The organism is Streptomyces sp. NPDC047974 (genome assembly GCF_040653375.1).
Classification (GTDB): domain Bacteria; phylum Actinomycetota; class Actinomycetes; order Streptomycetales; family Streptomycetaceae; genus Streptomyces.
Genome location: NZ_JBEZNU010000002.1, coordinates 372,346 through 430,016, shown reverse-complemented (window position 1 = coordinate 430,016; position 57,671 = coordinate 372,346). Strand labels below are relative to the sequence as shown.

Annotated in this window: 44 protein-coding genes and 1 pseudogene (1 of these 45 running past the window's edge); 14 read left to right on the top strand and 31 right to left on the bottom strand. The window is 76.0% G+C overall.

Annotated features, from left to right (window positions below; translation table 11 throughout):
- The 11 genes from argB to AB0E19_RS05000 all read right to left on the bottom strand — a co-directional run.
- Window positions 1-255, bottom strand: partial view of an acetylglutamate kinase gene (gene argB / locus AB0E19_RS05050; protein ID WP_362173413.1) — the beginning only. 624 nt of this gene lie to the left of the window's left edge; only the first 255 of its 879 coding nucleotides appear in the window; the start codon lies at window positions 253-255; the stop codon falls past the left edge of the window.
- Window positions 256-266: 11 nt separating this feature from the next.
- Window positions 267-1,418 (bottom strand): bifunctional glutamate N-acetyltransferase/amino-acid acetyltransferase ArgJ, encoded by a 1,152-nt coding sequence (argJ, locus tag AB0E19_RS05045; protein WP_362173410.1) that lies wholly within the window; start codon window positions 1,416-1,418, stop codon window positions 267-269.
- 115 nt (window positions 1,419-1,533) lie between these two features.
- The gene (gene argC / locus AB0E19_RS05040; RefSeq protein ID WP_362173407.1) at window positions 1,534-2,568 is read right to left on the bottom strand and encodes an N-acetyl-gamma-glutamyl-phosphate reductase; all 1,035 of its coding nucleotides are present in this window, start codon (window positions 2,566-2,568) and stop codon (window positions 1,534-1,536) included.
- An 89-nt stretch (window positions 2,569-2,657) separates the two neighbouring features.
- A complete protein-coding gene (locus AB0E19_RS05035; protein ID WP_362173404.1) occupies window positions 2,658-3,455 on the bottom strand; it encodes an ABC transporter permease in 798 nt (265 codons plus the stop codon).
- 35 nt (window positions 3,456-3,490) lie between these two features.
- On the bottom strand, window positions 3,491-4,204 hold the full coding sequence (locus tag AB0E19_RS05030) for a DUF2470 domain-containing protein (protein WP_362173401.1): 714 nt from the start codon (window positions 4,202-4,204) through the stop codon (window positions 3,491-3,493).
- A gap of 144 nt (window positions 4,205-4,348) precedes the next feature.
- On the bottom strand, window positions 4,349-4,942 hold the full coding sequence (locus tag AB0E19_RS05025) for a GAF domain-containing protein (protein ID WP_362173398.1): 594 nt from the start codon (window positions 4,940-4,942) through the stop codon (window positions 4,349-4,351).
- Window positions 4,926-5,804, bottom strand: a complete 879-nt coding sequence (locus tag AB0E19_RS05020; protein ID WP_362173395.1) for a S8 family serine peptidase — start codon at window positions 5,802-5,804, stop codon at window positions 4,926-4,928. Before AB0E19_RS05020 ends, AB0E19_RS05025 begins: the two co-directional genes overlap by 17 nt.
- Window positions 5,801-9,427, bottom strand: coding sequence for an adenylate/guanylate cyclase domain-containing protein (locus tag AB0E19_RS05015; protein ID WP_362173393.1), 3,627 nt, complete (start codon window positions 9,425-9,427; stop codon window positions 5,801-5,803). The genes AB0E19_RS05020 and AB0E19_RS05015 overlap by 4 nt, the downstream gene beginning before the upstream one ends.
- 171 nt (window positions 9,428-9,598) lie before the next feature.
- Window positions 9,599-9,799 carry an aroma-sacti cluster domain-containing protein gene (locus AB0E19_RS05010; RefSeq protein WP_362173390.1) on the bottom strand — a complete coding sequence of 67 codons (201 nt, stop codon included), beginning with the start codon at window positions 9,797-9,799 and terminating at the stop codon, window positions 9,599-9,601.
- Complete coding sequence (locus AB0E19_RS05005) at window positions 9,796-10,500, bottom strand: iron-containing redox enzyme family protein (RefSeq protein WP_362173797.1); 705 nt, start codon at window positions 10,498-10,500, stop codon at window positions 9,796-9,798. The genes AB0E19_RS05010 and AB0E19_RS05005 overlap by 4 nt, the downstream gene beginning before the upstream one ends.
- Before the next feature lie 101 nt (window positions 10,501-10,601).
- Window positions 10,602-11,783, bottom strand: a complete 1,182-nt coding sequence (locus AB0E19_RS05000; protein WP_362173387.1) for a radical SAM protein — start codon at window positions 11,781-11,783, stop codon at window positions 10,602-10,604.
- Window positions 11,784-12,187: 404 nt separating this feature from the next.
- Between AB0E19_RS05000 and AB0E19_RS04995 the strand changes: the two genes are divergently transcribed.
- From AB0E19_RS04995 to AB0E19_RS04975, 5 genes are all read left to right on the top strand, one after another.
- Window positions 12,188-12,331 (top strand): hypothetical protein, encoded by a 144-nt coding sequence (locus AB0E19_RS04995; protein ID WP_169091883.1) that lies wholly within the window; start codon window positions 12,188-12,190, stop codon window positions 12,329-12,331.
- 93 nt (window positions 12,332-12,424) lie between these two features.
- Window positions 12,425-13,615 (top strand): radical SAM protein, encoded by a 1,191-nt coding sequence (locus AB0E19_RS04990; protein ID WP_362173383.1) that lies wholly within the window; start codon window positions 12,425-12,427, stop codon window positions 13,613-13,615.
- 13 nt (window positions 13,616-13,628) lie between these two features.
- Window positions 13,629-14,774: a glycosyltransferase gene (locus tag AB0E19_RS04985; protein ID WP_362173381.1), complete on the top strand. Its 1,146-nt coding sequence runs from the start codon at window positions 13,629-13,631 to the stop codon at window positions 14,772-14,774.
- 66 nt (window positions 14,775-14,840) lie between these two features.
- Window positions 14,841-15,638 carry a methyltransferase domain-containing protein gene (locus AB0E19_RS04980; protein ID WP_362173378.1) on the top strand — a complete coding sequence of 266 codons (798 nt, stop codon included), beginning with the start codon at window positions 14,841-14,843 and terminating at the stop codon, window positions 15,636-15,638.
- 50 nt (window positions 15,639-15,688) lie between these two features.
- Complete coding sequence (locus AB0E19_RS04975) at window positions 15,689-17,029, top strand: MFS transporter (RefSeq protein WP_362173375.1); 1,341 nt, start codon at window positions 15,689-15,691, stop codon at window positions 17,027-17,029.
- On the opposite strand, the gene AB0E19_RS04970 is transcribed toward AB0E19_RS04975, so the two are convergent.
- From AB0E19_RS04970 to AB0E19_RS04915, 12 genes are all read right to left on the bottom strand, one after another.
- Window positions 17,016-18,875 carry a BTAD domain-containing putative transcriptional regulator gene (locus AB0E19_RS04970; RefSeq protein WP_362173372.1) on the bottom strand — a complete coding sequence of 620 codons (1,860 nt, stop codon included), beginning with the start codon at window positions 18,873-18,875 and terminating at the stop codon, window positions 17,016-17,018. The two genes, AB0E19_RS04975 and AB0E19_RS04970, sit on opposite strands and share 14 nt — an antisense overlap.
- A 203-nt stretch (window positions 18,876-19,078) precedes the next feature.
- Entirely contained in the window at window positions 19,079-22,012 is a 2,934-nt protein-coding gene (locus AB0E19_RS04965) for an AAA family ATPase (RefSeq protein WP_362173369.1), read from the bottom strand.
- A 112-nt stretch (window positions 22,013-22,124) separates the two neighbouring features.
- Complete coding sequence (locus AB0E19_RS04960) at window positions 22,125-22,325, bottom strand: hypothetical protein (protein WP_362173366.1); 201 nt, start codon at window positions 22,323-22,325, stop codon at window positions 22,125-22,127.
- A 79-nt stretch (window positions 22,326-22,404) separates the two neighbouring features.
- A complete protein-coding gene (locus tag AB0E19_RS04955) occupies window positions 22,405-25,485 on the bottom strand; it encodes a type 2 lanthipeptide synthetase LanM family protein (protein ID WP_362173363.1) in 3,081 nt (1,026 codons plus the stop codon).
- A gap of 138 nt (window positions 25,486-25,623) precedes the next feature.
- The gene (locus AB0E19_RS04950) at window positions 25,624-26,628 is read right to left on the bottom strand and encodes a hypothetical protein (RefSeq protein ID WP_362173360.1); all 1,005 of its coding nucleotides are present in this window, start codon (window positions 26,626-26,628) and stop codon (window positions 25,624-25,626) included.
- 3 nt (window positions 26,629-26,631) lie between these two features.
- Entirely contained in the window at window positions 26,632-27,906 is a 1,275-nt protein-coding gene (locus AB0E19_RS04945; RefSeq protein WP_362173357.1) for an MFS transporter, read from the bottom strand.
- Window positions 27,906-29,243 (bottom strand): discoidin domain-containing protein, encoded by a 1,338-nt coding sequence (locus tag AB0E19_RS04940; RefSeq protein ID WP_362173354.1) that lies wholly within the window; start codon window positions 29,241-29,243, stop codon window positions 27,906-27,908. Before AB0E19_RS04940 ends, AB0E19_RS04945 begins: the two co-directional genes overlap by 1 nt.
- A gap of 263 nt (window positions 29,244-29,506) precedes the next feature.
- A complete protein-coding gene (locus tag AB0E19_RS04935) occupies window positions 29,507-31,150 on the bottom strand; it encodes an ABC-F family ATP-binding cassette domain-containing protein (protein ID WP_362173351.1) in 1,644 nt (547 codons plus the stop codon).
- Between the two features lie 255 nt (window positions 31,151-31,405).
- Window positions 31,406-31,708: a hypothetical protein gene (locus tag AB0E19_RS04930; protein WP_362173348.1), complete on the bottom strand. Its 303-nt coding sequence runs from the start codon at window positions 31,706-31,708 to the stop codon at window positions 31,406-31,408.
- Window positions 31,705-32,295: an RNA polymerase sigma factor gene (locus AB0E19_RS04925; protein WP_362173345.1), complete on the bottom strand. Its 591-nt coding sequence runs from the start codon at window positions 32,293-32,295 to the stop codon at window positions 31,705-31,707. Before AB0E19_RS04925 ends, AB0E19_RS04930 begins: the two co-directional genes overlap by 4 nt.
- 280 nt (window positions 32,296-32,575) lie before the next feature.
- Window positions 32,576-34,255 (bottom strand): acyl-CoA dehydrogenase family protein, encoded by a 1,680-nt coding sequence (locus AB0E19_RS04920; RefSeq protein WP_362173342.1) that lies wholly within the window; start codon window positions 34,253-34,255, stop codon window positions 32,576-32,578.
- A gap of 101 nt (window positions 34,256-34,356) precedes the next feature.
- Entirely contained in the window at window positions 34,357-34,965 is a 609-nt protein-coding gene (locus tag AB0E19_RS04915) for a TetR/AcrR family transcriptional regulator (protein WP_362173339.1), read from the bottom strand.
- Between the two features lie 90 nt (window positions 34,966-35,055).
- Here AB0E19_RS04915 and AB0E19_RS04910 point away from each other — a divergent pair, with 90 nt between their 5' ends.
- Window positions 35,056-36,057 (top strand): SMI1/KNR4 family protein, encoded by a 1,002-nt coding sequence (locus AB0E19_RS04910; RefSeq protein ID WP_362173336.1) that lies wholly within the window; start codon window positions 35,056-35,058, stop codon window positions 36,055-36,057.
- Here the strand turns inward: AB0E19_RS04910 and AB0E19_RS04905 are convergent.
- A complete protein-coding gene (locus tag AB0E19_RS04905) occupies window positions 36,047-37,525 on the bottom strand; it encodes a cellulose binding domain-containing protein (RefSeq protein ID WP_362173333.1) in 1,479 nt (492 codons plus the stop codon). The genes AB0E19_RS04910 and AB0E19_RS04905 overlap by 11 nt on opposite strands.
- A 265-nt stretch (window positions 37,526-37,790) precedes the next feature.
- On the opposite strand from AB0E19_RS04905, the gene AB0E19_RS04900 reads away from it, so the two are divergent.
- The 7 genes from AB0E19_RS04900 to AB0E19_RS04870 all read left to right on the top strand — a co-directional run bounded on the left by AB0E19_RS04900 (window position 37,791) and on the right by AB0E19_RS04870 (window position 46,931).
- Entirely contained in the window at window positions 37,791-39,098 is a 1,308-nt protein-coding gene (locus AB0E19_RS04900; protein WP_362173330.1) for a cytochrome P450, read from the top strand.
- A 63-nt stretch (window positions 39,099-39,161) separates the two neighbouring features.
- Window positions 39,162-39,848 (top strand): Crp/Fnr family transcriptional regulator, encoded by a 687-nt coding sequence (locus AB0E19_RS04895; protein ID WP_362173326.1) that lies wholly within the window; start codon window positions 39,162-39,164, stop codon window positions 39,846-39,848.
- A 213-nt stretch (window positions 39,849-40,061) separates the two neighbouring features.
- Window positions 40,062-40,946, top strand: coding sequence for a hypothetical protein (locus AB0E19_RS04890; RefSeq protein ID WP_362173323.1), 885 nt, complete (start codon window positions 40,062-40,064; stop codon window positions 40,944-40,946).
- Window positions 40,943-43,357 carry a hypothetical protein gene (locus AB0E19_RS04885; RefSeq protein ID WP_362173320.1) on the top strand — a complete coding sequence of 805 codons (2,415 nt, stop codon included), beginning with the start codon at window positions 40,943-40,945 and terminating at the stop codon, window positions 43,355-43,357. The genes AB0E19_RS04890 and AB0E19_RS04885 overlap by 4 nt, the downstream gene beginning before the upstream one ends.
- Window positions 43,354-44,550, top strand: a complete 1,197-nt coding sequence (locus AB0E19_RS04880) for a PE-PGRS family protein (RefSeq protein WP_362173317.1) — start codon at window positions 43,354-43,356, stop codon at window positions 44,548-44,550. Before AB0E19_RS04885 ends, AB0E19_RS04880 begins: the two co-directional genes overlap by 4 nt.
- On the top strand, window positions 44,547-45,089 hold the full coding sequence (locus tag AB0E19_RS04875) for a Pycsar system effector family protein (protein ID WP_362173314.1): 543 nt from the start codon (window positions 44,547-44,549) through the stop codon (window positions 45,087-45,089). The genes AB0E19_RS04880 and AB0E19_RS04875 overlap by 4 nt, the downstream gene beginning before the upstream one ends.
- 921 nt (window positions 45,090-46,010) lie before the next feature.
- The gene (locus AB0E19_RS04870) at window positions 46,011-46,931 is read left to right on the top strand and encodes a M48 family metalloprotease (RefSeq protein WP_362173311.1); all 921 of its coding nucleotides are present in this window, start codon (window positions 46,011-46,013) and stop codon (window positions 46,929-46,931) included.
- Window positions 46,932-47,001: 70 nt separating this feature from the next.
- On the opposite strand, the gene AB0E19_RS04865 is transcribed toward AB0E19_RS04870, so the two are convergent.
- Both AB0E19_RS04865 and AB0E19_RS04860 read right to left on the bottom strand, forming a co-directional pair.
- Window positions 47,002-47,478, bottom strand: a complete 477-nt coding sequence (locus tag AB0E19_RS04865) for a hypothetical protein (RefSeq protein WP_362173308.1) — start codon at window positions 47,476-47,478, stop codon at window positions 47,002-47,004.
- A 53-nt stretch (window positions 47,479-47,531) separates the two neighbouring features.
- Window positions 47,532-48,854, bottom strand: coding sequence for a hypothetical protein (locus AB0E19_RS04860; protein ID WP_362173306.1), 1,323 nt, complete (start codon window positions 48,852-48,854; stop codon window positions 47,532-47,534).
- Window positions 48,855-49,020: 166 nt separating this feature from the next.
- Between AB0E19_RS04860 and AB0E19_RS04855 the strand changes: the two genes are divergently transcribed.
- The gene (locus AB0E19_RS04855; RefSeq protein WP_362173303.1) at window positions 49,021-49,713 is read left to right on the top strand and encodes a 1,4-alpha-glucan branching protein; all 693 of its coding nucleotides are present in this window, start codon (window positions 49,021-49,023) and stop codon (window positions 49,711-49,713) included.
- A gap of 18 nt (window positions 49,714-49,731) precedes the next feature.
- Here the strand turns inward: AB0E19_RS04855 and AB0E19_RS04850 are convergent, their stop codons facing one another.
- From AB0E19_RS04850 to AB0E19_RS04830, 5 genes and pseudogenes are all read right to left on the bottom strand, one after another.
- Window positions 49,732-52,758, bottom strand: coding sequence for an AAA family ATPase (locus AB0E19_RS04850; RefSeq protein WP_362173299.1), 3,027 nt, complete (start codon window positions 52,756-52,758; stop codon window positions 49,732-49,734).
- A gap of 222 nt (window positions 52,759-52,980) precedes the next feature.
- Window positions 52,981-54,678, bottom strand: coding sequence for a S8 family serine peptidase (locus AB0E19_RS04845; protein WP_362173794.1), 1,698 nt, complete (start codon window positions 54,676-54,678; stop codon window positions 52,981-52,983).
- An 851-nt stretch (window positions 54,679-55,529) separates the two neighbouring features.
- Entirely contained in the window at window positions 55,530-56,396 is an 867-nt protein-coding gene (locus AB0E19_RS04840) for a GNAT family N-acetyltransferase (RefSeq protein WP_362173296.1), read from the bottom strand.
- Window positions 56,397-56,567: 171 nt separating this feature from the next.
- Window positions 56,568-57,494 carry a hypothetical protein gene (locus tag AB0E19_RS04835; protein WP_362173292.1) on the bottom strand — a complete coding sequence of 309 codons (927 nt, stop codon included), beginning with the start codon at window positions 57,492-57,494 and terminating at the stop codon, window positions 56,568-56,570.
- Window positions 57,491-57,671 (bottom strand): annotated as a pseudogene (locus tag AB0E19_RS04830) (SPFH domain-containing protein); the annotation flags it as partial. The pseudogene AB0E19_RS04830 and the gene AB0E19_RS04835, both read right to left, overlap by 4 nt.

Sequence of the window (57,671 nt, the reverse complement as noted above, 5' to 3'; positions counted from 1 at the left end):
CACGTCCATGGTCTCCGGCGTGGTCACCCTCATCCCCGCCTCGAAGCGGACCTCCAGGCCGAGGCGGTCGAGCATCGCGCTGATCTGCGGGCCGCCGCCGTGCACCACGACCGGCAGGAGGCCCGCCTGCCGCAGCTCCACGACGTCGCGCGCGAACGCCTCCAGGAGCGCCCCGTCCACCATGGCGTTGCCGCCGAACTTCACCACGACCGTGCGGCCCCGGAGGGCCTCGCGCAGGTCCGGCCGTGTCTCCACCCCGACCCCGCTCACGAGCTGTAGGCGCTGTTCTCGTGGACGTACTCGGCCGTGAGGTCGTTGGTCCACAGGACCGCCGACTCGTCACCGGAGCGCAGGTCGACGGTGACGGTGACGCGGCGCCCCGTCAGGTCCACCCCGTCCCGCGGCTCCCCGGCCGCGCCGTCCCGGCAGACCCAGACGCCGTTGATGGCCACGTCGAGACGGTCGGGGTCGAAGACGGCGTCGGTCGTGCCGATCGCCGAGAGCACCCGGCCCCAGTTGGGGTCCTCGCCGTGCAGCGCGCACTTGAGCAGGTTGTTCCGCGCCACCGAGCGGCCCACCGTCACGGCGTCCCGCTCCGAGGCGGCGCCGACCACCGCCACCTCGATCTCCTTGGACGCCCCTTCGGCGTCCGCGACCAGCTGCCGTGCCAGGTCGAGGCAGACGGCGTGCACGGCCTCGGCGAACTCCCGGGGCTCCGGGGCGGTGCGCGACGCTCCCGAGGCGAGCAGCAGCACGGTGTCGTTGGTGGACATGCAGCCGTCCGAGTCCACCCGGTCGAAGGTCGTGCGCACGGCGGAGCGCAGCGCGGAGTCGAGCAGCGCGCCGTCCGCGTCGGCGTCCGTGGTGAGGACCACCAGCATGGTGGCGAGCCCGGGCGCGAGCATGCCCGCGCCCTTCGCCATGCCGCCGACCGTCCAGCCGGACCGGGAGACGGCCGCGGTCTTGTGCACCGAGTCCGTCGTCCTGATGGCGACGGCCGCGTCCGTGCCGCCGTCGGACGACAGGGCGCGCGCCGCGGCCTCGATGCCGGACACGACGCGGTCCATGGGCAGTCCGACGCCGATCAGGCCGGTGGAGCAGACGGCGACCTCCTCCGCCTCCCCGCCCGTCGCGCCCGCCGTGCGCTTCGCCATCGTCCGGGCGTCGTAGACACCGGCCGGGCCCGTACAGGCGTTGGCGCCACCGGAGTTGAGGACGACGGCGGTGACGCGGCCGTCGGCGAGCACGCGCCGGGACCAGCGGACGGGCGCCGCCTGGACGCGGTTGGAGGTGAAGACGCCGGCGGCGGCGCGGGACGGGCCCTGGTTCACCACCAGGGCGAGGTCGGGATCACCGGATTCCTTGATCCCGGCGGCGACACCGCTCGCAAGGAATCCCCGGGCAGCGGTCACGGTCACTGTGCCTCTCCGTTCGCTTCTCCGCCCGCGCAGCGCAGAGGTGCGGGCTTCGTTGTCATCTGCGGACCGGCGGCTGCGCGAGCTCCCCCGGCTACCGCCGGGAGGTGCCCCCGGCTCACGGAGCCACTCCGTTCGTGGGCAGGCCCAGCCGTTCCGGCAGGCCGAGGGCGACGTTCATGCTCTGCACCGCGCCACCGGCGGTGCCCTTGGTCAGGTTGTCGATCGCGCTCACGCAGACGAGCCGGTGCGCCGCGGGGTCCACGGCGACCTGCACGTGCGCCGTGTTGGATCCGGTCACCGAGGCCGTGGAGGGCCACCGGCCGGGTGGCAGCAGCCGGACGAACGGCTCGTCGGCGTAGGCCGCTTCGAAGACCGCGCGCACCTCCTCCTCGCGCACCGGCGCGTCCGCCCGGAGCCGGGCCGAGCAGGTGGCGAGGATGCCGCGCGGCATGGGGGCGAGCGTCGGGGTGAAGGAGACGGTCACGCGTTCGCCGGCGACCCGGGAGAGGTTCTGCGTCAGCTCGGGTGTGTGCCGGTGGCCGCCGCCGACCCCGTACGGGCTCATCGAGCCCATCACCTCGGAGCCGAGGAGGTGGGGCCGGAGCGACCGGCCGGCTCCGGACGTGCCACTGGCCGCGACGATCACGGCCTCGGGTTCCACCAGCCGTGCCGCGTGGGCGGGGAACAGCGCGAGGGTGGCCGCGGTCGGGTAGCAGCCGGGCACGGCGACGCGGGTGGTTCCCTTCAACTCCGCGCGGGCGCCGGGGAGTTCCGGCAGGCCGTACGGCCAGGTGCCCGCGTGCTCGGTGCCGTAGAACCGCTGCCAGTCGGCCGGATCGCGCAGGCGGAAGTCCGCCCCGCAGTCCACGACCAGGGTGGACGGGTCCAACGCGCCGGCCAGCGAGCCCGAACGGCCGTGCGGCAGGGCGAGGAAGACCACGTCGTGGCCGCGCAGCACGGCCGCCGTCGTCTCCTCCAGGAGCCGGTCGGCGAGGCCGTCCAGCTGGGGCTGTACCTCGCCGAGCCTCCGGCCGGCGCTGCCGTGGCCGGTCACCGCGCCGAGCTCCACCCCGGGGTGCGAGGCGAGCAGGCGCAGGATCTCTCCGCCGGCGTAGCCGCTGGCTCCGGCCACCGCGACCCGTAAGGCCATCTTCGTCCGTCTCCTGTGTCGGGGGATCCGGTGGCGCATCCGCGAGGCGCCCCAATTGAGGTAAGGCTAACCTTACTTGGGGTCCGGTGTCACGCCCTCGCGTCCACCTCGCGCGCGGGGTGGCGGTGGATCCGGCCGCGGGCGGCGAGTTCCAGGGTCAGGGCGATGGCGAGCGCCTCGACGGCGAGCAGGGCGACGAGGACGAAGAGCTGGACCGCGCCGGCCGTGACGGGGGAGGCACCGCCGAGGAGCATCCCGACGAAGGCTCCCGGCAGCGTCACCAGGCCGACGGTGCGGGTCTGGTCCAGGGCGGGCAGCAGCGCGTCCGAGGCGGCGGCGCGGGCCACTTCGAGCCGCGCCTCCCGCTCCGGGAGGCCGAGCGCGAGACCGGCCTCGACCTCGCCGTGCCGCTGGTCGAGTTCGTCCAGCGCGCGGCGCCCGGCGAGGACCGTCGCGGTCAGCGCGCCGCCGATGAGGATGCCGGCCACCGGAATGACGGCGATGCCGGGCACGGTCAGGAGTCCCGCCGCGACGAGCCCGGCGACGGTGGGCACCACCGGGGCCGCGATGGGCAGGGCCGCCCACCACCAGGTCCCGTTCCCGGTGATGCGGCGGCCGGCGGTGCGGGTGGCGACGGAGAGCATCAGGAGGAGGAAGCCGATCAGTCCCGCGGTGCGGTGGACGGCCCAGCCGATCACCGCGGACACCACGGCGAGCTGCGCCGCCGCCCGCAGCCCGGCCGTCACGATCTCGCGGGCCCGCCCGGCCGATCCGTCCGGGGACAGCCGGAACAGCGCCACCGCCCCGGTGGCCACGAGGAGCAGGACGACGAGGGCCACGGCGAGCGACGAGTCGACGGGCAGCAGGGTTTCGGCGGCGAGAGGCATGCGACATCGCTACCCCGCGGGGCGGGCGGCCTCGCTCAGGCGGACAGGTGGGAGTGGGCGGCCCGCCGGGCGGCCGTCAGGACGGCGTGGATCTGGAGCCCGACCTGGTCGACCTCGGTGATCGCGGTGGGGAACGGCAGCCGTACGTCGTGGTGCGTGGTGGCGTGTTCGAGGCGCAGGGTGATGCCGTAGCGGTCGATCGCGAGGGGCAGGGCGCGTTCGAGGCCGTGCGTGAGGCCCGGATCGGCGAGGCGCAGCAGCCGGGTGACCAGATCGGGATGGTCGGCGGAGAGGTGGTGCAGCATGGCCGCCTCGCAGCCCGCGAGGGGGTCGGTCTCCGCTGTCTCCAGCTGGGCCAGGGGGACGTACGCGCGGCCCCCGGCGTCTTCGAGGACGGCCTGGCCGAGCTGTACGCAGGTGCTCCCGTCGGTCTCCGCGAGGTACGGGGCCGCCACGAGACCCGTGAGGGTCACGCGGGCGCGCAGCCGGTCGCGTACGGGCGCGGGCGCGATGTCGGTGAGCTCCACGCGGATCGGGACGCGGGGCGTCCGGTCGCCGGAACCGAGGTCGTCGGAGGGCTCGTGGAGGTGGATGCGGCCCATCGCGGCCGCGCCGTCGAGGCTGTGGATCTCGTGGCGCCGGCCGTCGGCGACGACGGTCATGGAGTGGGCCACCGTGATGATCGACCGCATCCGCTCGGCGGGCGTCGGACCCGTGGCGCGGGTGGTGCGGGTGGTGTGGAGGCGCATGGGTACTCCAGGGGCGTCGCGGAGGCAGCTACTTAGGCAAGCCTAACCTAACCGCAATCGGGGTGGGGTGGAAGCCCCGATCCGGTGCGCGGCGCGCAGCCGTCCCGGCCGGGCGAGCCGGCGATCGCCCGGGCCGACGGACCGTCAGGAGGGCTCGCGCAGCAGCCGCTCCAGATCGCCCAGGAGCCGCAGGGCGTCCGCGCGATGGCCCGCCCCCAGGGCCGACGCGGGCCGGGCGGCGTCGGCCCGGGACGCGTACGCGCCGTCGGCGAGGGCGGCCATGCGCAGGGCCGCGGCGGCCTGGCGGGCGAACATCGCGAGCAGGTCCAGCTCCTGGAGCCCGGAACGCGCCTGCGGCGACGGATCGAGGACCTCCAGGACGCCCAGTACCCGGCCGTCGCTGATCAGCGGGGCGGCCATCAGCGCGTTCGGCACGTACGCGGTGGACTCGGCCAGCTCCCGGTCGAAGGAGGCGCTGGTCGCCAGGTCGTCCACCACCATCGGCTCCCCGGAGGCCGCCACCCAGCCGGCGATGCCGCGCCCCGCCGGGAAGCGGCGGCCCACCAGGAACTCCTCGCCCTGGCCGGAGACCGCCTGGAAGACCAGCTCGTCGGCGTCCTCGTCGAGCAGGAACACCGAGCCGGCCGCCGCGCCGAAGATCGCCCGGGCGACGTCGACCACGGACTGGAGCAGATCGCGGCGCAGCGCGTCCAGCGGGGGATCAGTGCGAGTGTTCATGGCGGGCCTCTCCTGCCGGGACGGGACCCCGCGGCGCCGTGCGCACATTGGCCGCGGAGAGGTACAGGGCGTTCTTGAGCTGGAAGGCCGTCATCCTCGGGTGGGCCGAGAGGATGCGGGCGCACAGCCCGGTGATGTACGGGGTCGCGAAGCTGTTCCCGGTGGTGCGGATGGAGCGGCCGCCCAGCCACGGGACGGTCACGTTCTGCCCCGGGGCGAAGAACTCCACCGGCGGCGACGGGTTGTAGAGGTGCAGCCCGGGGTCGTCCTCCTGGTGGCTGCCGACGGAGACGACCGAGGCGAACCGCCAGGGGAAGCTCTCCACGGGCGAGTTGTGCGCGGAGGCGACGATCACCGTCCGGGAGAAGTAGGCGTGGTCGGCCAGCCGGTGGAGCTCCTCGGCGAAGCGCGCCCGGGTGGTGGACAGGCTCAGGTTCACCAGGTCGAAGCCCTGCTCGACCGCCCAGCGCAGACCGGCGAGCATGACGTCGCCCGTTCCGGAGAAGCGCTCGCCGAGGACCCGGACGCTGTACAGCTCGCACTCCGGCGCCGTGCGGCGGATGATCCCCGCGCACGCGGTGCCGTGGCCGCAGCTGTCCCCGGTGTCCGTGGGCCGGACCTCGACGGCGTCGCCCGCCGGGTCCTTGACCACCACCCACGAGCCCTGCACGGGGCCGACGTCCGGGTGGTCGCGCTCGACTCCGGAGTCGACGACGCACACCCGCACCCCCCGTCCCGTCCCGGTCACCGCCGGACCGGAAGGCGCCGGACCGAGGTCCGCCTCCACCGGTACGTCGTCGGGGCCGCGGCCCCGCAGGCTCCAGGTGAGGCCGCCGCCCCGCGCGGTGTCGGCCGTCGTCATCGGCGCCCGCTCCTCTCGTCCGTCCCGGCGCCCGTGAGGCCCGCCAGGAAGCGTCGCGCCTCGCGCGCACCGCGCGCGTGGCCCTTGTCCGTGAACCGTTCCACCGCCGACCACGCCGACTGCCCGGCCTCGCCCGGCAGTCCGAGGGCCGCCAGGGTGCGGGCCCGGTCCAGGGCCGCGGTGGCCCGGACCAGGGGGGAGTCGGTGAGCTCGGCGGTCCGCACGGCCGTGTCCGCCTGCCGCCGGGCCTCCTCGGCGTCACCGCCGCGGGCGGCGAGCCGGGCCCGGAGCCCGGCCAGCTCCACCACGTCCGCGCGCGGCAGCCGCCGCCCGTCCGCCAGACCGTCGAGCCAGCGCTCGGCCGACACCCGCCGGTTCATGTCCAGGGCCAGCCGGGCCGCGTCCAGGGCGATCGCCTGGCGGAAGCCGGCGGCCCCCAGCGCGGCCGCCGTCGCGTCGGCCTCCCCGAGCAGGGCCAGCGCCCGCCCCCGGTGGCCGAGCAGCGCCTCCGCGGTCGCCCGGAAGACCGGCAGGAACACGCCGACCTCCGCGTAGTCCAGCTCCGCCGCGAGCCGCTCCGCCTCCGCGAACGCCGCCCGCGCGTCGGCGGGGCGGCCCCGGAGCGCGTACAGCACCGCGAGCGGGCAGTTGAGGGTGACGCGCACGGTGGGCCGGCCGGTGCCGTGCTCGGCGAGCAGCGCCCGGCACCGGGCCAGCGCCGTCTCCACCGGCTCCGGGCCGCGCCACAGCGAGACGCCGATCGCGCCCAGGGTGGCGGCCCGCTCCGGTTCCGCCTCCGCCTCGGCGGCGTGCGCGAGCGCCCGTACGAGGTCGCGGTCGGCCTCCGCGTGCCGGCCGGCCTGCTGCAGCTGCTGGGCGAGCCGCAGCCGGGCCCGGGCCTGGCCGACGGAGTCCGCCGCCGCCTCGAAGACCGGCAGCACCCGGCGGGCCGTCGCCACCACGCCGCCGCCCGCCGGGTCGAGGACCGCGAGCGCGAGGCGGGCGTGCGCGGACTCGACGGCCGGACCGTCCGCGTCGAGCACCTCGCGCAGCAGCGCCGCGCCCTCGTCGGCCTGCCCCTGCGCCAGGCGCACCTCGCCGAGCCGGCGCAGGGCCGACAGCCGGGCCGGCGCGCCGGGCGCGAGCAGCTCCACGGCCCGCCGCAGCAGGCTCTCCGCCCAGTGCAGGTCGGACCGGGAGAGCGCCTGCGCGCCGGCCTCGCCCAGCGCCTCGGCGGCGCGCTCCCCGAGCCGCGCGGTCCGCTCGTCCAGGAGGCCGAGCTCCACGCGGTAGCGGTGGGCGCGCTCCAGATGGCCGCCGACCGCGCCGGGGCCCGCGGCCAGGACGCTCGGCAGCTCCGCCGCCCACTCGTGGCGGTCCGCCTTGGCGCGCTTGGACAGCGAGGCGTAGGCGACCTCGTGGACCAGACCGCCGCTGAAACGGTGCAGCCCCGGCTTGCCGGGCGACGGCTCGACGAGCCGCCGCCGCCCGAGCCGGGCCAGCGTCCCGACGACCCCGCCGTCGACGTCCGCCGGGGCCCCCGCGGCGGCCCGCGCCGTCGCGTGCAGCCGGACCAGGTCGGCGCTGGTGAACTCCCGCCCGACCACCGACGCCAGGTCGAGCACCGTCCGCTCGACCGGGTCCAGCGCGCCGATCCTCGCCCCGAGCAGTGCCTGGAGGGTCGGCGGCAGGTACCGCTCCGCCTCCCCCTCCGCGCCCTGGGGGACCAACAGCTGCTCCAGGAAGAGCGGGTTGCCCTCGGCCCGGGCGACCAGCTCCGGCGGCGGAACGTCCGCGTCCGCGCCCGCCAGCTCGCGGGCGAGCCGTGCCGTCTCGGGTCCGGGCAGCCCGGACAGACGCAGCGTCTCCACCCGGTCCCCGTGCTGCCCTGGGGGCGGGGCGGCGCCGTCGGGACGGACCAGACGGACGGTCAGGACCCGGGTGCGGCCGAGCAGCGCGTGCAGCCGGTCCAGGGTCCGCACGAGGAGCGGCGCGGCCCACTGCCAGTCGTCGAGCACGAGCAGCACCGGCCGGCTCCGCGCCGCCCACCGCAGCACCACGGCGAGCGCCGCGCACAGGTCCTCCAGCGAGGCGTTCGGCGTCCCGTCCCGCAGCAGACCGTTCCGCAACAGCGCCAGCGCGTCCCGCGGGGGCCGGCCGTCGGCCGCGGCCGCCGGGGCACCGCGCGGCGGACGGTCCACGGGCGCGCCCGACGCCACCGGACCGCCCCGCCGGTGGCGGTCCGCGGCGGCGGGCAGGGCCGTGACGGTGCCGTACGGGAGAGGGCGCGTCGAGGTGCCGCGCGGGGGGTGGTTCGCGGGGGCGGGGGCCGCCGCCGGGACGCCGTGCGGCGGGTGGTCCGCCGGGGCGGCGACGACCGTCGGGGTGCTGCGCGTGTGACGGTCCGTGGAGGCGGGTGACGTCGTCGGGGTGTCGTACGGGAAGAGGCCCCCGGTCGCCTGCGCCGCCGTCGGGGTGCTGCGCGTGTGACGGTCCGTGGAGGCGGGTGACGTCGTCGGGGTGTCGTACGGGAAGAGGCCCCCGGTCGCCCGCGACGCCGTCGGGACGCCCTGCGGCGGGTGGTCCGCCGGGGCGGCCACGGCCGTCGGGGCGTCGTACGCGAGGTGGCCCCCGGTCGCCCACGCCGGCGGCGCGGTGGGGTGCGGGGCCTCGTCCGGTGGCCCCGGCACGCTCGCCAGGATCTCGCGGACCGCGTCGGCCAGCGGCGTCAGGCTGCCGTGTTCGCCGTAGCTGCGGCACCGGCCGGAGCCGTGGGCGAGCGGGCCCCGGGCGAGGCGGTCGTCGCGCCACTCCCGTACCAGCCGGGTCTTCCCCACCCCCGCCTCGCCGACCAGCAGCAGCGCCGCGGCGCCGGCCTCGGTGTCGTCGAGGGCCCGGTCGAGGGCGGCCCGCTCGGCTTCGCGGCCGATGAACGGCACGTCGAAGCGGCGCAGCAGCTCGGGGTCGTCCGTGCCGAGCGCGAGCAGCCGGTGGGCCCGTACCGGCTCGGTCTTGCCGTGCAGCGCGAGCGGGCCGACCTCCTCGACCACCGCCGTGGGGCCCGCCGCGAGGAGGGTCTCCGGGCCGACCAGGATCTCCCCGGGCGCGGCGTTCTGTTCGAGCCGGGCGGCGACGTTGACCGTCTCGCCCGACACCAGCGCCTGCCGGGCGGTGGAACGCGCCGCGGCGACGACCTGGCCGGTGTTGACGCCGATGCGGATGTTCAGCCGGATCCCGAGCGTCGCCTCCAGCTCGGCGTTGAGCCCCGCGAGCGCCTCCCGCATGCCGAGGGCCGCGCCGAGCGCCCGGCGGGCGTCGTCCTCCTGGACGGTGGGCACGCCGAACACCGCCATCACCGCGTCCCCGATGAACTTCTCCGGCGTGCCGCCCCGCACCTCGATCTGTTCGCTCATCAGCCCGAAGTACCGCAGGGTGACCACGCGCAGCGTCTCGGGGTCGAGCGTCCCGGAGAGCGCCGTGGAGCCGACCAGGTCGCAGAAGAGCACCGTCACCGGCTTGCGCTCGTCCTCGGGGCCCACCAGGGGCGCGGGCCGGGCGGTCCCGCAGTTCGCGCAGAACCTGGCCTCGGGGGGCAGGGCCTGACGGCAGGTCGGGCAGGGCATCGGGTCTTCCTTCCGGCGGGGCCCGTCGGGGCCGGTGCGCGACCCGCGTCGCGGGGCCGCGCACCGGCCGGTGGGCCGGGGTGGGCACGGACCGTCCGGCCGGCTACGGGCTGCCGGCCGCCGGCCGGACCGGCGCGGACGGACACCGTGACGCGTCGCGCGTGGCGCGTCTCAGAACAGGGCGCCGCCGGCGAACTCGCCGTGGGCCTCGACCTCGGGCCCCAGCGCGTCCAGCCGGTCCTTGACGTCGAGCAGGACGGCGAGTTCCTCGGGCGTCAGCTCGGTCAGCACCTGCCGCTGCTCCTCGGTGAGCAGATCGATGGCGAAGCCCGCGCGGTACAGCGTGTCGAGCATGTCGGGTGGCTCTCTCATGGAAGACCTCTCGTCGGAGCGGACCGTCCGGTCTCCCGTCCCGGCAGGACCGCCGGGGCGGGGCGCCCGAGCCGGACGAACAACCGGGTGAGCGCGTCCAGGGTGTGCAGTGCGCTGACCGTCACGGCGGACTCGTGCGCACGGCCGAGCGGCAGGGCGTCGAGGAGGGCGTACACCTCGGCCACGTGCCCGGTGTCGAGCCGGGCGTGGGCGCGGACGGTACGGAAGGCGGCGGCCGGCAGGCCGGTGTGCCCGGCGAGGTACGGGACGAGATCCGGCTCGGGGGCGTGGCCCTCCAGGACGGCCACGTAGCCGAGCAGGGCCACCGGGTGGTGGTGCTCGATCCAGTAGTACTGGGCGCCGGCCAGCGCGGCGGCGTCCGGCGGCGGCACGGAGCCGAGGAAGGCACCGGGGTCCTCCCCGGCGGCCGCCAGGTCCCGGAGCAGCCAGGCGTCGTGCCCCGCCTCCTCCCGGGCATGGTGCTCCAGGTGGTCGGCGAGCGGTCCGCCGAGCGGATCGCCCTCCCCGGCCAGCGCCCGGGCCCGCCCGGCGGCCCGCAGCAGCAGCGGGACGGAGGCGCGGATGACGGTGTGCATGGCGTGGAGGTAGGCGAGGTACCGCTCCCGGAGCCCCTCGGGCCGCCACAGCGCGCCCGCCGCCCCGCGCAGCGCCGGCTCGGCGAGCGCGAGCCGCGCCCGCAGGCGGTCCGAGGCGGACGGCGGGGAGGACGAGGGGACGGACGAGGGGGAGGAAGAAAGGGTGGACGACGGGGCGGCGGTTCCGGTGCCGGTGCCGGTGCCGGTCACAGGGACGCCTCCGCCGTCGTCGGGCCCTGCCCGGAGGCACCGAGGGGAACGGGCCCGGCGGGGCGGGAGGTCCGGGGGAGTACCCAGGGGGCGTAGGGGGCGCAGCCGTAGTGGCGTACGAGTTCCACCGGGCCCCGCTCGGCGCGCCGCCGGGCGACCGTGAGGTCGAGGAGCGCGCCCGCCGGGCCGGAGGCGTCGGCCGCCGCGCCGGCGGCGACCTCGGGGCGGTCGGCGAACCCCCGGCACTCGGTGCACGGGGAGGCCGCCGGAGCCGCGTCCGGCAGATGGCGCTCGCGCAGCGCGGGGGCGCCCATCGCGCGGACCAGGCGGAGCAGCGGTGAGCCCAGGGTCCGGGCGCGCACGGCGGCCCAGTCGTCGTGCGCGAGGTGGCCGAGCGTCAGATGGGCCGGGGCGGGCCGCCGGTCCACGACCTCCTGGTTGCAGCAGGCGAGGACCGTGCCGTCGAAGGCCACCACCGGCCAGGCCGCCATCGCGCAGGGCGCCGGGGGCGCGGCGGCGGCCCGGTACCGTGCCGGGCGGGCCGGGCCCGCCCAGGACGCCGCCCTGCCGACCGCGCGCACCTCGTTGACCAGCGCCGGGACTGTACCGTCGAACTCCCGGTCGATCGCGCGGGTGACGTCGGCGAGGTAGGGGTCGTCGGGGCCGTCCCCGGTGAGGTGGAGGCTGACGGCGGGGCCCGCCTCCCGGATCTCCCGCAGCGCGCGGAAGACGGCGGAGCGCGGCACCTCCCGCTCGTGGTGGACGTCCAGGCTGGCCGAGAAGTGGTCCACCGAGGCGAGGGCCCGCAGGACGGAGGCCGGTACGACACCGGACCCGGCCCCGGACGCGGACGCGGGCCGGGTCCCCGCGCGGGCGAAGAACATGCCGCTGAGCACCGCCGTCCGGGTCCCCGCCGCGCGCGCGGACGCGCTGAGGTCGGCCACCAGGCGGGGGAGGAGGAGCGGTTCGCCACCGGTCAGCATCATGACCTCGGGCCGGTCGTCCGGGCCGAAGGAGGCGACGAAGCGCCGCAGCAGGCCCGGCTCCGGCCGCTCGCGGGTCTCGGGCGCGGAGCCGGTCGAGCAGTGCGCGCAGCGCAGGGGGCACTGCCGGGTGAGCGTGAGCAGCAGCCCGGCGGCGGGCACGGGACGCAGGCCGATCAGTTCGGCGAGTTCCATCGGGCCTCCCTACGGCGACGTGGGCCCGCGGGGCCGTGGAAGGCCGTGCGGGCCGTGGAGGGCCGCCCGCGGGGGCCCGCCCAGCCTCGCGCGGGGCGGTAGGGCGGCGCCCCGGGGACGGTTCGCCATCGGTATGCCCGCAGGCCGGCCGGGTTCCGCGGGGCCGCCGCGGCGGCGCGGACGCGGTCCGGCGGCGCCGTGCGCTGGCGCCATACCGAGGCCATACCGGCGCCGGGGCGTCCCCGGGGCCGGCCGTCCTAACTTTCTCGGCGACGGCAGGCGAGAGCCCGCCGCCGACCGGAGCGCGAGGCTCAAGCGGCGCGCGACGCTCAACCGGCGCAACCGGGTCGACCGGCCCACCCGGGTCAACCGACCCGACCGACTCTCGACGGATGGAGACAGCCATGTCCGAGAACACGCAGCCGACCGAGGAGACCCCCGAGGTCGAGGCCCACAGCATGGTCGGCGAGAACGCCACCGCCCCGGAGGCGTTCGACGACGCCGCCGAGATCATCTGCGGTGTCTACGACAAGGAAGTCCAGGCCTGACGCCTGCGGCACTCCTTGATCAGGCCGGCCCGGTGGGTCTTCCCCGACGGGCCGGCCTCGTCCCCCGTAGCTCCCGGAGATGAGGAGGTGGACATGACCCTGCGCGTCCTTCAGGGACAGTCCGGAGTGTGGTGCCAGGGCGCCGGCGGGACCCTGCTGCTGCCGTTCGCGTACGCGGTGGACGGGCGGCTGACCGAGCAGGGGCACGCCGAGGTCGTCCGGGCCGGCATCGCCGAGCAGCGCCCGCGCAGCCGCTACAGCCTGACGGTCGTCACGGCCACCGACTGCAACCTCGGCTGCCCGTACTGCTTCCAGAACACCGCGCCGGCCGCCCCCGGCCGCTTCGACCCGCCCCGCATCCCGCGCGCCGTCCTCGACGACGCGACCATCGAACGGATCGCGGACTTCACCGGCACCAGGATGGAGCGGGCCGGACTCGACCGGCTCTTCGTGCTGCTCTTCGGCGGCGAACCGCTCCTCAACCCCGCCGCCTGCCGCGCACTGCTCACCCGCCTCGGACGGCAGGCGCCGCTCACCGCCTCGATGGTCACCAACGGAGTCCTGCTCACCCCGGCCCTCGCCCGCGACCTCGGCGCCCTCGGCCTGCGGTCCGCGCAGATCACCCTCGACGGGCCGCGCGAACTCCACGACGGGCTGCGCACCACCCGCGCGGGCCGCGGCACCTTCGACCGGATCGTCGACAACCTCGCCGCCGCCCAGCGGACCACCGACCTGCGCTTCACCCTCCGGGTCAACACCACGGCCGAGGTGCTGCCCCGGCTGCCGGAGCTGGCCGCGCACCTCGCCGAGCGGCTCGACGCCTCCCGCTGCGTCTTCGACGTCGCGCCCGTCCTCAACTACGCGGGCCTGTACGACGCCGGCATCGGCAACACGGACGCCGAGCTCACCGCGGTGCTGCGCGGCTACGCCACCGCCCTCGACCTCGGCTTCGAGGTCGGCTGGCCCGGCCGGGGAGCCTGCGGCTTCTGCACCGAACGGGACGGCACGACGGGCGCGGTCGTCAACGCCGACGGCACCCTCTACAGCTGCTGGGAGACGATCGGCAAGCCCGGATACGAGGTCGGCACCCTCGACGGGGGCTACGGCGACTACCCGGACCACGCCTGGGTCAGCTGCTCCGAGTTCGCCGCCGGGGAGTCCGGTTCGGGCACCGCCGGCTTCGCCGACCGGATCGCCGTCGGCCTCATGGAGCTGCTGCGCGAGCGTCGCCGCCGGACGGCCGGCGCCCCCGGTACGGCCCCGGAACCGGCGGGTGCGCGGTGACGGCGGGCGCGCCGTGAGGGCGCTGTTCTGCCCGCTGTCCGACCCCGGGTACCTGTACCCGGCGACGGCCGTCGCCCTGGAGGCGCACCGCAGGGGGCACGCCGTCACCCTGCTGTCCACCGGGCCGGCCGCCCGGGCGGCCGAGCGGGAAGGCCTCGACGTCCTCGAACCGGGCGAGGCCTTCGCCGTCGGCCGGTGGTTCCGGGCCGGGGAGGACCAGTACCACCGGATCCTCCAGGCCGCCCGGACCGCCCGGCCGGACGTCCTGGTGACCTCCGTCCTGTGCGTCGGCGCGCTCGCCGCCGCCGAGACGCTGGACCTTCCCGTCGTCGTCCTGGGCCTCGCCTGCCACCTGTGGCCGTACCGCGACGGCCCCGGCCCGGGCGATGCCGAGGACCGCGGCTGGCGCCTCGACGGCGCCCTCGACGTGTACCGGACGCTGCGCGCCGCACTCGGCCTGCCCGGCACCGGACCCGACGGGCAGCGGGCGCTGCTCGGCACCCGGTTCCTGCTGCGCGGCCACCCCGGTCTGGAGCCGCCCGGGGCCGAACTCCCGGAGGGCGTACGGCACGTGGGGCCGTGCTGGTGGGAGCCGCCGGCCGACGAGGCCGCCGACGCCGGGCTCCGCGCGCGCCTGGACCGGACCGGCAAGCCCGTGGTCTACGTCCACCTCGGCCGCGTCTTCGGCGGCGAGAGCCTGTGGCCCTGGATCGGGCGCACCTTCGCCGGCGGGGAGTTCCAGGCCCTCGTGGAGACCGGCCGCAGCGAGACCGGCCGCCACGGCGACCCGTACGGCCTCACCGGCCTCGCCGCGACCGCCGACGTCACCGTCGTGCGCCGGCCGTGGATGGGCCCCTTCCTCGACCGGGCGGACCTCGTCGTCACCAACGGCACCAGCGCGCCCGTGCTCGGCGCGCTGCGCCACCGGCGTCCGCTGCTCGTCTCGCCGAACGGCGGCGAGCAGCGCGTCCTCGCCGCCGCCTGCCTGCGCGCCGGCGTCGCCGCCCCGCTCGACCGCGCCGCGCCCGGCGACGCGCTGCTGCGGGCCGCCGCCGCGGACCGCGCGACGGCCGCACGCGCCGCGCGGACGGCGGACGCGCTCGACCAGAGCAAGAGCGAGTCGGCCGCCGCGCAGGCCGTCGAGGACGCCTGCCGCTGACCCGCCCGGGCCCGCGCCGGCCGCCGTCCCCCGAAGTCCCGTCCACCGCACGGAAGGAACCGCCCCGTGGCCACCACCACGCCCGCCGACCACGCCGCCGTCGCCTACGACCTGACCGCGCCCTTCTACGACTCGCTCACCCGCCACGACGACTACGAGGTCTTCGCCGCCGTCCTGGAGGACCTGATCAAGCGCGCCGACCCGCCCGGCCGCCGGCTCCTCGACGCCGGCTGCGGCACCGGCCGGAGCAGCGTCCTCTTCGCCGACCGCGGCTACCGGGTCACCGGCTTCGACATCAGCTCCTCGATGATCGACATCGCCCGGACCCGGCACGCGGACACCGACGTCGACTTCCACGTCCACGACATCCGCCGCCCCGCGCCCGGCGAAGGCCCGTACGACGTCGTGCTCTGCATGAGCGACATCGTCAACTACCTCGTCGAACCCGACCACGTGGCCGAGGCGTTCGCCGCCCTCTCGGCCGTCATGGCCCCCGGCGCGGTGCTCGTCTTCGACGCCAACACGTCCCACGGGTACGACCTGATGACCGAGCCGCACGTCATGGAGGACGACGGCCTGTTCGCCCTCCTCCGCGGCCGGCACCTGGACGCGCACGGCCGCTACCGGCTCACCATGGACGTCTTCCGCGAGCTGCCCGGCGACCCCGGGCGGTGGAGCCGCGACACCGTCGACCACCACCAGTCCCACCACGGGCAGGACCGGCTCGCCGAGCTCCTCGACGCCGCGGGCCTGCGGCTCGTGGCCCGCCACGGACTGCACATCTCCGGCACGCTCGCGGACACCGTCGACGAGGCCGTCCACACCAAGGGCCTCTACGCCGCCGTCAAGCCGCGCACGGACTGACCCCCGCGCACGCGCCGCGCCGCGCGCCGCCCCGAACCGGAGAAGATCCCATGATCAACCGGAACTTCACACTGCTGTGGACGAGCCAGGCCCTCTCCTGCACGGCCGGGGAGATGGCCGCGCTCGCCCTGCCGATGGCGATCCTGGTCACGACGCGCTCCCCGGTCGACGCGGGCCTCGTGGCCACCGCCATCGGCATCGCCGAGCTGATCGCCAAACTGCCCGGCGGGCTCATCGCGGACACCGTCGACCGCCGGCGGCTGATGATGTTCTGCGACGCGGCGCGCGCGGTCCTCGCCCTGATCCTGGCCCTGGCCCTGGCCACGGGACGCTTCGGCACCGCCCTGGCGATGGTGACGGGGGCGCTCACCGCCGTCCTGTCGACGGTGTTCTCCCCGGCCGAGGGCGGGGTGATCCGCCAGATCGTGCCCCGGGACCGCCGGCGCGAGGCGGTCACCACCAACATCGTCCGCACCAATGTGGCCATCGCCGCCGGGCCCCCGCTCGGCGGCGTCCTGCTGGGCTTCGGCGCCCCCCTCGTCTTCCTCCTCGACGGCCTGTCGTACCTGCTCTCCTTCGGGCTCGTCTCCCGCATCCGGTACACCTCGCCGCCGGCGCCCGAAGGCCCCGCCAAACCCCGCGGCCTGCGCACCACGGGCGGCGAACTGACCCGGGGCATCCGGTGGGTGGTGCGCCGCCGGCCGCTCCTCGTCCTCATCGGCTTCGTCGCCTACCTCAACCTCCTCGGCCGCGCCGTCGAACTGCTCGCCGCCGTCGAGGCCTCGGACCTCGGCGCCCGGCCCGTCTCGGCCGGCGTCGTGCTCACCGCCGCCGGACTCGGCGGCATCGCGGGCGGCTTCTGCGCCGGGTGGGTGCTGCGGCGGCTGCGCCCGTCGGCGGTGATCGGCACCGTCTGCGGGACCTGGCTGTTCCTCATCCCCCTGACCGCCACCGGCCACCAGGTCGTCACGGTCCTCGCCGTCTTCGCCCTGGTCTTCGCGCTGCCCCTGATCGGGGCGCTGGTCTCGCTCTCCGTGATGCTGGACTCCCCGGCCCACCTCCAGGGCCGCATCTCGACCGCCACGACCATGCTCGCCGTCTCCATCGCCTGGGCGGGGCCGGGCGCGACCGGCTTCCTCATCTCCGGCTCCGGGGCCGAGACCGCCTCGCTGGTCCTCGCCGCACCGCTCGCCGTGATGCTCCTGCTGCTTCTGGCGAGCCGCCGCCTGCGCACCGACCTCGACACGCTCAGCGCCGACGGACCCGACGGCGAAGACGGACCGGAGGACGGGGACGGAACGGAGGACGGGGACGGCCCCGACGGCGCCGTCGAGGCGCGGACCGTGCCCCCCGGCGGGCCGTCCCGCCGCGGGCCGCTCACCCCCGGGTGAGCAGCGCGCTCCGTACGGCTCCGGTCCCGGCCGCCCGCTCCCGGGCGAACAGCCGCACCAGAGGGGGGAGTTCGTAGAGCGCGGTGTGCGCGCTGACCTCGCTGCGGGGGGAGGTCAGCAGGCCCGCGCCGATGAGGGTCTCCACCGCGCGGAGGGCCGCGCCCTCGTCCAGGCCGAGCGCGCCCGCCGCCTCCGGCAGGGTGAACGGTCCCTCGGGCGTGCGGGCGGCCAGCCGTTCCGCGTCCCGGCCGCCTCCCGGCGGCAGCTCGTCCCAGTGCCGTCCGAGCCGCCGCCGCACGGAGACGTCCCCGGCCGTCAGCTCGTCGAGCGCCCCGGCGGGATCCGCCAGCCGGTCCGCGAACTCCCGCAGCGGCATGTGCCGCAGCACGGCGAGGCGGCTCCCGCTCACCCTCACCGCCAGCGGCAGCAGGCCGCAGGCCCGGACGATCCGCAGCGCGGCCTCCCGGTCGGCGCGGACGCGGGCCCGGCCGACGATCCCGCCGAGGAGCTCCAGGGCGCCCTCGGCATCGAGCGGCGGCACGTCGACGCGGTGCACCGGCGCCAGACCGCCGAGCGGGCCGCGCGCGGTGAGCAGCACCCGGCCCTGCCCGGCCCAGGAGATCAGGGGCCGTACGGCCTCCTCGTCGGGCACGTCGTCGAGGACCACCAGGGCCCGGTGTTCGGCGAGCCACGCCCGCCAGGCCTCGGCGGGCGGCAGGCCGGGGGCCGACGCCCCGGCCAGGAGGGACAGTTCGGCCAGGACGGCGTCGAGCGGGCGGGGCACGCCGTCGCCGTCCCGCATCGCCACCAGGAACCGTCCGTCCTCGAACTGGTCGGCGAGCAGGTGCCCGGCCCGCACCGCCAGGGCGGTCTTGCCCGCACCGGCGGGCCCGGTGAGGAGCACCGCCCCGCCGCGGCCGGTGCCGCGGCCGTCGTCGGCGAGCGCGTCGAGCAGCTCCCGGAGCTCCTCGTCGTGCCCGGTGAAGTCGCCGATGTCCGGCGGCAGTACCGCCCCGGCGCCGCGGCGCGCGGACCGGGGACCTCCGCCGCCCGCCGTGCCGCCGGTCTCGCCGGTCAGGATCGCCCGGTAGCGGGCGGTCATCGCCCCGCCCGGTTCCAGGCCGAGCTCGCGGGCGAGCAGCTGGCGGTAGTCGTCGTACACGGCCAGCGCCTCGGCCTGCCGGCCGGAGGCGCCCAGCGCGGACATCCAGGCCGCCCGGAGCCGCTCGCGCAGCGGATGCCGCTCGACGAGGTCGCGCAGCCCCTCGACGAGCCCCGGCGCCCCGCCGAGCTCCAGCTCCGCCTCGGCCCAGTCCTCGTAGACCGTCAGGTGCCGCAGTTCCAGCCGCTCGGCCTCCTCGGCGAGCCGCGGCGACCCGCGCAGCCCGCCCAGCGGCGGTCCCTGCCACAGGTCGAGGGCCCGGCGCAGCAGCCGGGCGGCGGTCCGCGGCGGCCGGCCCTCGGCGGCCCGCACCAGGGAGCGGAACCGCAGCGCGTCCAGCTCCTCCTCGGCCACCCGCAGCGCGTAACCGCCCGCGGTGTGCGCGATCCGCTCCCGGCCGCCCTCGGGACCGGCGGGCTCCGGGGGCAGCAGCGCGCGCAGGGCGCTGACGTACACCTGGAGGTTCTTCCGCGCGGTGCGCGGGGGCGCCTCCGGCCAGACGGCGTCCGTCAGCGCCTCCACGGACACCGGGGTGTTGGGGCTGCCGAGCAGCGTCGCGAGCACCACCCGCTGCTTCAGCGGCCCGAGGGGCAGCTCCCGGGGGCCGTGGTGCGCCGACAGCGGTCCGAGGACGGAGAAGCGGACGGCGCCCGGGCCGGGCGCGGGCGCGTGGAGTGGCGGCATGGAGCGGACCCTCCCTGGGGTGGTGGGAAGCCGGCGGGGCCGGTCGTCGTCCCTCGATGCTCGGGCCTCACCGCACCCCCGCGCATCGGTGCCGGACCCGTACTCTCCCGGCACGGAACCCCATCCGCCCGCGCCGAGCCCCCACATTCCCGCGGCGTCCCCCACCTCCGTGCGCCCCGGGCCCCCATGCCGCGTCCGGCGGTTCAGTCCTGCGCGGCGCTCTCGGCGGTCTCGGCGGACAGGGCGCAGAGGGCGGCGCGGTCGGCGCGGCCGGTCTTCGCGAGGAGGCTCGCGAGGTGCTTCTCCACCGTGCGCGGGGAGATGTGCAGCCGCCGGGCGATCTCCTGGTTGCCCGGCCGTTCGGCGAGCAGCACGAAGACCTCGTGCTCGCGCGGGGTCACGCCGACCTCGCGGAGCCCGGCCGGAATGCGCTCGCGGCCGCCCCGGCGCTGCGAGACGGTCACGCCCGCCTGCCGCAGCGCGGCCCGGCAGGCCGCCGCGACCGGCTGGACGCCCGCGCCGTAGAAGTACTCCTCGGCCGTCCGGAGCCAGGCCACCGGCTCGCCCCAGCCGTCGGCGAGCGCGGCCTCGGCGGTCAGCCGCAGGGCCAGGTGCCAGGCCTGGGGGAAGGCCCGCGCCGCCTCCCCGGCGGCGCGCACGGCCCGCAGCGCGCCCGCCCGGTCCTTCTCCCGGCCGAGGAGCACGGCGTCCGCCATTCCCAGGAAGACCCGGTTCCAGGCGAGCGCCGCGCCCGGGGAGGCCAGCGTCTCCCGGTACGCGGCCCGGTCGTCCGCGCCGCTCAGGACGCGCAGCAGCGGGCGGAGCCCGTACCGTCCGCTCAGGTAGAAGAAGCTGGGATGCGCCCGCTCCCAGGCCAGCGCGGCGTCGAGTTCGGCCAGCGCCCGGTCCCGGTCCTCCTCCATGAGCGCCCCCATCGCCTGGCAGAGGCCGCGCTGGAGGGGGACGAGCATCGACTCCTCGCCGCCCGCGCGGCGCAGCCGCGTCAGCGCCTGGTCCCGCTCGCGGGAGCGCCCCTGGTGCGCGGCGGAGGTGGCGCGCACCAGCAGCAGATAGCGGTGGGCGGCGTGGTTGCGGACCCGGACGCTCGCCTCGACCGACTGCTCGACGATCTCCGTGGCGCGCTCCCAACGGCCGCCCAGCACGGCCTGCATCGCCAGCATGCCGTCGATGTGCTGGAGGAGGGCGAGCGAGCCCAGTTCCCGGGCGGCCGAGCGGGCCGTTTCGAGGCGGGTCGCCTCACCGGACCGCATGAAGGCGTTGGCGCCGAGGCGGACGAGGGCCTCGGCGCGCCAGACCGGGAGGCGGTGCTCCTCGGAGACGGCCAGCATGCGTTCGAGGCAGGCGTCGGCCTCGTCGAAGCCCCGCTCGCGGGAGAGCAGGGCCAGCAACTGCCAGGCCCGGCAGGCCACGACGGGGGTCCGGTGCTCCTCGGCGATCAGCGCGGCCCGTCTGGCGGAACGTTCCGTCTCCGCGAGTTCCTCGCGCCCCGCCTGGCCGGGCAGCAGCGTCAGATGCCCCTCGACCACCGCGAGCGCCGCCTCGTGCACCGGCAGCGGCGCCTGCCCCAGCAGGGCCCGGGCGGCCCGCGTCAGCGCGAGCGCCTCCTCCCGCTGCTCCGCCATCGTCGCGACCCAGGCGACCTCCACCAGCGCCTCCGCCCGCGCCTCGGAGGCCGGCGAGCCCACGGGCACCGGCGCGAGGTCGTCGAGGAGGGCGCGGGCCGCGTCGAGCTGCCCGCACTGGGCCTGCGCGACGGCGAGCGAGACCGTGACGGCGTCCCGCCCGTCGTCGGCCGCCAGCTTCCGGGCCCGTTCGAGCAGCACCACCGCCGAACCGGCCGCGCCGGCGGCGAGCATATGGCGCCCGACCAGCTCCAGTTGACGGGCGGCCGCCGGCCCGTCACCGGCCGCGAGCCGCAGCGACGCCACCAACTGGCGCGTCTCGTCTGACAGTTCCCTCCCGGGATCGCCGAGGCCTTCGAGCACCTCGGCGGCCTGCCGGGCCAGCGCGGCCTGTTCGGCGGGCGGCAGCGTCGCCCGCAGCGCCTCCGCCGTCAGCACATGACGGAAGGTGTACTGGTCGTACGCGGCCCCGTCCGGGGTGATGATCCCGGCCTCCGAGGCCGAGCGCAGATGCGCGAAGAGCGACCGGTCGTCGAAGCCGGTCACGTCCTTCAGCGCGCTGACGGAGAACCGCCCGCCGAGGGTGGCCGCGGTCAGCAGCAGCGTCCGCACCGGCTCGTCGAGACGGGCGAGCCGGCGCGCCCAGCTGCGCACGATGCCCGTGGGCACGGTGGGATCGAAGCGCTCGGCGAGCCGCCACCCCTCGTCGGTCCGGCCGAGCCGCCCCGTGTCGAGCAGGTCGGCGAGCAGCACCTCCAGGACGTACGGGTTCCCGCCCGCCCGCTCGGACAGCAGCCGGTGCGCCGCCTGCGGCACCTCGCCCCGCCCCGTGTCCAGACACGCGGCGATCATGTCCCGTACCGCCTCGTCCCCCAGCGGACCCAGCTCCCGCGCCGAGGCGCTGCCGCGCAGCTCCGCGGCGTGCGCCAGGTCCAGGGCGGGGCCGGGGTCCGGCCGGAGCGTGGCCACCAGGAGCACCGGTAACCCCGCGACGTTGTCGGCCAGGTACTCCACCACCGCGACCGTCTCGGTGTCGGCGTCGTGCAGGTCCTCCAGGAGGATCACGCAGCCCCGCTCCCGGCCGAGCACCGACAGGAGCCGGAGGAGCGCCTCGGCCAGCTCGATCAGCGAGTCCGGATAGCCCGGCGCCGCGCCGCCCCGCCACTCGGGCACGAGGCTCGCCAACGCGGGCCGGTAGGGCAGCAGTTCGGCGTCGTCGGGCGTCCCCGCCGCCCGGAAGCGCGAGGACAGCGCCTCGGCCAGCGGACGGAAGGGGACGACGAGCCCGGTCGAGGTGGCGCGCCCGCGCAGCACCGGCATGTCGAGGCCGTAGGCGCGGAAGGCGCACTCCCCGGCCAGCCGGGACTTCCCGATCCCCGCCTCGCCCACGAGGAACACCGCGCTCCCCGAACCCCGCGCGGCGCCGTCCAGAGCACGGCCCAGAAGCCCGATCTCGGAGTCCCGCCCTACGATGACCGAAGACGTCGCACGCATGCGCACAAACTACTTGATCTTCTCCCCGCGCGGCAGAGGGCCCGGGGCTGGCCCCGGACCCTCGACCACCGTGCGGATGACGCTCCGTGACGAACTGTCAGGCGGTCCTGCGTCAGTCCGCGCAGGTGATGGTGAAGGTGGTGAACGGCATGTCCGCGGAGTAGCCCGCCTGGTCGGCCGCCGAGGCCCGCAGGAGCCTGCTGCGCATGCCGAGCCGCCCGCCGACACCGATCGTGACCTCGCCCGCGGGGTGCCCCTGGGCCGTGTTCTCCTGCGCGCCGTCGAGGTGCGTCACCGAGTGGCTGATCTGCATGATTCCCGCCTCGTCCTTCGTGGTTGGTGTGATGCTGCACCGCTGGATGTCGTCGTGGTCGCGCGCCTGCCCCGCGCGCTCAGGGGGAGCCGCGGAGAGCCGGTACCGGCCCGCCGCCCGCCGGGCCCGGCGGCGCCGAGGCCCGTACGGCCGGGCGCAGGAGGAGCGCCGGCGGCACCTGGTCGGGGAAGCCCGCCCTGAGCAGGCCGTGCCCCACGCCCGCGAGCCCGGTCAGCAGGCCGGGATGCGCCACCCGGTCCGGCGTGCCGCAGACCGGGCCGGCCTCCTCGACCGCCGCGAGCAGCGCCCCGGCCCGCCGCACCCAGTGCGGACGCGCCTCCGGCAGCGCGCCGTGGCCGAGCAGTTCGAGCAGCCCCGTCTCCCCGTGGCAGAGGCTGTCGTCCCCGGACGGCCCGCCCCGCGCCACCGCGCCGACGGTCTCCCGGGCCCAGCGGGCCAGGAGCGGGTCGTCCAGGGCGCCCGCACCGTCCAGGACGGCCAGCGCGATCCCGGCACGCCCCCGGCACCAGGCGCCGGAACGGCCGGACGGATCGCCGCCGACCGCCTCCCGCAGCGCGGCGACGCCCGCCCGCCGCGCGTGGTTGCCGCCGCCCGCCTCGGCGAACCGCAGCAGCGCCCACCCCGCCCCCGCGAGCCCCGTCGCCATGTCGGGCCGCCCCCGCAGCCGCCCGGCGGCGAGCAGGTCGACGAGCCGGTCCGCGCAGGCGCGGGCGGCCCGCCAGGTCTCCGTCCCGCCGGCGGCCCGGTGCCCGGCGAGCAGGGCGACGAGACCGCCGGCGGTACCGGAGCCGTACCCGTGCTCGTGCTCCGACAGGGCCGCCGCGCCGGTCAGGCGCAGGGCGGGCGCCGCCCACTCGCCGACCTCGGGATCGTCGAGCAGCCGGGCCGTCTCGGCCAGCGCGTAGGCGATGCCGCCGAGCCCGGTGAACGCCCCCGAGCCCACCACGGCCAGGTTGTCCGGGTGTTCGTGCAGCGCGTCCAGGAGACCGGGGACGGGCGCCAGCGCCGTCCGGGCCGCCTCCGCGTAGTGTCCCGCCCCGGTGAGCGCGGCCAACTGGGCGAGGAACAGGGCCGGTCCGGTGTACCCGCCCGCCAGGTCCGCGGCCATCGGCCCGATCCGCCAGTACCGCTCGTCCAGCAGCTCCAGACCGATCCAGTTGGTGCGCCCGGTGCCCCGGTAGGCCTGCGACACCAGCTGGTCGCCGACGGACCGGGCGGCCGACAGGAGTCGTTCCGGCTCGGGGGCGTAGTCCGCGGTACGGGCCCGCCGGCTGCCCCGCGGACGGTGCGCGGGCGCACGGGACGAGGTCACCATCGCGGCCCGGACGATCCACTCCTGGTCCTGCCGGTCGACCGTGTCGAGCGCGGCGATCCGCTCCCGGACCCGGGCGAGCCCGGGACGCGCGGTCTCCACCGCCGTCGGCCGTCCGCCGCGGCCGTGCAGCCGGGTCCCGCCGGGGCGCGCGGTGAACAGCGGCACGTCCCCCGCCCACAACTGGGCGAGTTCGTCGTCCTCCAGACCGGGGAACGCGGCGGCGCCGAGCTCGTCGCCGCGCAGCGTCTCCAGGATCCGGTGCCGCGCCGCGGCGTCCGCCAGCAGATCCGGGTGGGTCGACTCGTCGAGCAGCATGGTGTACACCCAGGTCGGGCGCGCCACCACCCGCACCTCGTCGCCGGCGAAGGCCTCCAACGGGCCGCCGGGGGCGAGCAGTTCCTCACGGGCCCGGCTGATCGCCGTGTACCCGGCGCGGAACCCGGCGCACATCGCCTCGACATGGGCCCCCGGTTCGACGGGCTCGCCGTGCAGCCGCGGCCGGTTGGCGGACTCGCCCATGGTCCCCGCCCGGCGCACCAGACGCATGGTGTCGGTGCCCGCGTCGGCCCAGTCGGCCCGGACCACGGGGGAGACCGCCTGCCGGCCCCCGCCCACCCCGGACACGTCGAGCGCGCTGTCGTCCCCCACGAGCAGCTGCGGCAGCAGCCCGACCCGGTACACCGAGTCGTGCAGGGCGTGCGCGGCCGGGTCCTCGGCGACCGCCCCGGTCAACGGCGGATGGAACAGCGTCTCCAGGTCGACCAGGACCGGATGCCCGCCGACGGCGATCAGGTTCTCGTGGTGCAGGTCCGTCCCGTCGAGGACGTGCAGCAGCGACAGCAGCACCCCCTGGCGGCGGTAGAAGGCCTCGACCTCCGCCGGCTCCGCGCAGCCCCGCGCCTCGACGAACTCCACCCAGCCGTACCGCCCCCGGTCGACCAGCCGGAGCGTCCGCAGGTCCACCGCGCCCGGCAGCCCGTTGAACCACGCCACCAGCTCGTTGAAGTGGCGGTGCACGCCGATCGGCCGGGGCTTGTACACCAGCCGGGCCCCGCCCTCGAACCGCAGCAGCATCACGGAACGGCCGCCCCCGTGCCCGTCCCCCGCGCCCGGCTCCACCCCCGCCAGCCGGCCCGGATCCCCGCCGAGCAGCCGCTCGGAGACGACCGGCAGGTCGTCCGCGAGCCGCGCCAGCATCTCGGCGAGGGCGTCGGCGGCGTCGAGGCTCGCCCGGGAGAGGATCCGCGCGAGCACCGGCCGCCCGGCGAGCAGCGCCGTGAGACCGTCGCGGGTCCCGGCGCGCGCCACGAAGTCCCGGAACCGCGCCCGGGAATCGGCCCCGTCGAGCCGCCCCGCCCCGCGCGCCTCGTGGAGGTCGAGCACCAGGGCGCGGGCGGCCGCCCGCGCCAGCCGCCGGCGCAGGTGACGCTCCAGGTCGGCGCGGACGGCCCCCAGGTCCACCCGCCCCCGTACGCCCTCCGGAAGGCCCGCCGCCAGCCGCTCCCCGGCGCGGTCGGCGAACGGCGCGACGACCCGCTCGAAGCCGCCGAGACCGTGAAGCTCCCCCTCCGGGACGACCGGCTCCTCCGGCGCCGCCCCCACGGCCGCCAGCGTGAACTCGGCCCAGTCCGGCGCCCCCAGCGCCACGGGCTCCGCGTACCGACCCGCCCCGACCTGCGGCACGGCGACCGTCCCCCGTCGCCACCAGCGCTCGTCCCCGAACGAGAGCCGGCCGGCGCCCCCTTCGGCCCGCTCGGACCGGTCGTGCCGCTCCGGCGCGAAGCCGGCGCCGTTCCCGACGTCCCGCTTCTCCCCAGTCGCCATCGCTCCTCCTCCGCGGTCCCGGACCGACCGGTCGCCGTGCCGGACCCATGCTGACCCGGGGGACGGACCGGGGACATGGGGGCACGTCCCCCATCTTTCCGGCCGGAGGCCGCGCGGCTCCCCGGAGGCGGTGCTCCGTCAGCGGGCGGAGGGCTCCGTCGCGAGACTCGGGGAGGAGGCCCGGGAGGCGAGGAGTCGGGGGGAGCCGGTGCCGTCGGCGGGGACCGACCAGACGCCTCCGCCCTGCCCGTACACGAGCGTGCGCGGGTCCTTCCACAGGGCCTGGTCGTCGAAGCCCCGGTCGTCCGCCACCGGGTGTTCGCGGCCGGTGGCCAGGTCGAGGACGTACAGGCGCCAGGGTGCGCGCGGGCCGGGGGAGATCCGCTTCTTGAACGCGATCCGGGTGCCGTCGGGGGAGAGGGACGGGCACTCGACGTTCTCGCGGAGCGCGCGGGCGGACCAGGCCGCCAGGTCGCCCTCGACGAGGTGGGTGCGCCCGCCGGTCGAGACGGTGGCGTAGAAGCGGTTGTCGTCGGCGGCGAAGGTGACGCCCCAGTAGTTGACGTCGGGGGCGTGGTGGCGCCGGCCGCCGAGGGTCAGCGGGATCTGTTCGATGTTCTTCACCAGGTAGCCGGTGCGCAGGTCGAGGAGCGAGGTGCGGGTGGAGAAGGACGAGCGGGCGTACGAGTCGCCGGTGGTGAACATCGTCCAGGCGAGCAGCGAGCCGGAGGCGGAGACCCGGGCCCGGCTGGGGACGCCCGGCAGGCCGATCCGGCGCACCTCGCGCAGCTCCCGGTCGAGCACGAGCGCGTACGAGCGGGCCGGGACGCCCGGCCGGCGCCGGAGGCAGAGGACGGTGCCCCCGGCCGCGTGGAAGCGGTCGCAGACCGGGCCGCGGGCCGCTCGGCCGCCGGGCGCGGCCGGGTCGACGCGGGCGATCCGGCCGGTGGCGGAGTCCCGGGCGTAGAGCGCGCCGGCCCCGCCGTCCAGGACGAAGCCGGGTTCGGCGGGCCCGTCGACGGCGGCCGCGCGGCCCGAGGCCGCCCGCAGGGTGTAGGCGGTGGCCCCGCCGCCGAGCAGCAGCAGCGCGAGCACGATGATCCACACGCGGGTGCGGGTGGTGGCGTCGGTCAGGTCGGGCATGGGTCAGTCGGTCCTCTCGCGGCGGTCGCGGGGCCCGGGGGAGGGGTCCCGGGGGAGGAGGCGGGCGGCGCAGCAGACGGCGGTGGCGAGCGCGACGAGGGCGCAGACGAGCGCGGTCTCCGGGCCGCTCGCGGTCCACAGGGCGCCGAAGGCGACGGCGGCGCCGACCCGGGCCAGCGCCTGGGCGGTCTGGACGAGGGCGAGCCCGCTCGCCCGCCGCCCCTCGGTGAGGAAGGGGCCGGTCAGCGCCATCAGGACGCCGTCGGTCGCGGCGTAGAAGCCCCCGAGCAGGACGAGGACGCCGGGCAGGACGACCGCGTCGGGCAGCGGGACGAGGAGGAGGCCGTACGCGAGGAACAGCGCCCCGTGCCCGTACAGGAGGGGGCCGCGCCGGCCGAGGCGGTCGGCGAGCCGGCCGGCCGGGACGGCGAGCAGCAGGAAGACGGCGGCGGCGCCGAGCGGCAGGAAGGGGAACCAGGTCGGGTCGAGCGCGAGCCGGCGCTGGAGCAGGAGGTAGAGGAAGGAGTCGCCGACGGTGGCCGCGCCGAGGAGCGCGGCACAGAGCACGGTCCGGCGCAGGCCGGGGGAGCGGAGCGCGGCGAGCGGTCCGGTACGCGCGCGCGGCGCCGGCGGCGGGGCGGGGGCGGCGGGGCGCGCGCGGCCGGGGACGAGCAGGAGCCACAGCAGCACGCCGAAGGCCCCGGCGCAGAAGCTGACGGCGAAGACGGCGTCGTACGCGTTGGCCGTCGCCCACAGCAGGGCGAAGGCGGCGAGCGGGCCGAGGAGGGCGCCGGTGGTGTCCATGGCGCGGTGGACGCCGAAGGCACGGCCGAGGTCCTCGGGCGGGCTGTGCAGGGTGATCAGGGCGTCGCGCGGGGCGGTGCGGACGCCCTTGCCGAGCCGGTCGGCGGCGAGGGCCCCGGCGATGCCGCCGGTGGCGCCGCCGGCGAGGAGCAGGCCCAGCCGGGAGAGGGCGGAGAGGGCGTAGCCGAGGCCGCCGACCGTCTTGTGCCGCCCGCCGCGGTCGGCGGTGGCGCCGCCGAGGAGCCGTACGAGGGCGGTGGCGCCGGTCGACAGGCCGTCGAGCAGCCCGAACTGGAGGGGGGAGAGGCCGAGTCCGAGGACCAGGTACAGCGGCAGGACGGCGGTCACCATCTCGGACGAGACGTCGGTGACCAGGCTGACCGTGCCGAGTGCGAGGACGGTGCCGGGGACGCGCCGCCGGACCCCCCGGGGGGCGGGCGGCGCGTCCGGGCGACCGGTGGTCGCGAGGTACATCAGTGGCAGGTGTAGGTCGGGGCGGAGTCCTTGACCCGGTCGTCGACGCCGACGTACTGCCAGGTGTAGGTGGTGTCGGTGAGGTCCAGCTTCAGCACCCCGTAGGTGCCGCTGATCCGCTTCTGGCTGTTCGGCTGGACGGTCTCGATGTCATAGGGTTCGGCGCCGCCCATGCCGCCGACGATCTCGACGATGCCGCCGGCGGTGGCCCGCCCGTCGGGGTCCTGCGGGGCGAAGCGCTCGTAGTGGTGGTCGTGGCCGTTCAGGACGAGGTCGGCCCCGGCGGCGTACAGGATCTTCCACACCGGCTTGGAGACGGGGTCGTTGCCGTGGCCGCCGGAGGAGTACAGCGGGTGGTGGAAGTAGGCGGCGACGCAGCCCTTGGTGTTCCGGGCGAGGTCGTCCTTGAGCCACTGGATCTGCGCGGGGTCGTCGAAGGAGTTGGAGTCGAGGGCGACGAAGTGCCAGTTGCCCTGGTCGTAGCTGTAGTACGGCTCGCCCTGCGGGTAGGCGATCGAGCCGAAGTACGCCCGGTAGCCGGCGAGCGGGCCGGCCGGGTCGTACGTCTCGTGGTTGCCGGGGACGGGACGGGTCTTCGCCTTGAAGGCGCCCCAGCTCTTGTCGTAGTAGTTCCGGAAGTCCGACAGCAGGGCGTCGTCGTACTGGTTGTCGCCCATCGTCAGATAGAAGGCGGGCGCGAGGCGCTGGGCGAGGGCGGCCGTCTTCGGGTGGGCGCAGGAGCTGCTGGAGGCCGTGCACTGCGCGGCGATGTCACCGGCGGCGACGACCGTGAAGGAGCCGGTGGGCGGCGTCGTGCCGCTGGTGCCGTACACCTCCACCGTGTAGAGCGAGTAGCCGTACGGGGTGCCGCGCGCCGTCCCGTACACGCGCAGGTGGCGGCCCTGTCCGGTCAGTCCGGTCCAGTCGTCGGTGCCGCCGTTCCCCGCGGTCTCGGTGGCGAGGCGGGTCCAGGTGACGCCGTCGGCGGAGATCTCCACGCGGTACGCCGTGGCGTAGGCGGCCTCCCAGACGAGCTTGACGCGGGAGACGGTGGCGGACGGCCCGAGGTCGACGCGGAGCCACTGCGGGTCGACGCCCTCGGCGCTGGCCCAGCGGGTGGCGGAGTCGCCGTCGAAGGCCTTCTCCGGTCCGAAGGTGCCGTCCTCGACGGAGGACGACGTGGCCGGACGGCCCTGGGAGATCAGGGTGTCGGCGGCGGCCCCGGCCCGGTCGGGCAGGGCGAGGAGGAGCCCGCCGACGAGCAGCAGCACGGCGGCGAGCACGAGGGAGAAGGGGGTGGTGGTGCGGCGGGATGGGGCGGAGGCGGACAGGCGCATACCTGGGCTCCCTGGCCTGAGGGGGAGAGCTGGACACCGTGCCGGGGCACCACGGCGTGGGCCGTCCGCGCCCAAGGGCGAACACCCTGGGACATGGGCGCGGACGACCGACCGCGTGGCGCTCGGGGCGCCACACGACGGGGTGATGCTCGGCGGCCGGGTCAGAGCTCTCGCTGAGCGCGTCACGCCCCTCGGGGAGGGCCGCCGCGCCGGGCCGCTGCCGGGATGCTAGCCGATAGTAAGGTTTCCTACCAGACTCCGCGTCACCCCATGGCCTCCTCGGGAGCCTCCGCGGTCCGCAGCGTGCCGTCCTCGATCCGCAGCCGGCGGTCCACCCCGATCTCGGCGAGGAACCGCTCGTCGTGGCTGACCACGAGGAACGCGCCCCGGTACGACTGGAGCGCGCCCTCCAGCTGGCCCACGCCGACCAGGTCGAGGTTGTTCGTCGGCTCGTCGAGCAGCAGCAGCTGCGGGGCCGGCTCGGCGTACAGCACACAGGCGAGGGTGGCCCGCAGCCGCTCGCCTCCGGACAGGACCCCGACCGGCAGATGCGCCCCGGCGCCGCGGAACAGGAAGCGGGCGAGCAGGTTCATCCGCTCCGCCTCGGGCCGCTCGGGCGCGAACGCGGCGAAGTTCTCCGCCACCGTCCGCTCGGCGTCGAGCAGGTCGAGCCGCTGGGAGAGGACGGCGACGCGCCCGCCGCCCCGCTTGATCCGCCCCGCGTCCGGGGCGAGTTCGCCGGCGACGATCCTCATCAGGGTGGTCTTCCCCGAGCCGTTGGCGCCGGTGAGCGCGATCCGCTCGGGACCGCGCACGGACAGGTCGACACCGCCCGCGCCGAACAGCTCGCGGCCGTCGTGCCGGACCTTCAGCCCCTCGCCGAGGAACAGGTCGCGCCCGGCGGGCACCTGCGTGTCGGGCAGGTCGAGGACCAGCCGCTGCTCGTCCCGGAGCGACCGCCCGGCCTCGTCGAGCCGGGCCTGCGCCTCGCCGACCCGGGAGGCGTGGGTCTGCCCGGCCCGGCCCGCGGACTCCTGGGCGCCGCGCTTCATGGTGCCGGCGAAGATCTTGGGGAGGCCGGCGTTCTTGAGGTTGCGGGCGGCGTTGCTCGCCCGCCGCTCGGCCCGCTCACGGGCCTGCTGCAACTCCCGCTTCTCGCGCTTCAGTTCCTGTTCGGCGTGGCGCACGTTCTTCTCCGCGACGTCCTGTTCGGCGCGCACGGCCTCCTCGTAGGCGGTGAAGTCACCGCCGTACAGGCGCAGTCGGGAGGAGCCGAGCTCGGCGATGGAGTCCATGCGGTCGAGCAGCGCGCGGTCGTGGGCGACGACCAGGAGGAGGCCGTCGAAGTCGGACAGCGCGTCGTACAGCTTGTGCCGGGCCTCCAGGTCGAGGTTGTTGGTCGGTTCGTCGAGCAGCAGCACGTCGGGCCGCTTCAGGAGCTGCGCGGCGAGCCCGAGGGAGACGATCTGGCCGCCGCTGAGGGTGCCGAGCGTGCGGTCGAGGGCGAGCGCGCCGAGCCCGAGCCGGTCGAGCTGGGCGCGGGTGCGTTCCTCGATGTCCCAGTCGTCGCCGATGGTGGCGAAGTGCTCCTCGGCGACGTCGCCGGACTCGACGGCGTCCAGGGCGCGGATGACGTCGGCGACGCCGAGGACGTCGGCGACGGTGAGGCCGGCGGTCAGCGGGAGGCTCTGCGGCAGATGGCCCAGGGTGCCGTCGACCGTGACGGAGCCCCCGGTGGGCCGCAGCTCGCCGGCGATGAGCTTCAGGAGGGTGCTCTTCCCGGAGCCGTTGGGCGCGACCAGGCCCGTACGGCCGGCGGTCAGGCTGAAGGACAGCTCGTCGAAGACGGGGGTGTCGTCGGGCCAGGAGAAGGAGAGGCCGGAGCAGACGACGGTGGCGTGGGACATGAAGGTGACCTCGCGGGGAGGGAGGGGGCGGCGGCGGGCGCGCGGGCACGGCTCCGCCCCGGGCAGACGGGGGACTGAGTACTGGGGTACGACGAACGGGCCACCCCGGTGTGCGCGCCTCGGCGCTTCCGGTGGCCGTCAGCTCCGGATCTCACCCGGAGATGTCGTCGTCACCCGCCACGTCTGCTGCTCTCCTCGATACACGATCAACGTCCCCACCAGCGTAACAGCCGGCCCCCGCGGACCGGCGGGAATTCACGTCCGGGGCGAGGGCGCGGCGGGGTGCGGGTGGGCCTTGGCGAGGGTGCAGACGCCGTCGGCGCACCGCCGCTCCAGACGGCCCCGGGAGATCGTCTGCGCCAGGCCGACCGCCCAGCAGGTGGGGCAGCCGCGGAAGGCGACCAGGGCCAGCGGGGCGGCGAGCAGGCTGACGGGCCCGGTCACCGGCACCAGCGCGACCGCGCCGATGACCAGCCCGAATCCGAGCGCGCCGCGCGCGAGGTGGCGGGGGACGGACCTGCTGGCGTAGTCGGGGACCGGGGTGGTGTCGGTGGTCATGGGTGCGGGTCTCCTTCGGAGGGGCGGGCCCCGGGGGCCGGGTCCGGGGCCGTCAGGGACTGCCGGAGGGTGGTGCGGGCGCGGTGGAGGCGGGACTTCATCGCCGCGTTGCTCAGTCCGAGGGCGTGGGCCACGGTCCGGCCGGGCAGGCCCTGGACGTCCCGCATGATCAGGACCTGCCGCTGGTCGCGGGGGAGGGCGCCGACGGCGGCGGCGATCCGCCGCGCCTCCAGGCGGTGCAGGACGGCCTCCTCGGCGGAGGGTTCCGAGGCCGCCTCCGGCCCGGCCTCCGGCTCCTCGCCCCACCGGGCGAGCCGGCGCACGTGCCGGAGGCACTCGTTGCGCACGATGCGGAACATCCACGAGGCGAGCGCCCCCGACGCCCGCAGGGTGCCGATCTTCCGGTACAGGATGATCAGCGCCTCCTGCGCCGCGTCCTCCGCGTCCTGCGGCGAGGCGCACAGGGAGAGGGCGAACTTCCGCACGTGCGGCTGGGATTCCGTGACGACGGTGGTCAGCGAGGCGACGTCGCCGTCCTGCGCCGCCTTGACCAGCCGCTCGTCGGGCCAGGAGAAGGGTCGGTTCATGTGCTCATCCTCGTCGTGCTCCGCGGACTCGGGGCCGGGACCGGGCGGGGTCAGGCCCGGCTCCGGTACCGCCGCAGCAGGTGCCAGGAGCAGGCTCCGACGAGGACCGCTCCGACGACGACGAGGGTGGTGACCAGCATGGTGTCTCCTTCCGGCGACCGGCCCGTGCGGCCGGTACGGGGATAGGAGGCGGCGGGCCCCGAAAAGGATTCGCCCCCGCCGCGGAGATCTTCCGTGGCGGGGGCGGACCTTCCTCGGGGGAGTCGGACCGGCGGGGCGGTCAGACCGGCAGGCGCGTCAGGAGGCCCGCGAAGTCCGTGCCCGGCGGGAGGGTGCCGAAGGCGAGGCCCTGGTCGCCTTCGATGCGCGACGCGCAGAAGGCGTCGGCCACCGCCGCCGGGGCGTGCCGGACGAGCAGCGAGCCCTGGAGGACCAGCGCGGCCCGCTCGGCGATCCTGCGGGCGCGCACCGGGGCGTCCTCGGTGAGGCGCAGCTCGCCCTGGAGGGCGGTCCAGGCCGCGTCGAGCCGCCGGTCGGCGCCGGACGCGGCCTCCACCTCCGTACGGAAGGCGTCCAGGGCCTCCGGTTCGCGGGCCAGGGCGCGCAGCAGGTCGAGGGCGCTGACGTTTCCGGAGCCCTCCCAGATGCTGTTGAGCGGGGCCTCGCGGTACAGGCGCGGCATGCCCGACGCCTCGTCGTAGCCGTTGCCGCCGAGGCATTCCAGGGCCTCGGCGACCGCGGCCGGCTGCCGCTTGCAGACCCAGTACTTGCCGACGGCGGTGGCCAGCCGGAGGAAGGCGCGCTCGCGCTCGTCGCCGAGGCGGGCGCGGTCGGCGGCGCCGGCGAGGCGCAGGCCGAGGGTGGTGGCCGCCTCCGATTCGAGGGCCAGGTCGCCGAGCACGTTGCGCATCAGCGGCTGGTCGATCAGCGTCGCGCCGAACGCCGAGCGGTGGCGGGCGTGGTGGGCGGCCTGCGCGAGCGCGCCGCGGATGCCGGCGGCGGAGCCGAGCACGCAGTCCAGGCGGGTCATCGTCACCATGTCGATGATGGTCCGCACGCCCTTGCCCTCGGTGCCGACGAGCCACGCGACCGTGTCGTCGAACTCCGGCTCGCTGGAGGCGTTGGAGCGGTTGCCGAGCTTGTCCTTGAGCCGCTGGATCCGGAAGGTGTTGCGGCTGCCGTCGGGCAGGACGCGCGGCACGAGGAAGCAGGAGAGCCCGCCGGGCGCCTGCGCGAGGACCAGGAAGAGGTCGTTCATCGGCGCGCTTGTGAACCACTTGTGGCCGCGCAACCGCCAGGTGCCGTCCGGGAGTTCGGTGGCGGTGGTGGTGTTGGCGCGGACGTCGCTGCCGCCCTGCTTCTCGGTCATGCCCATCCCGGCGAGCAGCCCGCGCTTCTCCGTCGGGGTGCGCAGACCGGGCTCGTACGACCGGCTGGTGAGCAGCGGCACGTACGTCTTCGCGAGCTCGGGGGAGTGGCGCAGCGCGGGGACGACGGCGTACGTCATCGAGACCGGGCACAGGTGGCCCGGTTCCAGCATGGTGGCGAGCATGAAGCTGCCGGCGCGGGCCACATGGGCGCCGGGCCGCTCGTCGGCCCAGGCGGCGCCCGCGATGCCCTCGCCCACGGAGAGGTCCATCAGCCGGTGGTACGCCGGGTGGAACTCGACCTCGTCGATCCGGTTGCCGTACCGGTCGTGGGTGCGCAGCTCGGGCTCGTTGCGGTTGGCCTGGTCGGCCCAGTGCTGGGCCTCCTCGCCGGTGACGACCCGGCCGAACCGGTGCAGGTCGTCCAGGTGCCAGCCGGCACCCTCCCGGACGACGCCTTCGAGCAGCACCGGGTCGTCGGCGGCGTCGTGGCCGGTGAGCGGCGGGGTCTGGTTGGTGACGGTGTGGGTCACGGCGGTGGGACGGCTCTGGGGAGTGCTCGGGGCGGGGCCGGAGCCGGGAGTCGTGGTCACGGTGTGCGCTCCTCCGGAAGGCGGTGTCGGGCGGACGGGGAATGGCGACGGGTGCGTGTGCGGGGGCGTTTGCGTGTGCCGGGTGGGGAGGGCGGCGGTGGTCAGGGTGCGGGGGCGCCCGCGCAGCGCAGCGCCATCGCGGTGAGTTCGGCGAGGAGGGCGTCGGTGGTGGTCGTGCCCGGGGTGCCGAGCGGGTCGACGAGGACCTCGCCGACCGCGCCGGTGAGCGCGGCGGCGGTGATCTCCCCGTTCTGCTCCGGAAGCACCCCCTCCGCGATGCCTTCGCGCACCACCTCGGCGAAGAGCGCGCGGTAGCGGCGCCGGAAGTCGAGCCGCTCGGCGCCGACGGCGGGCTCGGCCGGGGCGGCCAGCAGCGCGTAGGCGAGCCCGCGGTTCTCCAGGGCGCGGCGGGCGAAGACCTGGACGCCGCGGCTGAGCCGCTCGACGGGGTCGCCGGGCTCGGCCAGGACCTCGCCGAGGACCTCGACCTCGCGCCCGGCGGCGCGCCGGAAGACCTCCACGGCGAGCGCCGCCTTGGACGGGAAGTGCTGGTAGACGGAGCCGGCCGCGATGCCGGCGGCGTCGGCGACGGCCGTCACGGACGCCTGGGCCCAGCCCACCTCGGCGACGACGGAGGTGGCGCAGGCGACCAGGTGCTCCCGGGCGGCTTCGAGCCGGCGGAGCTCGGCGGGGGTCTTGCGGTAGGCCATGGAAGAAGTGAACCACCATTCAGAATTTACCGCCAGGGTGCGGAGGCCCGGTGGCGCCGGCTGTCGGTGGCCTCTGGTTGCATACCTGGCATGAACCTGCCGCACGCGTACGACGAAACCCCCGACGGAGCCCCGGGCGAAGCTCTCGAAGAGCTCCTCGCCTGGGTTCGGCGTCGGGCCTGGTCCGACACGGACGAACTCCGCTGTGCGGAGCCCGGGCACCCGGACGGGCACGTCTGCAGGACGGCGCCGGAGGGCGAGGCGGCGTTCGACGCCCTGCGGCGGGCGCTCGTCGAGCAGTACGGGCGGGCGCGGAGCCTCGCGCGGGACGGGGCCGTCGACCCGTCCGTCACCGATCTCACCGGACTGCCGCTGCTCGCGCCCTTCGGGGACGGTGTCGTCGGCATGCGGGGCTGGTCGCACGGCGGACGGTGGATCGGCCTCGGAGCCGTACGGGGTCCGCTCGGCGTCCGGCCCGTGCTGCTCGTCGCCGAGGGCCGGGGCGCGGCCGCCGGGCTCCCCGAGGGGTCCACCTGGCTGGGCGGGGTCCTCGCCGCGACCGGCAGGAGCCCGGGCGCGCCCCGCCACGCGGTCGACTGGGCGGCGGTGGAGGCCCGGCTCGGCACGGCGCTCCCCGTCGACTACAAGCAGCTCGCCGAGGTCTTCGGCGAGGGCGCCTTCGACGGCTACCTCCGGCTGTACGTGCCCACCTCGGGCGGGCGCGGTGCGGACCTCGCCGGGAACGCGATCCGGCTGGCGGAGCACGTGCGCGTGCACGGTGGCAGGCTCTGGGAGCCGTACGAGGTGTACCCCGCGCCCGGCGGCCTGCTCCCGTGGGGGGACACGGAGCAGGCCGACACGTTCTACTGGCTCACCGAGGGCCGCGATCCCGACCGCTGGCCGATCGTCGCCGTCGAGGACGACTACGACTCCTGGGTCAGGTTCGACGGCACGATCACCGAGTTCCTGTACCGCCTGCTCACCGACCGGCACCACCCCTTCTCCACCGCCCGGTACTTCGACCGGCACTGGTTCGAGTCGTACGGAGAGGAGGACGGGGAGCCGGACCGGGAATCGGGGCTCAGGGGGTGACCGCGATGTTGGTCAGCCCGCTCGTGGCGCCGCGCACGGTGTTCGAGGCGTGGACGACGTTGAGCCGGCCCGGGCACTTCGACGTCGAGGTGACCTTGACGGCGTACGCGCCCACCCCGCCCAGGTCCGAGTCGTTGCCGCGCCAGACGTTGCCGCAGCCGTTCGGGAAGGCGGGCGTGGTGGCCGGGTTGTGGGTCTCGTATCCGTTGGCGAAGGTGCCCGGCGCGGTGAACGTGCCGGTGTTGCCCTCGATGAGGTAGTCGACGCCCTTCACGTCGATCCACGAGTCCGCCGAGTTCTGGCCGGTGATCCCGCGCCCGTCGAAGGTGTTGCCGCGGATGACGCCGCCGAAGGTGCCCTCCTTGACGTCGATCGCCTCGGCGGCGACGTTCGGGCCGATGCGGTTGTTCTCCACCCGCACCCGGTCCGAGCGGTCGGCGCCGCCCTCGTTGCCGTGGCAGCCCCAGTTGGAGCCGGCCGAGCCGATGTACACGCCCTCGCCGTAGCCCGGCTGGACCAGGCCCGTCTCCTCGACCGTCGAGTCGCGGAGCACGCCGTCCGCCGAGGAGCGGCGGAAGTGCACGCCCTCCTCCTCGACGCGGTGCACGTACAGCCCGTCCGCCGTCACGTGCGGGGAGGCGTCGACGACCAGGCCCTTCTTGGAGTCCCGGACGGTGAAGCCCTCCAGGTTCCAGTACGGGGCCCCGTACAGCCACAGGCCGTAGCCCGGGTCCCAGCCGGCGGTCGGGACGGGGCAGGAGGGGCCGCTGCCGGTGGGCCCGTCGTTGACGAGCACCGCCGTGCGCGGGCCGGTGAGCGTGATCGGCCGGTCCGCCGCGCCGGGCCGCTGTGCGACGAAGGAGCCCCGGTACTCGCCGGGGGCCATCCGGATCGTCTGCCCGGGCACGGCCGAGGCGAGCGCGGCCCGGAGCTCCGCCGCCGTGGCGACGTCGACGACGGGACCGGTGGGCGGGGCGGTGGTGGGGGTGGGAGTCGGTGTCGGGGTCTGCGAGGGCGTAGGGGTGGGTGTCGGGGTCGGCGTGGGTGTGGGTGTGGGTGTCGGGGTACCGCCCGCGCAGGGAGCGCCGTTGACCGTGCAGTTGAGCGGGAGGCCGAGGCCGCTCGCGTTGAAGCCGAAGCCCTGCGTCCCGCCCGGAGCGACCGAGCCGTTCCAGGAGACGTTGGTGAAGGTGTAGTGCCGGCCGCTCTGGGTCTTCGTGGCCGACCAGTGGCTGCTGACCGAGGTCCCCTCGGGGAGGTCGAACTCGACCGTCCAGCCGGTCGCCGGGGCGTCCCCGGAGTTCGCCACGGTCACGTCGGCGCCGTAGCCGTTGCTCCAGACGCCGGCCCGGGCGACCGAGGCGGTGAGGGCGGGGGCGGTGTCGGCTCGGGCCGACGCGGTCGGCAGCCCCGCGGCGACCAGGCCGGCGAGGGCCGCCGCGGCCGCGGCCGGAATCGCTCTGCGCATGGTGGGTCGTCTCCTCCTGCCGGATGCCTGTTGTAAGTAAAGCTTCCTTACTGTTGCGGGCACGTCAACGGAAGCGGCGTATCGATCCTCCGCGCGCAAGGGGCCGAACGCACCCCGGACAGGGCCCACTTCGCGCCACGCCGGGGCGACGACCCGACCGGTGGCGCGCTGTCGCCCCGCGCCACCGCGCCCCTAGAGTGCGAGGTGACCGCGCGCCACCCCTCCCGCACGCGAGGGCGTGCGGACGCCGAACAGGAGCCGCTCCGTGGGCATCCCCGAACTCGACCCCGACCTCGTGGCCCGCTGGCACGCCGACGGGGGCGAGCTGGTCGACCTGCTCACCCTCGTGCGCGAACGGCTCGGCGGCATCGGCGCGTTCCGTCCCGCGCCCGGCGCCCCGCCCACCGTGCTCGTCACCGACCCCGACGCCGTCCGTCACGTCCTGGCCCAGCACCCCGACCGGTACGTCAAGCGCTCGCACCGCGCCCGCGTCCTCGTCGGCGACGGCGTCCTGTCCGCCACCGGCGAGGCCTGGCAGCGCCAGCGCCGCCTCCTCCAGTCCCAGTTCACCGGACCCGGGATGCGGCGCTACGAGGAGCGGATCGCCGCCGCCGCCCGCGTGACGGCCGCACGCTGGGAGGCGTACGCCCGCACCGGGGAGGTCTTCGACCTCGGCGACGAGATGCGGCGCTTCGCCCTCGACACCATCTGGCGCGCCCTCACCGGCCATCCGCTCGACCCGGACACCGAGCGGGAACTCGCCGCCGTCGCCGCCGTGGTGGCCGTGCTGCCGAGCCTGCCCGCCGACACGTTCGCCGCCCGGACGGCCGTCGCCGCCGACATCGCCCGGATCGACGCCGTCGCCGAACGGGCCGTCCGTGCCGCCCGCGACGCCGGCCCCGGACCCGACGGCCCCGGCCTGCTGCGCGTCCTCGTCGAGGCCGCCGAGACCCGGCCCGAGTACACCGACCGGCTCATCCGCGACGAGCTCGTCACCCTCCTCGTGGCCGGACACGAGACCACCGCCACCACCCTGACCTGGCTGTACCTCCTCCTCGACCGCCATCCCGAGGCCCGCGAACACGCCCTCGCCGCCGGGCCCGAGGGCTCGCCCGAACGGCAGCGGGCCGTTCAGGCGCTCGTCCACGAGACGCTCCGGCTGTACCCCTCCGCCTGGATCCTGCCCCGCCACGCACCCGAGGCCGACACCCTCGCCGGCCACGCCCTGCCCGCCGGGACCGACCTCCTCGTCTGCCCCTACCTCACCCACCGCGACCCCGAACTCTGGCCCGAGCCCGAGGATTTCGACCCCACCCGCTTCACCGTCCCCGGCCGCCGTCCCGGTCACCCCGGCGCCTACCTGCCGTTCGGCATCGGCCCCCGCGCCTGCCTGGGGCTCCAGTTCGCCCTCCGGGAGTCCGTCGCCCTCCTCGAACACCTGTTGCCCGGCCCCGTCCCCCGCTTCCGCTCCCACCCCGCCCGAACCGCCTACGGCCTCACCGTCCGCCCCGACGGCCCCACCCCCGCCGCCCTTTCCGGCGCCCGGGAGGAAGCTCGCGCTCCGATGCGCTAACCTCCCGGCTTGTCCCAGGCGCGGGAACGGCCCGGAAGAGGCGGGCGGGGCGGGAGAAGACAGGTGACGCAGTTCGAGGACCAGGTGCCCTTCGTGGCGCGGCTGGAATCCGACGACAGGCAGACGCTGTTACGCAGCGGAAGCCCCCTCGTCTTCCCCGCCCGCCAGATCCTCTTACGCGAGCACGAACCCTCCACGCACGTCCTCGTCATCCTCTCCGGCTGGGCCAAGGTGACCTCCGCCGCGCCCAACGGCTACGAGGCGCTCCTCGCCCTCCGCGGCCCCGGCGACATCGTCGGCGAACAGGCCCTCCTCAGCGGCCGGCCCCGGGGCGCCACCGTCACCGCCCTCGAACAGGTCGACGCCCTCGCCTTTGACGCCGACCGCTTCGGCGCCCTGCTCGACGAACGCCCCGGCATCGCCCGCAAGTTGCTCGCCCTCACCGCCGACCGCACCCGCGACAGCGACCGCCGCCGCGTCCAGTACGCCTCGCTCAACGTGCAGGAACGCCTCGCGCTGCTGCTCCTCGAACTCATCCGCACCCACGGCGAGGAGTCCGCCGACGGCGTCCAGCTCACCGCCGGACTCACCCAGAGCGAACTCGCGGGCTCCGTCGGCGCCTCCCGCGAGGCCGTCGCACGCCTCCTCAAACAGCTGCGCGAACGCGGCATCGTCCGCACCGGCCGGCGCGGCCTCGTCGTCGTACGACCTGACGTACTCCGCCGGATCGCGCGCGCCGGAACCACCTGAGCGCGCCCCCGGGGCACCCCCGCGTCACCCCGCGTGACCCCCGACATGCTCCGGACGCCTCCGCGCGCCCCCCCGCGACGCACCCCCGGCGTTCTGTGCACACGGTCACAGACGGGGTGTGCCCGCTGCCGTCGCCCCGATCCCCCCGCGACTGACATCGTCGCGACATCCCCACGGCCCCACCGAAGGCCCCGTCACCAGTGGAAGGCGTCCATGCGCGAGCCCGTCAACAGGACCATCCTGCTCCTCGACATCGAGAAGTTCAGCCGCCGCGACGACGTGGTGCAGGCCGTGCTCCGCCGCCGCCTGAACAACCTCGTCGACCAGACGCTGGAGGCGGCCGGCGTCGAGCCCACCCAGCAGTACCGCGAGGACCGGGGCGACGGCCTGATCGTGCTCCTCAGCGGGGACGTCGCCAAGACCGCCCTGCTGCGCGCCCTCCTCACCACCACCCCCGACCTGCTCCACGAGCACAACCTGCTCGCCTCGGACAGCGCGCAGATGCGGCTGCGGATGGTCCTCGCCGCGGGCGAGGTCGCCCACGACCCCCACGCCAGGACCACCGGCGGCATCGTGGGCCACGACCTCAACCAGGCGTGCCGCCTGCTCGACGCCGACGTCCTGCGCGCGGCGCTCGCCGCCCGCCCCCACGAGCACGCCGTCCTCGCCGTCAGCGCGCCCGTCTACGAGGGCATCGTCCGGCACGGACACCGGGGCGTCCGGCCGGAGCTGTTCCGGTCCGCCGACGTGACGGTGAAGGACGGCGTCCTGGCCGCCTGGATCCACCAGGGGGCCGGGGAGCCGGCGGACCCCGAGCCCGGCCGGGCCGCGGAGGCAGGGACCGAGCCCGGTCCCGTACCGCAGGCCCCGTCGGCCGAACCCGGCCCGCCCGCAAGGGAGTCGAAGCCGGAGCCGGAGCGCGCCTCCGCACCGGAGCCGGAGCCGGAGCCGGAGCCCGCGCGGTCCGCGCCCGTGTTCCACTTCCACGGCGCCCCCGTCGTCCACGGCTCCTTCGTCGCCGGGGACCAGCACGGCGTCAGCGGCGGCACCGTCCACGGCGACGTCGTCCTCGGCGGCACCGATGGGAGCCGGACGTGAGCGTCCCCCGGGAACAGCCCCCCGCCCCCGGCGAGCCGGGCGCCCCGCCGCCGACCGAGGGCGCACCCGCCGCCGACGCGGCCGCGGAGACGGAGTACGACGGGACCGACACGGAGACCGAGTACGCCTGGCACTCCCGCCGCGACCTCTACCGGCACAGTCCCGGGTTCATGCTCGGCCGCTCCGCCCGCATCGGCGGCTCCGTCGTGGCCGGGGACCAGCACGGGGTGAGCGGCGGCCACGTCACCGGCGACGTCGTCCTCGGCAGCAAGGTGGTCGAGTACCACCTCGGCGGTGACACCGAGGAGCGCTCCGGCGAGATTCCCGCCACGGAGGTCGAGGACCTCGCCCGGCTCTTCGTACGGCCGCGCGCCGAGGACGGGGACGGTGCCGCCGGCCAGGAGGGCCGGGAAGGCCGGGAGGGCCGGGAGGGCCGGGAGGGCCGGGAGGAGCAAGAGGGGCCAGAAGGGCCGGAGGGGCCGGAGGCGGACGGGCCGTTCGGGCGCGCGCTCGACGTGCTGAGGACGCGCCGCGTCGTGATCCTCTCCGGACCCGCCACCACCGGCCGCCACTCCGCCGCCCTGATGCTGTTGCGCGAGGCCGGCGCCCGCTCCTACCGCGCCCTCGACCCGGGGCTCGGCGCGGGCCGGCTCGCCGGCGAACTCCGCGACGGCTGCGGCCACGTCGTCGCCGACTTCGCCGCCACCCCCGAACGCCCCCTGCTCGAACACCACCTCCGCGCCCTCGGCGAACGGCTCCAGGCCACCGACGGCCACCTCGTCCTCGTCACCGGACCGCACCCCGCCGTCCCCACGGGCATCGGCCATGTGGCGTGGCGGCCGCCCGCGCCCGAGGCCCTCCTCGCCGGACACCTGCGGACCAAGGACCTGGCCGGGCGGGCCGTCGCCGAACTCCTCGGACTCGCCGAGGTGAAGGCGGTCCTCGCCCACCACCGGCCGGTCGCCGAGACCGCCCGCTTCGCCGACCACGTCGCCGGTCACGCACGCGGGACGGTGACGCTCGCCGCGCTCGGCTCCTTCGGGCACGTCGCGGCCGAACGGCAGGTCCGCGCCTGGTTCGACAGCGGCGAACACACCCTCCACGACAAGGCGTTCCTCATCGCCCTCGCCACCTTCGACGAGGCCCCCTACCCGCTCACCGCCGAACTCGGCGACAGCCTGTACGGACTCCTCCAGCGCATCGAGAACCCCGGCGAACCGGCCCGCATCCCCGTCTTCGGCACCTCCAGCGCCCAGCGCGTCGAACAGGCCCTCGCCGAGCGGTACCAGGAGCCGGAGCAGACCGAGTGGGGACCGGTCCTCCAGACCAAGGTCCAGTTCCGCGACAAGCTCACCGCGCTCACCCTGCTCCGCGAGGTCTGGACCGGCCACCCCTCCTCCCGCCCCGCCCTCGTCACCTGGCTGCGACGGCTCGCCGACGACCCCCGGCCCGTCGTCCGCACCCGGGCCGCCGCCACCGCCGCCGTCATGCTCCAGGCCGACCTGCCGTCCGCCATGGCCCTCCTCGTACGCGGCTGGGCGGGCGGCCGCAGGCTGCGGGCCCGGCTCGCCGCCGCCAACGCGCTCGCCCTCGCCCACCACCTCGGCGCCCCCCACGTCTCCCGCATCCTGGCCGAGTGGTGCACCGCCCCCGACCACCGGCTGCGCTGGACCGCCGTCCGCGCCTACGCCCTCGTCGGCGACGCCTTCCCCCGCGAGGCCCTGACCGCCCTCACCGAGGCCGTACGGGGCATGGAGGCGCGCGGCGGGCCGGTCCGCGGCTGGGCGGAGGAGCGGGACGAACTCGCCCAGTCCGCCGCCGCTCTCCTCCTCGCGGGCGGACAGGAAGCGGCCGGCCGGGGCGACTGGAGCGCCGCCGCCGACCTGTGGGTCGACCTGCCGGGCCTCGCCCGCGGCACCACCCGCGACTTCGTGCTGCGCGCCCTCGTGCACGCCTGCGGCCCCACCGACGGTCCCGACGGCTTCGGCCGCCCGCTGCTGCTCGACCTGTTCGGCCGGGCCGATCCCACCCCCGGCACGGACGGGGCGGCCCTGCGCCAGGCCCTCGCCGCGCTCTGGCGCAGCGTCCTCAACGACCCCGTCTGCTCGGCGTCCGGGCTCAACGTGCTGCGCGTCTGGGTCCGGTCCGCGGACTCCGACCCGGACGCCGAGGCCGCGCTCGCCGGGCTGCTGCCGCTCCTCGCCGTCTCCGCCGAGGACCACCGCCGGCTCGCCTACCTCCTGGAGAACCTGCGGGCCGAACCGGTCGACCCCGCCCTCGGCCCGGTGCCGGTGGCGGTCGCCCTCCGGCTGCGCGAGGCCCTCTCCGGAGCGCGGCCCGCCGCCCCCGCCGGCCCTTCCGATCCCTCCGGCCCCTCGTACGAACCGTTCCAAGGAGCAGCGTCACGATGATGAACCAGCCGCCCCAGTGGCAGCAGGACGCCCACCGTCACACCGTCCTCGCCGACCCCGTGATCACCATCCAGGAACTGTCCCGCTTCAAGCCGCTGCGGGCCACCCGGATCGACCACGCGCTCGTCTTCACCACCGCGCAGGGGGCGCTCGACACCTTCCTGCCGCCGAGCCGCCCCAGCCGCACCGAGCTCGCCACCCGCCGCTGGACGAGCGTGTACGAGGTCGACACCGGGCGCCACGAGGCGACCGCCGTGCTCGCCCTCGCCAGCCAGAACGACGCCTTCCTCTTCGAGGTCTCGCTCGACTGCACCTGGCAGGTGACCGACCCGGCCGCGTTCGTCGCCGGCGGGGAGCGCGACGTGCCCGCCCTCGTGCGGCGCTCCGTCGAGCAGATCCTCCGGCCCGTGCTCCGCGGCTACGCGATGGAGGACAGCGGCGCCGCCGAACTCCACGCCCGCAAGGCCCTCGAAGGCGCCGGACCGATCGGCGCGGCGGCCGGGCTCGCCGTCCACTGCGGCCTCCGGATCCGGCGCGACGAGGCCGCCCTCGAACAGGCCCGGCGGCTGCGGGAGATCGCGTTCGCCCAGGAGCAGCTCGAACCCCGGCACGGCCTCCTCATGCGCGAGGACGAACTCGCCGCGCAGCGCGCCCTCGCGCAGGGCCGGCAGCAGCACCGGGTCGAGCTCGAACGCCAGGCCCTCGACCACGAACGCCGGGTCGCCCGCGGGAACCAGGAGCTCGAACTCCAGGCGATCGAGGCGCAGAAGATCGACTTCTACACGTACTACCTGGAGCGGGGCGGCCCCGCCGCCATGGCCTTCCAGCTCGCCCGGCACCCCGAGGACACCCGCCTGATCATGGAGAACCTCCGGGCCGACCAGCTCCGCCTGATGGACAACCAGCTCAACGTCGCCCTCCAGGCGCTCGGCGGCGGGCCCGGCGGCCTGGAGGAGCACCAGATGGACGAACCGCGGCGGCTCGCGGCGAACGTCATGAAGGAGGTCCTCAGCGCGAAGCTGTACCAGGGCGGAGACCGCCGACTGCCCCCCGGCACGGCCGATCCGACGCCCCCGGAAGCCGCCCCGATCCCGCCCCAGGCGCCGCCGGCACAGCCGCCGGCGGAGGCCGCCGACGCCGAAGAGGCGGGCGAGGTCTTCGGATACCCGACCCCTCCGAGGCCGCCGCGATGACCACCACCCCGCAGTCGCAGCCGACCCCGGCCCCCGTACACGTGCCGGGACGGCGCACGGCCGAACGCCTCCTCGCCGAACTGCGCCTGGAGGCCGCCCGCGCCGACACCAAGGGCTCCGTCCTCGTGGCCGCACAGGGCATGGCCGCGGCCGCGCTCGTGGGCGTGCTCGCCGTACGCGGCTGGCACCCCACGCAGCTCGCGGCCCTGGGCCAGGTGATGTGGTGGACGGGCGCCGCCTGCTTCCTCGTCTCCCTGATCGCCCTGCTCATGGCAGTCGTCCCCCGATACCGCGCGGTCGACTGGACCCCCGGCGCGCCGCTCACCCACTTCGCCGACATCAGGGGCGCCGCGCGCCACGGCCGGGCGGCCCTGGAGGAAGCGCTGCGGGAGACCGACCGGTCACCGGACTCCGCCGTCCTCACCTCCCTGATCGAGAACAGCCGGATCGTCTCGATCAAGTACGGCTGGCTGCGCGCCGGCATGGCCGGCTTCACCGTGGCCCTGGTCCTCCTCCCGGGCGCCCTCCTGACCGGCTGACCACCCCGCCCCACCACCCCAGGAGCCCCCACCATGCCCGACGCCACACCCCCACAGCCCACCCCCGACCCACCTCAGCCCCCGTCACGGTTCCCCGGCGAGCCGGTCCCCGCCCACCCGGCGGAGCCGGTCCCCGCCCACCCGGCGGAGCCGGTCCCCGCCCACCCGGCGGAGCCGGTCCCGGCCCACCCGGCGGAAGCGGCTTCTCCCCTCCCGGCGGAGGTGCCTCCGCAGTACCCGGGGGAAGCGCCCCCGTCGTACCCGGGGGAGGTGGCCCCCGCCTCCCGGGGACGGACGGCCCCGCACCACCCGGAGGAGCTGCCCCCGGAGCCCCCGGGGGAGGTGCCTTCGTCGTTACCGGGCGAGGCCCCGTCGTACCCGGGGGAGACGCCCCCGTCGTACCCGGGGGAGACGGCTTCGGCTCACCAGGGGCAGATGCCCCCGTCGTACCCGGGGGAGGTGCCCCCGTCCTTCCCGGGGGAGGTACCTCCGCCGTATCCGGGTGGGGCGCCGCCGCAGTACCCCGTGGCGGGCCCGCCCGCGTATCCGGGCGACGGGCCTTCGGCGCCTCCGGAGCCGGGTGTGCCGACGGATCCGGAGGACGTGGCCCCGGCGTACCCGGAAGGGGCACCCCCGGCGTACCCGGGAGAGGCCCCCTCACCGGACCCGGACGAGGCGCCCCTGGCGTACCCCGTTCGATTGGAGGCCCCGCCGTATCCCGGTCGGTCGGTGGCCCCGTCGTATCCGGGCACCCCGTCCCCGGGGCGTGTCCCCCTTCCGCCGGTTCCACCTCCTCCGCCCGTACCGGCCGCTCTTCCGGCCCCGTACGGAGGCGGGGTCGGTGCGGAACGGGACGATCTCGAACTGGCCACCGGACGAAGGGTGGTGAAGGCGCGTCAGCGAGGCGTCGACGGGGCCGCGTTGTCGCATCTGCTGCTGACCGTGCCGATCGGGCTCATCAGTCTGGGGGTCGTCACCTTCGCGTCGGCGATCGTCCACGTCGCGCTCGGTGTCGTCGTGCCGATCGCCTGGCTGCTCTCCGGCCCGCTCGTCTTCAACCGGCGGGTCGAAACGGCCATCGCGCAGCGGATGTTCGGGATGCGGCGGCCGTCGCCGGAGGAGGCGCGGCGGCTCGACGCGGTGTGGGAGCAGGTCACCCGGCGCGCGGGGGTCGACCGGGAGAACTACGAGCTCTGGGTCCAGGAGCGGGCCGGGCTGAACGCGACCGCGGCCGCGGGTCACATCGTCGCCGTCACCCGGCACGCGCTGGACGGGCTGTCCAACGCCCGGCTCGCCGCGGTGCTCGCGCACGAGCTCGGGCACCACGTGGGCGGGCACACCTGGGCCGCGATGCTGGCCGACTGGTACGCGATGCCGGCCCGCGTGGCCGGGCGGCTGGTCCTGGCGCTGATCGTGTTCCTGTTCGGGGTCAGGAACAAGGCGGGCTTCGCCTGCGGAGGCTGCCTCACCCTGATGATCGGCTGGTTCCTCTTCAACCTGACCGTCGTCCAGGGCATGTGGTGGCTGGTCGTACCGGTCACGGTCGCGCCGCTGCTCGTCGCGTGGCTCCACCGCCACGCCGAGTTCAAGGCCGACGCCTACGCCGTGGGCCTCGGCTTCGGGGAGGCGCTGGAGGACGTCCTCGTACGGGAGGGGCGGGGCGAGGCGGCGGCCTCGCTGCCACCCGGGACGCCGGCACCACCGACGCCGGCACCACCGATGCTGCCACCGGTGCCCGCCCCGCCGGACGGCACCCCGTCCGCTTCCCGGGCGGCCCACGCCAACGTCGAGGCCCGGTTGCGCAACGTGCGGCTCGTCATGAGCGGGCAGCTGCGCCGGTGAGAGCCCGGTCCGGCGGCCGTGCGCGGGGGGCATGGCCGCCGGACCGATCCGCCCCCGAGGGGCGGGCGGGTCAGCGGAAGACGGACGAGAAGGAGTCCAGCTGGATCCAGGTCACCGGGTTGGCGGTCTGGGGGCCATACACCTTGAGCGCGCGCGCCGTGTTCGCCTCCACGCGGATCGCGTTGATGCCCTGGCTGTTGTTGCGCGGCACGACACCCCGGGTCAGCTTGGGCGGGACGATCGTGGCCGGCAGCGTACCGAGCGTGGCGTCGGCGGTGAGGTTGCAGGTGAGGGTGCCGCGCAGCTGGAGGAACTCGGTGCCGGCGAGGCGGATGACCCGGGCCTGCAGCGGGGCGGAGGCGTCGGGGGTGATCCCGGCCGCGGGGGTGATGGTGGTCCAGTCGACGACGGTCTGGCAGCCGTCGACCACCTCCGCGGCGGCCGGCGCGGCCGTCGCGAGCGGGACGGCGACCGCCGCGACGGGCGCGGCGAGCGCGGCGGTGAGCAGGGAGCGGCGGCTGGTCGACGCCGAGGGCGACGTGGTCATGAAGTGGTCCTCTGGATAAGGGGAGTCGTAACAGGGGCGAGTGGGGCGGCGGGTCAGCGCCAGGCGACGGAGACGCCGTCCAGGTCGATCCAGGTGATCGCGTTGTCGGCGTAGGCGCCGTACGCCCACAGCTCGCCCCGGATGTTCGCCTCGACGCGGCACACGCAGCGCCCGGTGTTGTTGTTCCGCGGCACGTTCTGCCGGGTCTGCCGGGTCGGGCGGAGCCGGTGCGGCAGGGTCGCGATCCTGCTGTCCGCGGTGAGGTCGCAGGTGAGGGTGCCGCGCAGCTGGAGGTAGGTGGTGCCGGCCAGGGCGACGAGCCGGCCGCGCGGGCGCTCGGCCCCCGCGGTGACGCCGGTGGCGAGCGTCAGGTCCTCCCAGTCGGACAGGACCTTCACGCCGTCGACGGCGGGCTTGGTCGGGTACCAGCAGACCGTGACGTCGCGCGAACCCGTCGTGCCGGGCACGGTGTTGCTGAAGCCGAACAGCAGCCGCGTCTCCTGCGTCGCCGGGTCGACCTCGACCGCCACGCCCTCCGGCTCGCGCCGCTCCAGGCCGTCCGCGCCGGTGACGACCTGCCGGTCGAGACGCTGTCCGGTCGTCCAGTCGTACGAGGTCATGAAGGCGATGCCGGGGAAGGCGCTCGGCACCGTGTCCGGGTAGGTCTCCGCGTCGTACGGCGCCCAGTGGTACGCGTACAGCACGTCCCCGAGCGTCTGGTAGCCCTGCGAGGTGAGGGTCTTCTCCAGCGGGTACGGGGACGGCACGGCCGGCGTGACGTCCTCGCCGGCCGGCATGACGAAGGTCGTGCCGACGGGCGTCCAGTCACCGGCGGCCGCGAGGTTCGCGTCGTACCGGGTGAAATGCCGCTTTCCGTCCTTGTGGTACATGACGGTCAGCAGGCCGGTGGTCGGGTCGAGCGAGGGACCCGTGCCCGCAGTGGAGCCCGGCGGGGTGAACTTCTGCGCCTGCGGGATCGCCGCCGCGTCGAGCACGCCGCCCACCACGAACTTGAACCGCGTCACGCTCTTCCCGAACGCGACGCCGCTGCCGGTGACGTGCACCGGACCGCACTCGGTCCACAGGTAGCTGTCCGCGCCCACCGGCTGGCAGCCCATCGAGAGCCCGTGGCCGAAGCCCTTCAGCTGCATGGAGCCGGTGACCGCGCCCGTCGACCGGTTGATCCGGTTCAGGTACATGTTGCCGGAGTCGCCCGGCGCGGTGGCCGACGACTCCAGCTGGAGCACGAAGACGTGCCCGTTGACGGTGTCGGTGGCTATCGCCTGCGGGGCGGGGCCCTGCACCAGGTCCACCGTCTGGATGAGCCTGCCGGTGACGCCCGACAGGTCGACGCCGTTGGCGTCCGTGAATCCCATGTTCTCTCTCCCCCGCGGGTCCCCTCCGGACCCACGTCCCGCGCATCATCACACGAGGGGTCCCGGTCCCCGACGGCGAGGCCCGGGCCGCCCCGCGCCTGCCCCCGCGCCCCCTCTGTTACGTTGACGGGCGCCCCCCGCCCCGACGAGAGGAAGCGACCCCACCATGGCCCTCATCCACCGCACCACCATGCGGCCGACCAAGCTGGAGCTCCTCGCCGACTGGCTGCCGACCCGCGCCTGGTACGCCGCCGGTCCGCACGCCCCGGCGCCCGTGAAGGCCGGCGGGTTCCGGCTCGACGACCCCGAGGGCGAGGTCGGCGTCGAGTTCATGGTCGTCACCGACGGCGAGGGTCCGGACGCGGTCGCCTACCTGGTGCCGCTGACGTACCGGGGCAAGCCCCTCGACGGCGCCGAGCACGCCCTCGTCGGCACCTCCGAGCACGGCGTCCTCGGCACCCGCTGGATCTACGACGGTGCCCACGACCCGGTCCTCGTCGGCGAGTTGTACGCCCTCCTCGCCGGCCGCGCCGTGCCCCAGCAGCAGTCCGTCAGCGACGCCGTCGACCCGACCGTCGCCGCCGTCCTCGACGCCGCCGCCGTCACCGCCGGGGACGCCGAGCCGCTGGAAGCCGTCGACGGCGCCGGCCACACCGACATCCGCGTCCGCGTGGGCGGCGACGGGGCCGAGCCCCTCACCCTGCGCGTCCGGCGCGTCCTGCGCCCGGCCGGCGAGGACGGGGAGCGCGGGGAGCACGGGGCCCTCGGCGGCGTCACCGCCGAGTGGACCCCCGCCGGCCCCGAGGGCGGCGAAGTCACCCCCGTACGCGGTGCGTTCGTGACCGTTTACCGCCCCTGAGGCGAAGGGGGCCCGGGCTCAGGGACGCAGCGCCGTCGCCAGCTGGGCGCGGGAGCGGACGTCCAGCTTCTGGTAGATGCGGGTCAGGCGGGCCTCCACCGTCTTCACGCTCAGGAAGAGCTTGGCCGCCGCCTCCTGGTTCGAGGCGCCCTGGCCCACCAGCCGGGCGAGCCGCAGCTCCGCCTCGGTCAGCGAGGCCAGCGCCGTGGCGGTCTCGTCGCCGCCCGGCGCCGCCCCGGGCAGCTCGCCGGCCGGTGCCTCCGTGGCCAGCGCCAGCCAGGGTGCGGCCCCGGCCCGCTCGAAGACCGTGGCCGCCGTGTGCAGCGCGGTCTGCGCGGCCGAGCGCCGCCGCCGCTTGCGCTCCACCCGGGCCAGCGCCATCAGCGCACGCCCCTGCTCCAGCGGCAGGCCCGCCTCCGCGAACCGGCTCGCCGTCCCGGTCAGCAGCTCCGCCGCCTCGTCCGTCCGGCCCTCCGCCGCCAGGCACAGCGCCTGCGCCCGGTCGCAGCCGAGCAGCACCGTGGACCGGCCCAGGCGCCCGGCGACCGGACGCACCTCGGCGAGCACCGCGAGCGCGTCCTCCACGGCGTCGTGCGCGAGCAGCGCCTCCGCCAGCTCCTCGTGCCAGCGCAGCATCGACGGGTCGACCGTCGACTGCGCCCGCTCGTCGGTCTGCACCCGCCGCAGCGTCTCCAGGGCCGCCGCCACGTCGCCGTTGATCAGCTGGACGCGCCCGAGGGCGTACCGGCTGCGCGAGAGGAAGACCCGGTCGCCCTCCTCCTCCGAGGCCTGCACGCTCCGGCGCGCGTAGCTGGCCGCCCGGCCCAGGCTGCCGCCCGCGGTCTCGGCGAGCGCCAGGGCGTACCAGGCGGGGCCGGGGGACAGCCCGGCCTCCAGGGTGAGCGCCAGCGACTGGCCCGCGTGCGCGAGCGCCGCCCCGCAGGCGCCGATCCGCGACTCGATCTCGGAGAGTGTGCGGAAGAGTTCGATGGCGTCCTCGACCGAGCCGCGCCGCTGCACCAGCGGCAGCAGCCCGTTCAGCTCGTCGCGGGCGTCGACCAGCCGGTCGTCGAAGAGGGCGTGGCGGATCGTCAGGATCTGGGCGGCGTTGCGGATGCCCAACGGCCGCTCGGCAAGCTCCAGTTCACGGGCCCGGGCCAGGACCGGCTCGGCGTCGGGAGAGCCGAGGGCCCGCTCCATGCGGGCCTGGACGGTCAGGGCCTGCGCGGCCGTCCGCGGGTCGCCGACCGAGGCGGCGAGCGCCGCGGACTCCATGGCCGCCGTCCGGGAGCGCTCCGGATCGCCGTCCGCGAGCACGTACTTGACGGCGAGGCGCAGCTGCACGGCGGCCCGCAGCGCCGTCTCGCCCTCCGAGTCCTCCATCGCGTGCACGTACATGTCGTCGAGGTCGGTGAGGCCCTGCCCCGCGGTGTCCAGGACCGCGAGGCGGGCCCGCACCCGGTCGGTGGGGGAGGCGTCCCGGGCGAGCAGGTCCGTGGTGGCCCGCATGGCGAGGTCGGCGCGGGCTGCCCTGGCCGCTTCCTCGGCCGCGTCCACGAGGCGTGCGATCCGCCGCACCCCGTCCCGTCCGGGCGTCGACTCCGCGGCCAGCAGGGCCAGTTCGGCGGCGAGCGCGTTGTTGCCGCGCCGCCGGGCGGTCTCCGCGGCGGCCGCCACCTCGGCCGCCAGCTCCTCGTCGGGCCGGTCGGAGGCGAGCGCCCGGTGGCGCACCGCCTCCACCGGGTCGTCCACGACCTCGGCGAGCGCCGCGTGGCCGGCGCTGCGCTCCGCCCAGCAGGCGTCGTGCACCAGCGTGGAGGGCAGCAGCCCGGCGGTGAAGACGAGCGAGCCGTCCTCGGCGAGCGACACGAGCCCGGCCCGCTCGGCCGCCGCGAGGTCCGCCTCCGCGTTGGGCCGTCCGGCGCGCCGCACCAGCGTCGCCGAGGGGCGCAGGGCGAGGGCCGCGAGCAGCAGGGTGGCCCGCACCGGCGGGGGAGCGGCGCCCAGGAGCTGGCGGGCGAGGTCGCGGGCGCGGCCCGAGAGGGTCAGCGCCTCCGCGTGGTGGACGGGCGTGCGGGCGTCGGCGAGGGAGCGGCCGACGGCGAGCGCGAGCCGCGGGTTGCCGCCGCTGGCGCGGTGGATGCGGCCGGCCATCCGGGACGGCAGCCGGTGGTGGATGAGGAGTTCGGCGATCTCGTCGGCCTGGAGCGGCGGCACGAGGAGCAGGTCGGCCTCGGACGGCACCCACAGGTGCGCGGAGTGCCCCGCGCCCGACCGGCCCGGGTGTCCGGCGGCGCCGTTGCCGGGCTCCGGGGTGTCGGCGCGATGGGTGTCCCCGTACGGCTCCGGCGTCTCGACCGCGATCACCCGCAGCGACGGCGGCGCGAGGTGGAGGGCGAAGCGGAGCAGGTCGGTGCTGTCGGGGTCGAGGAACTCGGCGCCGTCGACGACGAGCAGCACCGGACCCCGCGAGGTCAGCGCACGCAGGATGCGGGCGATGCCCAGGCGCAGCGCGATCGGGTCCCAGCCGCCCTGCTGGATGGGGGCCTCGCGGCACAGCATCGCGACGGCGGTGCGCTGAGGCCCCGGCAGGTCGTCGAAGACGCCGGAGGCGAAGACCCCGGCGGGGAGCGCGTCGGCGGCGGGTGCGGGGCCGCCGGGGGCGGTGGTGATGGTGCCCGGGACGTCCTCGCCCGCGAGCCGTTCACCGGCGCGCGGGATCGTCTCGGCGGCGCGCGGGCCCGGCCAGGCGACGGTGCTGGCGACGGAGGCGACCAGGGCGGCCGCGGCGGCGCCGGGTATCGCGCGGTCGGCGGGGAGCGCGGCGAGCCACAGCACGGTCTCGCCGCGGGCCTCGGCCCGGGCGGCGGCGGCCAGCGCGACCTCGGTCTTGCCGACGCCGGCGGGGCCCGTGAGCAGGGCCCGGCCGCGCGCGTGGAGGACGGATTCGAGGCGGGCGAGGAGCTCTTCGCGGCCCACCGGGGCCGGGGGGCCGGCCGCGCCGGGGGTGCGTGCGGGCAGGGGGCCGTTCGGAACCGTCGTCACCTGGTCGCCACCTCCGCCCGTGGGCCCCGCCCATGAGCCCTGCGCAGAGGATACGGAGCCCACCGCTTCCGTCCAGGGTCCGTGTCCGGCATACGGACACCCGACACCGGGCGGATACCTTTCCGGAACCCGGCGACGCCCCCGTGGTGTAGACCACGAGGGCGTCGCTGACCAGCGATGATGCTGGTGTGGGGGGTGGTGTCAGAACGATGGAGCGGAGGCTCAGAAGGTGAGACTCCAGGAGTCGATGTAGCCGGTGTCACCCGTGGCCACATCGCGGACCCGCAGCTGCCAGGTGCCGTTGGCGACCTCGCTGGAGGCGTCGACCGTGTACGTCGTGAGGACGTTGTCGGCGCTGTCCGAGCCGGAGGAGGCCTTCAGGTTGCGCACGGTGCCGTCGGGGGCGACCAGGTCGATGACCAGGTCACCGCGCCAGGTGTGCTTGATGTCCACGCCGACCTTGAGGGCGGCGGGGGCGTTGCCGGTGCGGCCGGTGACGGCGATCGAGGACGACACGGTGGTGTTGTCCGAGATCGTCACGTTGTCGGCGTTGGTGAAGACGGTGCCCGGCTGGGTGGTGGTGCCGGTGACCGCGTCCACGGTCTTGGCCGCGTCGGCGATGCCGGTGCCGCAGCCGCCGGAGCACGTGCCGGGCAGCGGGCGGGCGTTGCTCTTGATCGCCGTCTCGATCTCGGCCGGGGTGAGCGTGCTCTTGGCCGACTTCAGGAGGGCGGCGAGGCCGGCGATGTGCGGCGCGGCCATGGAGGTGCCCTGGTAGGGCTTGTAGTTCTCGGTCGACTGGGTCGTCGTGCCCGAGTTCAGCGTCGAGTAGATCGCGTTCTCGGGGGTGGTGACGGTGCCGGGCGTGTCGGTGGCGTTGCGGGTCTCGCCGCCGGGGGCGGACACGTCCACGAGGGTGCCGTAGTTGGAGTAGTACGACCGGGAGCCGGCGCGGTTGGTCGACGCCACGGTGATGACGTTCGAGCAGTTCGCGGGCGTGAAGCCGGAGGTGTTGGCGTTGCTGTTGCCCGCGGCGACGACGACGGTGGTACCGCGCGAGACGGCGCCGTTGATCGCGGTCTGGTAGACGCTCGGGCAGGAGGAGCTGGCGCCGCCGAGGCTCAGGTTGATGACCTTGGCCGGCGTCGGGTTGGCCGGGACGCCGGGGACGGTGCCGCCGGAGGCCCAGGTGATGGCGTCGGCGATGTCGGCGGACGAGCCGCCGCACTTGCCGAGCACCCGCACGGGCTGGATCTTCGCGTTGTACGCGATGCCCGCGATGCCCTTGGTGTTGTTCGTGACGGCGCCGATGGTGCCGGCCACGTGGGTGCCGTGCCAGGAGGAGCTCGACGCCTTGGAGCCGGTGCCGCACTCGCCGTCGGTGGCGTTCCAGTCGCCCTCGTCCTTGGCGTCCGCGTCGCGGCCGTTGCCGTCGCGGGCGTCGGCGGACGTGGAGATGAAGTCGTAGCCGGAGACGACGTTGGACGCGAGGTCCGTGTGGGCCGCGTAGCCGGTGTCGATGACGGCGACGGTGACGCCGGAGCCGGTCGTCTTGTCCCAGGCCGACGGGACGTTCATGCCGCCGGTGGCCTCGAAGAGGTCCCACTGCTTGGCGTAGTCGGTGTCGTTCGGGGCCACGGCCATGGCGTAGGCGCGGACGTCCGGCTCGACGGTCGCGACGGACGGGTCGGCGCGGAAGGCGGCCATGACCTCGTTCACGTCCTGCGGGGTGGCGGTCTCGCCCAGGTCGACCAGGGCGCCGCCGCCGGCGAGGCGACGCTCGAAGGAGAGCTCCTCGCCCGTCTTCGCGGCCTTCTCGGCGGTGTCGGTCTTCGCGGCCGCGTTGGAACCGGCCTCGGCCGCCTGGGTCTTGTAGGTCACGATGACCTTCTCGACCGGGGCGGTGGGAAGCGCCTGCATGCTCTGCGAAGCCGGCGCCGGAGCGGGCTTCGGGGAAGGAGCGGCCGGGGCGGCGGCGAACGCCCCGGTGGTGGTGACAGCGGCACCGATGATCGCGGCGGTGGCGACCACGGATATGACTCTCCGCCTGGAACCGTTCAAAGTGCTGGCCCTTTCGAGTACGACGTGGTTGCGGGCAGTGGCGGCGGCGCGGGAGGCGCGGAGCGAAGTGGGGTCGCCGCCGTGTTCCCTGGGCTGGGGGGCCCGTGCGCCGCCACCGGCGCCGACGGCCCGGGTCAAGGCCGTCCCCGGCGGGGTCTCCCCGCATGCACCTGTCACATGTCAGCTGCGATGCGGGGGATGATATCCGCCGGTGCGGAGGACAGTAGGGAACGCGAAGGTGAACGCGATACGGGGAAAACCCTTGTCACCCCTCACCCCCGGGGAGGGGGTCCCCCGAGGGGATCCGGCCACGGAGCCCGAGGTTCCGGCCACGACACCCCCTGAGCGCCCCCGATGCGCCCCTCCTGTAAGCGAACTGGCCGAATCCGACCCGCTCGCGGGCACACGAAGGGGCGCGCGAGGGGAGCGTACGCCTCCTGGTGCGGGCTCCCGCACGCGGGGGGTGGTGGTGAGGGGTGAGGGGTGCGGCGTCCGGGAGGTCGGATGTTGGATCCGACATCCGGGATATCGGATCCATTTCGGCCTGGATGCTGGATGTTGGATCCCGTATCCGGGATGTCGGATCCGATATCCGTGACATTGGATCCAGTCCGGCGTGGACCTCGGATGCGGATGGTGGATCCGATCTCCGGGATATCGGATCCAGTCCGGTCGGCCCTCACGCGCCCGATGCCGGCCCCTGCGCCCGCTCAGCCGAGTTCGAGCGTCGTCACCCCGAAGACCCGCTCCCGGGCGACCGGCCGCACCGGGCCCGTGTACATACGGGCCGTCTCGAAGGTCGGGGTGAGGCCGCGTTCTTCGGCGATGCGGGCCGCGGCCGGGTTCGTCTCGGGCATGTCGACGGCGACGGCCCGCGCTCCGAAGCCGCGGGCGGCCTCGGCGAGCGCGTCGAGGAGGGCCGCCGCGTCCGCGGGGCCGTCGGCGAACAGCGGTCCCACGCGGGCCTCGTCCTGGCAGGGGCGGACGACGCCGTAGCCGGTCACCCGGCCGTCGACGACCCGTGCGAGCGCGCGGTGCCCCGGGGTCGTCAGCCAGGCGGAGAGGAACCGGGGCCGCTCGGCGTGGTGACAGGCGGAGTCGTACGCCGCGAGCAGGGCGGGATCGACCCGTTCGGCCGGCACCACTCCGGTCACCGGGCGCTCCGGAGGCGGGACTTCTCCGACATAACGGGCGGTCCGGTAGGCGGTGACGAAGCCGGAGCGCCGGTAGTTGTCCTGCTGCGCGGGCACCCCGTCGAGCCCCACCACCCGTCCGCCCGCGTGGGCCAGGCCAGCCCGCCAGGTGGCGATCCCGAGGCCTTGGCCGCGCAGTTCGGGGCGGACGAGGTAGAAGCCGAGGAAGGCGTACGCCTCCCCGTAGGTGACGACGGAGACGGCGGAGACCGGCTCCCCGTCGAGCCGCCCCAGGAAGAAGCCGGCCGGATCCTGCGCGAAGAAGGCGTCCGCGTCCGCGCGCCCGGGGTTCCAGCCCTCCTCCGCGCACCAGGACCGCACGAGTTCCCACTCGGCGCGGGTGGCGGGGGCGACGGCGACGGTACCGGGGGAGGGAGGGGTCATGGCCGGCCTTCCGGGGAGGGGGCGGGGTGCGCGGCGTCCGCGCGGCCTCGGCCCGCGCCGCCGCGGATGCCCGCCCAGGGGCACGTTGCCGCACCCCAAATCGGTCAAAGCGCCCCACCCTAGCGCTCTCTGAGGGGCTCCCCGATGTGCCGCCGATCGATTCCGGCCGGGTCAGCCCACCAGCCGGAGGCGGGTGTCGGCGACGGTGAGCCGCACGGTCTGGCCCCAGGTCAGGTCGAGCGCGTCGGACTCGACGCCGTCGCCGAAGGCGACCAGGCGGTCGGACTCGACGGTGAGCCGCAGGCCCTGCCCCGGGCCGATGAGCCCCTCGACCCGGCTCGTGCCGGTCGTCGGCGAGGGCCATGCCTCGCGCACGAACCAGGCGAGGCGCGGTTCGGCCGGCCCGGGCAGGGCGAGTCCGCTGGAGCGCTGCTGCCAGAGCGAGCGGAGCCAGCCGGTGGCGCCGGTGCCGGTCCCGGCGAGCACCCCGGAGGACGCCTGCGCCTCAGGGGCCCCGCCCTCCGCGCCGCCCCGCTCGCGGCCGCCGCCCACCGGGGCGTCGAGCGTGTACCGGGCGGTCTGGTGCCCCGCCGGGCCCACGTAGATCTCGTTGAGCGCGAGCAGCCGCTGCCCGTCGTCGGTGGCCGCCGCGACCATGGTCAGCTCGTCGGCGGCGACCCCGGCCCCGGCCGCGTACGGCAGCAGCCGGCGGGCGTCGGCGGGCCGGTGCCGGACGAGGACGCCCGCGTTGCGTCCCGGGTCCGCGTCGATGCCGACGACGGGCTGCCCGGCGAGGTACTTGGCGGTGTTGGCGACGAGTCCGTCCTGGCCGACGACCACGACCACGTCCTCGGGGCCGAACAGGAACCTGTCCAGATCCGCGCGCTCGACCCGGGTCTGCCGCCAGGTCAGCGGCACGGCTCCGGCGACGGCCGCCAGCGCCCGCCGCGTCCGCTCGTGCCGTTCGCGGACCTCGTCGGCCGAGCGTCCGCGCGCGGCGAGGAAGAACGCGGCCTGCCCGTGCGTCCCGTGCCGGGCGAGCAGCTCCTCGTACTCCGTCCTGCGGTGCACGAGGACCGCCCGGGGCGCGAGGCTCACGCGCCCGCCCCGCCGCCGTGCCCGCCGCTGCCGCCGCCGAGCTTCGAGAGGAGGCCGGTGAGGACGTCGGGGGAGAGGGTGAGGTGCTCGATCCGGGGCAGCTGCTCGGCGGCCCGGGTGAGCGCCAGGGCCCGGAGGACGGCCGGCTCGGCCGCGGCGTGCGCCTGGAGCCAGACC

Excerpts from the sequence above, each read along its gene's own strand:
- argC (WP_362173407.1), bottom strand. The coding sequence starts at position 2,568 with ATGGCCTTACGGGTCGCGGTGGCCGGAGCCAGCGGCTACGCCGGCGGA.
- AB0E19_RS04890 (WP_362173323.1), top strand. The coding sequence starts at position 40,062 with ATGCGCGAGCCCGTCAACAGGACCATCCTGCTCCTCGACATCGAGAAG.
- AB0E19_RS05035 (WP_362173404.1), bottom strand. The coding sequence starts at position 3,455 with ATGCCTCTCGCCGCCGAAACCCTGCTGCCCGTCGACTCGTCGCTCGCC.
- AB0E19_RS04990 (WP_362173383.1), top strand. The coding sequence starts at position 12,425 with ATGACCCTGCGCGTCCTTCAGGGACAGTCCGGAGTGTGGTGCCAGGGC.
- AB0E19_RS04925 (WP_362173345.1), bottom strand. The coding sequence starts at position 32,295 with ATGAACCGACCCTTCTCCTGGCCCGACGAGCGGCTGGTCAAGGCGGCG.
- AB0E19_RS05015 (WP_362173393.1), bottom strand. The coding sequence starts at position 9,427 with ATGCCCTGCCCGACCTGCCGTCAGGCCCTGCCCCCCGAGGCCAGGTTC.
- AB0E19_RS04905 (WP_362173333.1), bottom strand. The coding sequence starts at position 37,525 with ATGCGCAGAGCGATTCCGGCCGCGGCCGCGGCGGCCCTCGCCGGCCTG.
- AB0E19_RS04960 (WP_362173366.1), bottom strand. The coding sequence starts at position 22,325 with ATGCAGATCAGCCACTCGGTGACGCACCTCGACGGCGCGCAGGAGAAC.
- AB0E19_RS04910 (WP_362173336.1), top strand. The coding sequence starts at position 35,056 with ATGAACCTGCCGCACGCGTACGACGAAACCCCCGACGGAGCCCCGGGC.
- AB0E19_RS04955 (WP_362173363.1), bottom strand. The coding sequence starts at position 25,485 with ATGGCGACTGGGGAGAAGCGGGACGTCGGGAACGGCGCCGGCTTCGCG.
- AB0E19_RS05020 (WP_362173395.1), bottom strand. The coding sequence starts at position 5,804 with ATGACGACGGCCGACACCGCGCGGGGCGGCGGCCTCACCTGGAGCCTG.
- AB0E19_RS04965 (WP_362173369.1), bottom strand. The coding sequence starts at position 22,012 with ATGCGTGCGACGTCTTCGGTCATCGTAGGGCGGGACTCCGAGATCGGG.
- AB0E19_RS04855 (WP_362173303.1), top strand. The coding sequence starts at position 49,021 with ATGGCCCTCATCCACCGCACCACCATGCGGCCGACCAAGCTGGAGCTC.
- AB0E19_RS04975 (WP_362173375.1), top strand. The coding sequence starts at position 15,689 with ATGATCAACCGGAACTTCACACTGCTGTGGACGAGCCAGGCCCTCTCC.
- AB0E19_RS04915 (WP_362173339.1), bottom strand. The coding sequence starts at position 34,965 with ATGGCCTACCGCAAGACCCCCGCCGAGCTCCGCCGGCTCGAAGCCGCC.
- AB0E19_RS05025 (WP_362173398.1), bottom strand. The coding sequence starts at position 4,942 with ATGAACACTCGCACTGATCCCCCGCTGGACGCGCTGCGCCGCGATCTG.
- AB0E19_RS04940 (WP_362173354.1), bottom strand. The coding sequence starts at position 29,243 with ATGCGCCTGTCCGCCTCCGCCCCATCCCGCCGCACCACCACCCCCTTC.
- AB0E19_RS04970 (WP_362173372.1), bottom strand. The coding sequence starts at position 18,875 with ATGCCGCCACTCCACGCGCCCGCGCCCGGCCCGGGCGCCGTCCGCTTC.
- AB0E19_RS04930 (WP_362173348.1), bottom strand. The coding sequence starts at position 31,708 with ATGACCACCGACACCACCCCGGTCCCCGACTACGCCAGCAGGTCCGTC.
- AB0E19_RS04875 (WP_362173314.1), top strand. The coding sequence starts at position 44,547 with ATGACCACCACCCCGCAGTCGCAGCCGACCCCGGCCCCCGTACACGTG.
- AB0E19_RS04935 (WP_362173351.1), bottom strand. The coding sequence starts at position 31,150 with ATGTCCCACGCCACCGTCGTCTGCTCCGGCCTCTCCTTCTCCTGGCCC.
- AB0E19_RS04865 (WP_362173308.1), bottom strand. The coding sequence starts at position 47,478 with ATGACCACGTCGCCCTCGGCGTCGACCAGCCGCCGCTCCCTGCTCACC.
- AB0E19_RS04950 (WP_362173360.1), bottom strand. The coding sequence starts at position 26,628 with ATGCCCGACCTGACCGACGCCACCACCCGCACCCGCGTGTGGATCATC.
- AB0E19_RS04860 (WP_362173306.1), bottom strand. The coding sequence starts at position 48,854 with ATGGGATTCACGGACGCCAACGGCGTCGACCTGTCGGGCGTCACCGGC.
- AB0E19_RS04880 (WP_362173317.1), top strand. The coding sequence starts at position 43,354 with ATGATGAACCAGCCGCCCCAGTGGCAGCAGGACGCCCACCGTCACACC.
- AB0E19_RS05010 (WP_362173390.1), bottom strand. The coding sequence starts at position 9,799 with ATGAGAGAGCCACCCGACATGCTCGACACGCTGTACCGCGCGGGCTTC.
- AB0E19_RS04995 (WP_169091883.1), top strand. The coding sequence starts at position 12,188 with ATGTCCGAGAACACGCAGCCGACCGAGGAGACCCCCGAGGTCGAGGCC.
- AB0E19_RS04840 (WP_362173296.1), bottom strand. The coding sequence starts at position 56,396 with ATGACCCCTCCCTCCCCCGGTACCGTCGCCGTCGCCCCCGCCACCCGC.
- AB0E19_RS04845 (WP_362173794.1), bottom strand. The coding sequence starts at position 54,678 with ATGCAGGCGCTTCCCACCGCCCCGGTCGAGAAGGTCATCGTGACCTAC.
- AB0E19_RS04945 (WP_362173357.1), bottom strand. The coding sequence starts at position 27,906 with ATGTACCTCGCGACCACCGGTCGCCCGGACGCGCCGCCCGCCCCCCGG.
- AB0E19_RS05030 (WP_362173401.1), bottom strand. The coding sequence starts at position 4,204 with ATGCGCCTCCACACCACCCGCACCACCCGCGCCACGGGTCCGACGCCC.
- AB0E19_RS05000 (WP_362173387.1), bottom strand. The coding sequence starts at position 11,783 with ATGGAACTCGCCGAACTGATCGGCCTGCGTCCCGTGCCCGCCGCCGGG.